55 protein-coding genes (1 of these 55 cut by a window edge) are annotated in these 55625 nt (G+C 72.8%); 24 read left to right on the plus strand and 31 right to left on the minus strand.

All coding sequences use genetic code 11. The annotated features are described in order from the left end of the window. Nucleotides 1–24 precede the first annotated feature (24 nt). The 9 genes from NMK34_RS28715 to NMK34_RS28755 all read left to right on the plus strand — a co-directional run bounded on the left by NMK34_RS28715 (nucleotide 25) and on the right by NMK34_RS28755 (nucleotide 9564). The gene (locus NMK34_RS28715; protein WP_318335943.1) at nucleotides 25–603 is read left to right on the plus strand and encodes a hypothetical protein; all 579 of its coding nucleotides are present in this window, start codon (nucleotides 25–27) and stop codon (nucleotides 601–603) included. Continuing rightward, on the plus strand, nucleotides 596–3367 hold the full coding sequence (locus NMK34_RS28720; RefSeq protein WP_318335944.1) for a hypothetical protein: 2772 nt from the start codon (nucleotides 596–598) through the stop codon (nucleotides 3365–3367). The genes NMK34_RS28715 and NMK34_RS28720 overlap by 8 nt, the downstream gene beginning before the upstream one ends. A 402-nt stretch (nucleotides 3368–3769) precedes the next feature. Further along, entirely contained in the window at nucleotides 3770–4579 is an 810-nt protein-coding gene (locus NMK34_RS28725; RefSeq protein ID WP_318335945.1) for a hypothetical protein, read from the plus strand. Nucleotides 4580–4582: 3 nt separating this feature from the next. Then, on the plus strand, nucleotides 4583–4783 hold the full coding sequence (locus NMK34_RS28730; protein WP_318335946.1) for a hypothetical protein: 201 nt from the start codon (nucleotides 4583–4585) through the stop codon (nucleotides 4781–4783). A gap of 3 nt (nucleotides 4784–4786) precedes the next feature. Then, nucleotides 4787–5890, plus strand: a complete 1104-nt coding sequence (locus tag NMK34_RS28735; protein ID WP_318335947.1) for a hypothetical protein — start codon at nucleotides 4787–4789, stop codon at nucleotides 5888–5890. An 11-nt stretch (nucleotides 5891–5901) separates the two neighbouring features. Continuing rightward, complete coding sequence (locus tag NMK34_RS28740) at nucleotides 5902–6411, plus strand: hypothetical protein (RefSeq protein ID WP_318335948.1); 510 nt, start codon at nucleotides 5902–5904, stop codon at nucleotides 6409–6411. A 2-nt stretch (nucleotides 6412–6413) separates the two neighbouring features. Then, entirely contained in the window at nucleotides 6414–7484 is a 1071-nt protein-coding gene (locus NMK34_RS28745) for a helix-turn-helix domain-containing protein (RefSeq protein ID WP_318335949.1), read from the plus strand. Continuing rightward, nucleotides 7481–7732 (plus strand): hypothetical protein, encoded by a 252-nt coding sequence (locus NMK34_RS28750; protein ID WP_318335950.1) that lies wholly within the window; start codon nucleotides 7481–7483, stop codon nucleotides 7730–7732. The genes NMK34_RS28745 and NMK34_RS28750 overlap by 4 nt, the downstream gene beginning before the upstream one ends. An 86-nt stretch (nucleotides 7733–7818) precedes the next feature. Beyond that, on the plus strand, nucleotides 7819–9564 hold the full coding sequence (locus NMK34_RS28755) for a hypothetical protein (protein WP_318335951.1): 1746 nt from the start codon (nucleotides 7819–7821) through the stop codon (nucleotides 9562–9564). A 21-nt stretch (nucleotides 9565–9585) separates the two neighbouring features. Here NMK34_RS28755 and NMK34_RS28760 read toward each other — a convergent pair whose 3' ends face one another. Next, nucleotides 9586–9843, minus strand: a complete 258-nt coding sequence (locus tag NMK34_RS28760; protein ID WP_318335952.1) for a GntR family transcriptional regulator — start codon at nucleotides 9841–9843, stop codon at nucleotides 9586–9588. 164 nt (nucleotides 9844–10007) lie between these two features. Between NMK34_RS28760 and NMK34_RS28765 the strand changes: the two genes are divergently transcribed. Then, nucleotides 10008–10262 carry a hypothetical protein gene (locus tag NMK34_RS28765; RefSeq protein ID WP_141719453.1) on the plus strand — a complete coding sequence of 85 codons (255 nt, stop codon included), beginning with the start codon at nucleotides 10008–10010 and terminating at the stop codon, nucleotides 10260–10262. Continuing rightward, on the plus strand, nucleotides 10253–10519 hold the full coding sequence (locus NMK34_RS28770) for a hypothetical protein (protein ID WP_318335953.1): 267 nt from the start codon (nucleotides 10253–10255) through the stop codon (nucleotides 10517–10519). The genes NMK34_RS28765 and NMK34_RS28770 overlap by 10 nt, the downstream gene beginning before the upstream one ends. Nucleotides 10520–10598: 79 nt before the next feature. On the opposite strand, the gene NMK34_RS28775 is transcribed toward NMK34_RS28770, so the two are convergent. The 3 genes from NMK34_RS28775 to NMK34_RS28785 form a co-directional block, all read right to left on the minus strand. Further along, entirely contained in the window at nucleotides 10599–12281 is a 1683-nt protein-coding gene (locus NMK34_RS28775) for a fumarate hydratase (protein WP_318335954.1), read from the minus strand. A gap of 76 nt (nucleotides 12282–12357) precedes the next feature. Further along, a complete protein-coding gene (locus tag NMK34_RS28780; RefSeq protein ID WP_318335955.1) occupies nucleotides 12358–13794 on the minus strand; it encodes a PQQ-binding-like beta-propeller repeat protein in 1437 nt (478 codons plus the stop codon). 121 nt (nucleotides 13795–13915) lie between these two features. Further along, nucleotides 13916–14404 (minus strand): Lrp/AsnC family transcriptional regulator, encoded by a 489-nt coding sequence (locus tag NMK34_RS28785; protein ID WP_318335956.1) that lies wholly within the window; start codon nucleotides 14402–14404, stop codon nucleotides 13916–13918. Nucleotides 14405–14544: 140 nt separating this feature from the next. On the opposite strand from NMK34_RS28785, the gene hppD reads away from it, so the two are divergent. The 4 genes from hppD to hisC are packed head-to-tail and all read left to right on the plus strand — an operon-like array spanning nucleotide 14545 to nucleotide 18655. Further along, nucleotides 14545–15750 (plus strand): 4-hydroxyphenylpyruvate dioxygenase, encoded by a 1206-nt coding sequence (gene hppD / locus NMK34_RS28790; RefSeq protein WP_013288921.1) that lies wholly within the window; start codon nucleotides 14545–14547, stop codon nucleotides 15748–15750. Between the two features lie 10 nt (nucleotides 15751–15760). Further along, nucleotides 15761–16447 carry an RDD family protein gene (locus NMK34_RS28795; RefSeq protein WP_318335957.1) on the plus strand — a complete coding sequence of 229 codons (687 nt, stop codon included), beginning with the start codon at nucleotides 15761–15763 and terminating at the stop codon, nucleotides 16445–16447. A gap of 55 nt (nucleotides 16448–16502) precedes the next feature. Further along, complete coding sequence (locus tag NMK34_RS28800; RefSeq protein ID WP_318335958.1) at nucleotides 16503–17555, plus strand: RDD family protein; 1053 nt, start codon at nucleotides 16503–16505, stop codon at nucleotides 17553–17555. Next, on the plus strand, nucleotides 17552–18655 hold the full coding sequence (hisC, locus tag NMK34_RS28805) for a histidinol-phosphate transaminase (protein ID WP_318335959.1): 1104 nt from the start codon (nucleotides 17552–17554) through the stop codon (nucleotides 18653–18655). The genes NMK34_RS28800 and hisC overlap by 4 nt, the downstream gene beginning before the upstream one ends. A gap of 121 nt (nucleotides 18656–18776) precedes the next feature. On the opposite strand, the gene NMK34_RS28810 is transcribed toward hisC, so the two are convergent. The 5 genes from NMK34_RS28810 to NMK34_RS28830 form a co-directional block, all read right to left on the minus strand. After that, nucleotides 18777–20030, minus strand: coding sequence for a PQQ-binding-like beta-propeller repeat protein (locus NMK34_RS28810; protein ID WP_318335960.1), 1254 nt, complete (start codon nucleotides 20028–20030; stop codon nucleotides 18777–18779). Between the two features lie 67 nt (nucleotides 20031–20097). After that, nucleotides 20098–20580: an SRPBCC family protein gene (locus NMK34_RS28815; RefSeq protein ID WP_151015152.1), complete on the minus strand. Its 483-nt coding sequence runs from the start codon at nucleotides 20578–20580 to the stop codon at nucleotides 20098–20100. A 111-nt stretch (nucleotides 20581–20691) separates the two neighbouring features. Further along, nucleotides 20692–20901: a DUF397 domain-containing protein gene (locus tag NMK34_RS28820; protein WP_318335961.1), complete on the minus strand. Its 210-nt coding sequence runs from the start codon at nucleotides 20899–20901 to the stop codon at nucleotides 20692–20694. 170 nt (nucleotides 20902–21071) lie between these two features. After that, nucleotides 21072–22271 carry a fumarylacetoacetase gene (gene fahA, locus NMK34_RS28825; protein ID WP_318336449.1) on the minus strand — a complete coding sequence of 400 codons (1200 nt, stop codon included), beginning with the start codon at nucleotides 22269–22271 and terminating at the stop codon, nucleotides 21072–21074. A 53-nt stretch (nucleotides 22272–22324) separates the two neighbouring features. After that, nucleotides 22325–23191 (minus strand): hypothetical protein, encoded by an 867-nt coding sequence (locus tag NMK34_RS28830; RefSeq protein ID WP_318335962.1) that lies wholly within the window; start codon nucleotides 23189–23191, stop codon nucleotides 22325–22327. Between the two features lie 94 nt (nucleotides 23192–23285). Between NMK34_RS28830 and NMK34_RS28835 the strand changes: the two genes are divergently transcribed. Then, a complete protein-coding gene (locus NMK34_RS28835; RefSeq protein WP_318335963.1) occupies nucleotides 23286–24482 on the plus strand; it encodes a homogentisate 1,2-dioxygenase in 1197 nt (398 codons plus the stop codon). 55 nt (nucleotides 24483–24537) lie between these two features. Here NMK34_RS28835 and NMK34_RS28840 read toward each other — a convergent pair whose 3' ends face one another. The 3 genes from NMK34_RS28840 to NMK34_RS28850 are packed head-to-tail and all read right to left on the minus strand — an operon-like array spanning nucleotide 24538 to nucleotide 28118. Next, the gene (locus tag NMK34_RS28840) at nucleotides 24538–25578 is read right to left on the minus strand and encodes an NAD(P)-dependent alcohol dehydrogenase (protein ID WP_318335964.1); all 1041 of its coding nucleotides are present in this window, start codon (nucleotides 25576–25578) and stop codon (nucleotides 24538–24540) included. A 45-nt stretch (nucleotides 25579–25623) separates the two neighbouring features. After that, nucleotides 25624–26715, minus strand: coding sequence for a tetratricopeptide repeat protein (locus tag NMK34_RS28845; RefSeq protein ID WP_318335965.1), 1092 nt, complete (start codon nucleotides 26713–26715; stop codon nucleotides 25624–25626). A 50-nt stretch (nucleotides 26716–26765) separates the two neighbouring features. Further along, complete coding sequence (locus NMK34_RS28850) at nucleotides 26766–28118, minus strand: BTAD domain-containing putative transcriptional regulator (protein WP_318335966.1); 1353 nt, start codon at nucleotides 28116–28118, stop codon at nucleotides 26766–26768. A gap of 174 nt (nucleotides 28119–28292) precedes the next feature. Here NMK34_RS28850 and NMK34_RS28855 point away from each other — a divergent pair, with 174 nt between their 5' ends. Then, nucleotides 28293–28823: a hypothetical protein gene (locus NMK34_RS28855; RefSeq protein ID WP_318335967.1), complete on the plus strand. Its 531-nt coding sequence runs from the start codon at nucleotides 28293–28295 to the stop codon at nucleotides 28821–28823. 37 nt (nucleotides 28824–28860) lie between these two features. Here the strand turns inward: NMK34_RS28855 and ispF are convergent, their stop codons facing one another. The 4 genes from ispF to NMK34_RS28875 form a co-directional block, all read right to left on the minus strand. Then, the gene (gene ispF / locus NMK34_RS28860) at nucleotides 28861–29343 is read right to left on the minus strand and encodes a 2-C-methyl-D-erythritol 2,4-cyclodiphosphate synthase (protein WP_318335968.1); all 483 of its coding nucleotides are present in this window, start codon (nucleotides 29341–29343) and stop codon (nucleotides 28861–28863) included. Nucleotides 29344–29722: 379 nt separating this feature from the next. Beyond that, nucleotides 29723–30919 (minus strand): DDE-type integrase/transposase/recombinase, encoded by a 1197-nt coding sequence (locus tag NMK34_RS28865; protein ID WP_318335969.1) that lies wholly within the window; start codon nucleotides 30917–30919, stop codon nucleotides 29723–29725. Between the two features lie 137 nt (nucleotides 30920–31056). Further along, nucleotides 31057–31752, minus strand: a complete 696-nt coding sequence (gene ispD / locus NMK34_RS28870) for a 2-C-methyl-D-erythritol 4-phosphate cytidylyltransferase (RefSeq protein WP_318335970.1) — start codon at nucleotides 31750–31752, stop codon at nucleotides 31057–31059. A gap of 53 nt (nucleotides 31753–31805) precedes the next feature. Next, nucleotides 31806–32291: a CarD family transcriptional regulator gene (locus NMK34_RS28875; RefSeq protein WP_007073334.1), complete on the minus strand. Its 486-nt coding sequence runs from the start codon at nucleotides 32289–32291 to the stop codon at nucleotides 31806–31808. Nucleotides 32292–32619: 328 nt separating this feature from the next. Between NMK34_RS28875 and NMK34_RS28880 the strand changes: the two genes are divergently transcribed. Beyond that, on the plus strand, nucleotides 32620–33315 hold the full coding sequence (locus tag NMK34_RS28880) for a hypothetical protein (protein WP_318335971.1): 696 nt from the start codon (nucleotides 32620–32622) through the stop codon (nucleotides 33313–33315). A gap of 86 nt (nucleotides 33316–33401) precedes the next feature. On the opposite strand, the gene NMK34_RS28885 is transcribed toward NMK34_RS28880, so the two are convergent. From NMK34_RS28885 to NMK34_RS28900, 4 genes are all read right to left on the minus strand, one after another. Beyond that, a complete protein-coding gene (locus tag NMK34_RS28885; protein WP_318335972.1) occupies nucleotides 33402–34004 on the minus strand; it encodes a hypothetical protein in 603 nt (200 codons plus the stop codon). Nucleotides 34005–34043: 39 nt separating this feature from the next. Beyond that, on the minus strand, nucleotides 34044–35045 hold the full coding sequence (locus NMK34_RS28890) for a type III polyketide synthase (RefSeq protein WP_412098969.1): 1002 nt from the start codon (nucleotides 35043–35045) through the stop codon (nucleotides 34044–34046). Nucleotides 35046–35132: 87 nt separating this feature from the next. After that, on the minus strand, nucleotides 35133–36299 hold the full coding sequence (locus tag NMK34_RS28895; RefSeq protein ID WP_318335973.1) for an acyl-CoA dehydrogenase family protein: 1167 nt from the start codon (nucleotides 36297–36299) through the stop codon (nucleotides 35133–35135). 41 nt (nucleotides 36300–36340) lie between these two features. Then, nucleotides 36341–37099: a methyltransferase domain-containing protein gene (locus NMK34_RS28900; RefSeq protein ID WP_318335974.1), complete on the minus strand. Its 759-nt coding sequence runs from the start codon at nucleotides 37097–37099 to the stop codon at nucleotides 36341–36343. 45 nt (nucleotides 37100–37144) lie between these two features. On the opposite strand from NMK34_RS28900, the gene NMK34_RS28905 reads away from it, so the two are divergent. The 4 genes from NMK34_RS28905 (at nucleotide 37145) to disA (ending at nucleotide 41739) form a co-directional block, all read left to right on the plus strand. Continuing rightward, entirely contained in the window at nucleotides 37145–37975 is an 831-nt protein-coding gene (locus NMK34_RS28905) for a UbiA family prenyltransferase (RefSeq protein WP_318335975.1), read from the plus strand. 141 nt (nucleotides 37976–38116) lie between these two features. Continuing rightward, nucleotides 38117–38866, plus strand: a complete 750-nt coding sequence (locus NMK34_RS28910; RefSeq protein WP_318335976.1) for a hypothetical protein — start codon at nucleotides 38117–38119, stop codon at nucleotides 38864–38866. Nucleotides 38867–38967: 101 nt separating this feature from the next. Continuing rightward, nucleotides 38968–40419: a DNA repair protein RadA gene (gene radA, locus NMK34_RS28915; RefSeq protein WP_370584979.1), complete on the plus strand. Its 1452-nt coding sequence runs from the start codon at nucleotides 38968–38970 to the stop codon at nucleotides 40417–40419. 129 nt (nucleotides 40420–40548) lie between these two features. Beyond that, complete coding sequence (disA, locus tag NMK34_RS28920) at nucleotides 40549–41739, plus strand: DNA integrity scanning diadenylate cyclase DisA (protein WP_318335977.1); 1191 nt, start codon at nucleotides 40549–40551, stop codon at nucleotides 41737–41739. Between the two features lie 8 nt (nucleotides 41740–41747). On the opposite strand, the gene NMK34_RS28925 is transcribed toward disA, so the two are convergent. From NMK34_RS28925 to NMK34_RS28935, 3 genes are all read right to left on the minus strand, one after another. Continuing rightward, entirely contained in the window at nucleotides 41748–42521 is a 774-nt protein-coding gene (locus tag NMK34_RS28925; protein WP_318335978.1) for a hypothetical protein, read from the minus strand. Nucleotides 42522–42626: 105 nt separating this feature from the next. After that, entirely contained in the window at nucleotides 42627–43190 is a 564-nt protein-coding gene (locus NMK34_RS28930; protein ID WP_318335979.1) for a peptide deformylase, read from the minus strand. Continuing rightward, nucleotides 43187–43699 (minus strand): glycine cleavage system protein R, encoded by a 513-nt coding sequence (locus NMK34_RS28935; RefSeq protein ID WP_135242327.1) that lies wholly within the window; start codon nucleotides 43697–43699, stop codon nucleotides 43187–43189. Before NMK34_RS28935 ends, NMK34_RS28930 begins: the two co-directional genes overlap by 4 nt. A 96-nt stretch (nucleotides 43700–43795) precedes the next feature. Here NMK34_RS28935 and NMK34_RS28940 point away from each other — a divergent pair, with 96 nt between their 5' ends. Further along, nucleotides 43796–44695 (plus strand): A/G-specific adenine glycosylase, encoded by a 900-nt coding sequence (locus NMK34_RS28940; RefSeq protein ID WP_318335980.1) that lies wholly within the window; start codon nucleotides 43796–43798, stop codon nucleotides 44693–44695. 227 nt (nucleotides 44696–44922) lie between these two features. Here the strand turns inward: NMK34_RS28940 and NMK34_RS28945 are convergent, their stop codons facing one another. The 3 genes from NMK34_RS28945 to lysS all read right to left on the minus strand — a co-directional run bounded on the left by NMK34_RS28945 (nucleotide 44923) and on the right by lysS (nucleotide 49958). Further along, a complete protein-coding gene (locus NMK34_RS28945) occupies nucleotides 44923–47460 on the minus strand; it encodes an ATP-dependent Clp protease ATP-binding subunit (protein ID WP_064446770.1) in 2538 nt (845 codons plus the stop codon). Between the two features lie 517 nt (nucleotides 47461–47977). Next, on the minus strand, nucleotides 47978–48328 hold the full coding sequence (locus NMK34_RS28950) for a histone-like nucleoid-structuring protein Lsr2 (protein ID WP_013288952.1): 351 nt from the start codon (nucleotides 48326–48328) through the stop codon (nucleotides 47978–47980). Nucleotides 48329–48449: 121 nt separating this feature from the next. Next, a complete protein-coding gene (lysS, locus tag NMK34_RS28955; protein WP_318335981.1) occupies nucleotides 48450–49958 on the minus strand; it encodes a lysine--tRNA ligase in 1509 nt (502 codons plus the stop codon). A gap of 93 nt (nucleotides 49959–50051) precedes the next feature. Here lysS and NMK34_RS28960 point away from each other — a divergent pair, with 93 nt between their 5' ends. Continuing rightward, a complete protein-coding gene (locus tag NMK34_RS28960) occupies nucleotides 50052–50798 on the plus strand; it encodes a class I SAM-dependent methyltransferase (RefSeq protein WP_318335982.1) in 747 nt (248 codons plus the stop codon). Between the two features lie 52 nt (nucleotides 50799–50850). Here NMK34_RS28960 and NMK34_RS28965 read toward each other — a convergent pair whose 3' ends face one another. From NMK34_RS28965 to panD, 5 genes are all read right to left on the minus strand, one after another. Beyond that, nucleotides 50851–51609 (minus strand): type III pantothenate kinase, encoded by a 759-nt coding sequence (locus NMK34_RS28965; protein WP_013288955.1) that lies wholly within the window; start codon nucleotides 51607–51609, stop codon nucleotides 50851–50853. Nucleotides 51610–51618: 9 nt separating this feature from the next. Then, nucleotides 51619–52515: a carboxylating nicotinate-nucleotide diphosphorylase gene (nadC, locus tag NMK34_RS28970; RefSeq protein ID WP_318335983.1), complete on the minus strand. Its 897-nt coding sequence runs from the start codon at nucleotides 52513–52515 to the stop codon at nucleotides 51619–51621. Between the two features lie 46 nt (nucleotides 52516–52561). Next, nucleotides 52562–54259: an L-aspartate oxidase gene (locus NMK34_RS28975; RefSeq protein WP_318335984.1), complete on the minus strand. Its 1698-nt coding sequence runs from the start codon at nucleotides 54257–54259 to the stop codon at nucleotides 52562–52564. Nucleotides 54260–54321: 62 nt separating this feature from the next. Continuing rightward, nucleotides 54322–55215, minus strand: a complete 894-nt coding sequence (locus NMK34_RS28980) for a septum formation family protein (RefSeq protein WP_318335985.1) — start codon at nucleotides 55213–55215, stop codon at nucleotides 54322–54324. Nucleotides 55216–55437: 222 nt separating this feature from the next. After that, nucleotides 55438–55625: the 3' portion of an aspartate 1-decarboxylase gene (gene panD / locus NMK34_RS28985; RefSeq protein WP_318335986.1), read on the minus strand. 238 nt of this gene lie beyond the right edge of the window; the window shows 188 of its 426 coding nt (coding positions 239–426); the start codon falls outside the window, past its right edge; the stop codon is at nucleotides 55438–55440.

Below are 55625 nucleotides of genomic sequence, written 5' to 3' on the forward strand. Positions count from 1 at the left end.
AGGCGCTGGCGGGGGGTGGCGACCGTGGCTGACCTGCCGGGCTACAACAACTGCCGGGCCTGCCGCCGGGGCGTCCACTTCGTGGACGGTGACGTGGACTCGTACCGGTGCTTCCGCCACGCCAGCGACGCCGAGCGCGAGCTGGTGGACGCGCTGGACGCTCAGGCTCCGCGTATCGGGCTGAAGGAGTCCGAGGATTGGCTCTGGGGCCACTGGTACGACTGGCCGTACGGCCCGAACATCGGCGTTCCGGCACGCCAGCGCCTGATCCAGTGGGCGACTGAGAACCGGCTCCGCGAGGCCCGGCCCAAGCGCCGGTGCCCGATTCACTGGCTGATGGGCCGCCCGTGCGGGCGGTCCGAGTACCCCTGCCTGGAGGGCGGGAGCGACTGGCGCGACCACATGACCCTGTGGACCAAGGGCGGCAAGCCGCACCTGATCGTTGCCCAGCCGTACGAGGTCACGGACCGGGACCGGCGGCACGTCTCCGGCCTCGTGTTCGACCTGAACGTGGTGAAGGGCCTCCCGGTCACCGGCGCGATCCGCGAGGAGAGCGGCTGGTACGGGTACGGCGCGCTCTGGGTGGAGGTGCGCCGTGGCTGAGCCGTACCTGTCCGATGAGCACCGCGCCTACCTGGAGGCGCACGCGGTGGACGCGGACCGCGAGCTGGCCGCCGGTCGCGTCCGCTCGCTGGTCACCCGGGATGATCTGGCCCAGATCCCCAGCGAGTGGCAGGCCGGGATCGGCCGTTACATCCCGGAGAACGGGGGCGTCCTGTTCGTCTGGACCGGCCCGACCGGCGCGGTCAATGTCCAGCTCCGGCCGGACGACGACAAGCGGCCCCTGAGCAACGACGGGGAGCCGATGAAGTACGTCTACCAGGGCGGCCGTCCGCCGGTCCTCTGGGCGGTCCGTGAGGTCGAGAACCCGGTGGGCGTGATCCTGGCCGAGGGTTCCAAGCAATGCCTGGTGGCCGCCCGGTACGCCCCCGAGGGCTACAGCGTGTACGGCATGGCCGGGTGCTGGGGCTTCTCGGACGATGGCGTGGCGATCCCGGACCTGGAGGTTGTGGACGGGCTCCCGGTGAAGGTCATCCTGGACGCGGACTTCTCGACCAACCTGTTGGTGTGGAGCGCGGCCGACCGGCTCCAGGCCGCTCTCAAGGCCGAGGGGGCGAGTCTGATCGAGTGGGTCCGGCTCCCCGCCGGTGGCAAGGTCGGGCTGGATGACTACCTGGCCAAGCGCGCTCACGAACGCCGCGCCCGGGTGCTGGGCAACCTGCTCAGCGAGACCGTGGAAAAGCTCCCGGCCAAGCCCCGGCCGTCCGCCAAGAAGGTGACGGCCCCCGCCAGGCCGCCCAAGCCGACCGGGGACCGGGCGCTGGTTGTGGTCAGCGGTGACCCGCTGGACGTGATCAACGAGATGTCGTCCGGCATGGCGGTGAAGTTCTCGGGGACGCGCCTGTTCCACCACGGGGACCACATCTCTGAGCTGGTCACGGCAGACCGCAAGCCCGCCCGCCTGGAGCCGGTGGACTCCGGCCGGTTCGGGGACGTGCTCCAGCAAGCCGTCCAGACCGTCCGGGAGGTCGTCGGCCGGGACGGCTCGGTCTCGTACGCCCCGGCCTGGCCGGACCAGAAGGCGATGGCCGCCGTTCTCCGCCGGGTGGAGGCGTTCGCGCCGCTGACCCGGCTCGCCACGGCACCGTTCGTCCGTGCGGACGGCACGGTGGTGACCGAGCCCGGGTACGACCCGGACAGCGAGGTCATGCTGATGCCGGACGAGGAGCTGGCCGGGTTGGAGATCCCGGAGCACCCGAGCACGGAGGAGGTTGCCACCGCGCGGAAGCTGATCCTGGAGGACTGGCTGGGGGACTTCCCGTTCGAGACCCAGGCGGACCGCGCCAACGCGCTGGCGCTGATCCTTACCCCGACCGTCCGGGGCCTGGTCGATGTGGTGCCGCTCGCGGTGCTGGACGGCTCCCGGATGGGCGTGGGCAAGGGCAAGGTCGTGGAGACGATGCTCTGGGTCTACACGGGCCGCTCGGCCCCGTTGACCTCCATGCCCGAGAACGAGGAGTTGCGCAAGAAGATCACGGCCTCGTTCCGCGAGGGTCGGCAGTTCATGATCTTTGACGAGGCGCACACGGTCGAGGGTGAGGCGCTGGCCCAGGCGCTCACCGCGAGCATCTGGGAGGACCGCATCCTGGGCGTCAGCAAGAACGGCACGTTCCCCAACACCGCGACGTGGGTCAGCCTCGGCAACAACGTCGAGGTGAAGGGGGATATCACGCGCCGCGCCTACCGGATCTCCCTCAAGCCGAATCACGACGACCCGGAGAACCGTCCGGCGGACAGCTTCCGTCACCCGAACCTGGAGCGGTGGGTCCGGCAGAACCGGCGCGAGCTGTTGGCGGCCGTGCTGACCCTGGCGCGTGCCTGGTTCGCTGCGGGCAAGCCCAAGATGCCCCGCCCGGCCGCCTTCGGGTCCTTCACCGAGTGGGAGATGGTCGTCGGCGGCATCCTGTCGCACGCCGGGGTGCCTGACTTCCTGGTCGGCCGCGAGGAGTGGGCCAAGGGCTCCAGCCCCGAGAGTGACTGGTGGGCCGGGCACTTCTTCTGGCTGTCCGAGACGTTCGGGACCGAGGGTTTCACGGTCCAGGACGTGGTGAACGCGGCGCGCAAGAACCCCGAGCGCTTCCAGGGACCGCCCGGCCTGCTCAAGCCGCATGACGAGGCGTTCCCGGGCAGGCTGCCGTACGCCTACCGGAGCCAGAAGGGCCGCCCCGAGGCGGGCATGGTGCTCGACCACATCGGGACGGCTCGCGGCAAGGTGACCCGCTGGACGCTTCGCACCGAAAGCCGGTTCTCGTCCGATTCGTCCTCTCCTCCGGGAGGAGATGGAGGAGATGGAGGAGATGTTTCCGCTCTTACGTATGGCTCGAAAACCGCTATGCGGTTGGGTGACGATACGGCTACCGGGGACCAGGTGCGTTCTACCCCTGGAGAGAGTGGCGAGGAGATGTCCTCCATCTCCTCCATCTCCCCCGCGCCGACCGGCCCGCCGGTGGACTGGGTGCCCTCGGCCCCCGGGGACACCGTGGCCGGGTACGTGACCGGGCTGTCCGAGGACGGGGACGAGGAGTTCGGCGGGCTGTACCCGGTCGTCACCCTCCAGACCCGGACCGGTCTGGTCCGTGTCATCGGCAGCCCGCCCTTCCTCCGTCGCGCCCTGGCGGACGCGGCCCCCGAGGTGGGTAACGCCGTCGTCGTGAAGTTCCTCGGGGAGCGCCCGATCAACGGCGACCCCCACCGCAAGGCCGGTCAGTACCGGGTCGTCAAGAAGGTCAAGGAGGCCACCTCGTGAGCCCCCTGTACCGCCCCGATCTGACCCGCCTCCTGGCCCTGGTGACCGCGCTCGTGATCGCCTGGCAGACCGCCCGCCCCTGACGGTGGAGTGTCAAGAACGGCCCCCGGTTCGTCCACCCCGGACAGCCGGGGGCCGTTCGGCGTTCCGGCCCCGGTTCGGCCGCCACGAGATGTCCCCTCGGTCCGCGAGATGCCCTCTGGTCAGCGATCCCATGGAAGGGAACCATCGAATGCGAGGGGCCACCGCGCCCCGGCGCACCTGGCGTCCGATTCGTCCGGCCAGGGCTGCCCAACCGAGAGAGGCCCGCTCCGCCCGTCCCCCGGTCGCTGACTCGTCCAGGACCGCCGCGCATAACCGGCATTCTGTTGTATCGCAATCCAGACCAAAGAGGACAAAGACATGGCCCTGATCCCCGGCCAGATCGTCACCCCGCCCGAGCCCGGCCTACGCCGGTACGGCCTGTTCAACGCCGCGAGCGGCCCGCTCGATCTCCCCGCCCCGCACGGTGAGGGGGGCGGCATCCGGTACACCCCCGTCACGTGCGGAGCCGCGTACGCCTACGGCGTTAACTGCTACGGGGGCGAGGTGGCCGCGCCCGCCAAGCCGCTGGACGGCGGCAACCCCGAGGTGACAACCGGCGTGTTCCTCACGCTCGCCACCCTGGAATGCACTCAGGTCGGTTACACCGAGGCCGAGCTACGCGCCCAGGTCATCCGCCGCCTGGAGACCAGCGAACAGCCCACCGTGGAGGCCGCTCTCTGGTCCGGCCTGGACTTCGAGGGCAACGCCCTGGACATCCTCAACCTGGACACCGAGGCCGAGCCTGTCGGGACCAACTACGATCCCGCGCTGATCACGGACGTGGTGGGCGCGCTGGAGCGCTACGCCTACACCGAACAGGGCTACGGGTACGGGGCCACGATCCACGCCCCCATCGAGGCCGCCGCGTTCGCCGCCGAGGCCGGGCTGATCCTCCAGGACGGCCCGCGCAAGGTCACCCCGATGGGCTCCGTCTGGGCGTTCGGCGCGTACCCGCTGGGCGAGGTCATCGTGACCGGCCAGGTGACCCTCTGGCGCGCCCAGGAGGCACAGGTCCACACCTCGTTCGACCGGGAGACGAACCTCCGTCTGATGGTCGCTGAGCGGGCCTGGGCGGCATCGTTCGATTGCCTCGCGGGCCGGGCCACCTTCAACCCGCTGGGGAGCTGACCCATGCGCCCGACCCGCCTCGCCTGGTACCGGCTCGTGTGCCCGGGAACGTGCCCGGCCGATCTCGTCATGGGGGCGGCCGAGGCCGCGCGCCTGGTCCGCGACCACCCGGCCGTCTGCCCCTCCCCCGGTCCCGCCGTCCAGACGTTCGCGGGCGGGGCGGTCATCCGCCCGTTCGTCTACGCCGACCGGATCGGGGGCTGACCCATGCCGCGCAAGCAGAACCCGCCCAAGGCCCGCTGTACCGCCACCGCGCAGACCAGCGGCGAACCGTGCCGCCGCTACGCCACCCCCGGCCGCACCGTGTGCGTCATGCACGGCGCGTACGCCGGTCCGGCAGGGCGGGCGGTGATGGAGGAGCGCACCGAGGCCGAGGTGACGGTGGCAACGCTCCTCGCCGCCTCGGGGGACCGCCCGGTCTGGGAGATCATCCTGGAGGCGGTGGAGAACGTGGACGCGCTCGCCAGGGCCGCCAGGGCGCGCGTGATCGCGGGCGACAGTAGCCGGGACGCGATGGATCGGCTGGCCGAGATGTCCCGGCTGGCCCACGCGATGGCCGCCAGCGCGGTGGCGACCAAGGCCCTGGACATGGCGAACCGGACCGCCCGTCAGTGGGAAGACATGATGTCGGACCGGGTGGGCGCGCTCCTCCTGGACTGGATCGGCATACCGTCCGGCCAGGCTGTGACCGAGGCCATCAAGGTGGCGCTGGGCGGCGTGGACCTGAACGACCCGAGCCCGGCTCCCCGGCCGGACGGCCCGCCGATCCTGGCGCTCGTGAGCCAGGCCCAGGCCGCCGCGCTCGCGCCCCGGCTCGGCCTGGCCGCCGGGGACCTGACCGCCTGGCTTGGCCGCGTGGCGGACGCCGTGGCGGACGGGCGTCCGGTGCCCGATCTGCCGGGCGCTCCGATCGCCGCGCTCCCCCCGGCTCCCGTCCCGGAGCCCGAGTCCGCTCCTCCGGCCGCTGAGCCCGCACCCGCGCGGGACCAGGTGGCCGAGGACATCGCGCACCTGGAGGCCCGGCCCACCCCCAAGCGCCAGGCCGAGGCGGCCCGGCTCCGGCAGACCCATGACCGGGGATTGACACTCCACAGTCAAGCCCCGGCCGAGGAGCCCGAGGTGGTGGACGCCGAGCTGATCGAGCCGGAGCCCGAGGCCGAGCGCCAGCCGTCCCGGATCTTCGACCCGGTGCGCCGGATCTACGTCCGGAACCCCAAGTACGTCCGGCGCGCCAGCGGCTCCAGCGGCGTGACCGCCCTCGGGTATCGCGGGGGCCAGCCCACCATGCCGACCAGCCGCCTGAGCTTCTGAGAGGAACCACGATGACCGACGACCTGGCCGAGTCCTACCGCCGGAGCTGGTTCCCGCCCGGCCTGAGCGAGGTGGAGCGCGCCCAGCGCGCCGAGCTGATGCGCCGGGCCTCGCTCTCGATGCCGCGCCCCCGGGGGCTGACCGCCTCCCAGCACGCCGAGCGCCGGAGCGCCCTGGTGGCCGCCGCCGAGCCGTACCGGAACCCGGACCTGTTGCGCCGGGTCGCGGCCGGGGACCGGCCCACCGAGTTCCGCTCCCGGACCACCTCCTACCAGGGCCAGATCGGGCGCGCCCTGGACGGCGTGCTGAGCCGTCGAACCACGGACGCCCGGCGGGACCTGGCCGCCGCGCTGGGCGCTGCCCGGGGACGCGCGGAGATCCAGGCGGCACGCCAGCGGGGCCGGGCGCTCGCCCGGCGTGAGCAGAGCGCCGCGCTCCTGGCCGCCCTGGACCGGCGCGCCGAGGCCGCCCTGGAGCGCAAGCGGCGTCAGGTCCCCCAGGGTCCGATCCGGCTGATCTGACCATGACCGAGTTCGTGGGCCGCCGCGCCGCCGCCACGTACCTGGGCATCAAGCCCAGCACGCTCGCCAACTACGTGAAGGAGGGGACCGGCCCCGAACGGGAGCTGGACCTGGTGCTGGTGGGCCGTCGATTCCAGGCGGTGTTCACCAAGGACGAGCTGGACCGCTGGCTGGACGAGAACCCCAAGATCAAGAACCGACTGACCACGGAGGACCGAGACATGTTCGCCCGCAAGACCAAGACCCCCAAGCCCGCCCAGGCCAAGACCACCGACCCCCGCGCCGCGCTCGTTCACGCCCTGGCCGATGCCGGGGAGGTCATCGCGTCGGCGTGCGGCACGTGCGGGGCCACGGTCGCCAAGGACGACCCCGAGGCCGAGCAGACCTACCGCCAGGTGGGCACGTGGCCCTACTCCCGGCAGGTCCGCTCCTGGCGCTTCCACCGGGTGTGCTCCCTGTCCACCGGTGGGGCCGAGCTCCTGGCGCTGGCGCTGGACCCCGACGCGCGCCCGGTCCGGGTCACCCAGGCTCACGCGGATGTGGTCCAGAGGATCGGCGCGCCCTTGGCGTACCGGGAGCTGGAGAAAGCCTCGTCCACCGACGCGGGCCGGGGGCGTCGCCCGTTCCAGCACGTCCCCGGGGCTGAGCTGGCCGAGCTCCGCGCGGCCGTGGAGAAGCGTCACCTGGAGCTGACCGTCCCGGTCCCCCACTCCTCCGGCTGGCCGTGCGGGGTGTGCGGCCGGTCTCACGAGCTGGCGGACGCCTGGGACCAGTACCAGGGCCGCCCGGTGTGCGCCGGGTGCTCCCAGCTCATCCAGCGCGCCGGGTGCGAGTTCAACCCGCTGTTGACGGATCTCGCCTTTCAGCGCGCCCGAGACCTGATCCCCGCGCGCCGCCAGGTGAGCCCGTTCCCGCTGGCGCGCGAGATGGCCTCGTACCGGCCGCTCGGTCCCGGGGAGCGGCGCGAGCCCTGGACGTACGTGACCGACCTCCCCGAGGTGCCGCTGACCCAGGAGGAGCGCCTGGCCGAGCTCCTGGCCGAGGCGGAGAAGAAGCTGGCGGTGGCGGCATGAGCACGGCCACCGGGACGCCGGTCACCGTGGAGTGGGGCGGCCGGTCCGCCACGGTGTCCTCCTTCCCCCACCCGCCGGTCCAGGTGGAGGGGCGGCACGCCTGGACGGCCGCGCTGATGTTCGACCTGGCGGACCCGGACCGCGCGCTGATCCTGGACGCCGAAAACCTCCGGTCCGTCACGGTCTTCTGCCGGTGGTGCCGCACGTCCACCGACGACGGGACGCCGTGCCCGGGACTTCCTGGGTGAGGTGCCCTCTGTCCATCAGGACGAGGGGCGGCAACGCTGGAAAGCGTTGCGGCACAACAACTTTGCAGTCTTGAGAGGAGGCGGACGTGTCGGATGTCGGTTCCGCCCGCGTAGAAGTCACTGGCGACGTTCGCCGGTTCGCCCGGGACACCGAGCGCGACCTGGACCGCGCCCTGAGCCGGATCAAGACCCCGACCGTCGACATCAAGGCGGACGTGGACGTGGACCGGGACCGCCTCGGCTCCTCGTTCGCCGGAGCGGGGACCGAGGCCGCCCAGGCGATGACCGAGAGCATCGGGAAGGGCCTGGGCGGGCTCTCCTCCGCGCTGGGGAGCAACCCGTACGTGGCCGCCGCCGGTGCCGCCATCGCGGCCACCATCGCGGCCGTGGCCGCCCCGGCGATCGGCGCGCTCCTGTCCGGCGCGCTCATCGGTGGCGCTGGCCTCGGGGTGATCGGGCTCGGGGCGTGGTTGCTCCGGGAGGAGCCCGCTCTGAAGGCCGCCGCCAGCTCGTTGACGGGCACCCTGAAGACGACCTTCACCGACGCGGCCAAGCCGATGCTCGGCCCCCTGGTGGAGGCGCTGGGGACGTTCGAGGAGCTGGTGAAGCGGATCAGCCCCCAGATCCGCGAGATGTTCAAGGGGCTGGCGGACTCGGGCGCGATCCAGGCGCTGGCCGAGGGCCTGGCCGGGCTGGTGGAGAACGCCCTCCCCGGCTTCCAGGAGCTGATCACGGCGGCCGGGCCGTTCCTGAAGGAGATGGCCGCCGCGCTGCCGGTGCTCGGGACCGGGCTGTCCGTGTTCTTCTCCGCCATCGCGGACGGGGGGCCGGGGGCGGCCCTGTTCTTCAAGGACTTCCTGACCTTCATCGCCAGCATGGTGGCGGGCCTGGGCGTGATGCTGGGCTGGCTGAGCTCGGTCTACCCGGCCGTGCGTCAGTTCTTCATCGACGCGGCTGCCTGGATTCAGGGCGCGATCGGGTGGCTGACCCAGTTCGGCGCGTCAGTGGGCGCGGCGCTGGCTCCCCTGGTCCCGATCTTCACCGGCGTGTGGCAGACCATCAGCGCGGTGGTCAGTACCGCGTGGAAGCTGATCGTGAACGCGGTCACCACCGCCATCAACGTGGTGAAGGGCGTCATCGCCGCTGTCTCGGCCGCCATCCGGGGCGACTGGCAAGGGACCTGGAACGGGATCAAGGCGGTGGTCTCGGCCGTGCTGAACGGCATCCGGACGGCGGTCTCCACCACCCTGAACGGCATCAAGGGCGTGATCTCCGGCGCGCTGAGCACCATCCGGGCCGCCTGGACGGCCGGGTGGAACGCGATGGTGTCGGTGGTCACCGGTGCGGCGTCCCGGGTGCGCTCGGCCGTCACCGGCCTACGTCAGACCGTCATCGGCGCGTTCGCCGCCGCCGGTAGCTGGCTGGCCGATGCGGGCCGCCGGATCATCGACGGTCTGATCTCCGGCATCCGGTCCGGGTTCGATCGGGTGCGCTCCACCCTGAGCTCCCTCACCGGGATGCTCCCGGACTGGAAGGGTCCGGCGGAGGTGGACGACAAGATCCTGTTCGACGCGGGCCAGCGGGTGATGAAGGGCTTCCGGCTCGGCATCGAGGACCAGCGGCGCTCGATCCAGGACACGCTCCAGGGTCTGACCGGGGACCTGCCCTCCTGGACGGCCGGACGGCCGCGCGGTGGGGACGGGGCCTCGGCCACCAACCTGGGCGGGGTGACGTTCAACGTGTACGTCTCGGGCGCGACCGGCCGCGAGGCCGGGGAGGAAGCGGCCGAGGTGATCCTGGAGCGGCTGGGCGCTGCCACGCTCGCCCGGTGACGCGGGGATCGGGCTTGACGCTTAACTGTCAGGGTTCCCGGTGCCGGTGGCCTCGGGCGTGACGAACGTGCCGCGCCCGGTGAAGGTGACCACCCGGCCCTCCTCGCGGAGCTGGTCCAGCGCGGCCCGCACGGTGCCGCGCGCCACGTCGTAGGTCTGCGCCAGCGTGACCTCCCCGGGGAGCTTGTGCCCAGGCTGCCACTCGCCGCTGTCGATCTTCGCCCGTAGCACGTCGGCCAACTGCTCAGCGAATGAGCGCGGTGACCAGGGGTCGATCATGCCTTCAAGGTCTCACCTGTCCAGGCGCGCCACGCTGTCCATGCTGTTCGTTCGATGGACACGGTAGACAGGTTGGCCCTACGGTGACGGGAGACCTTGCAGTCGGTCCCGGGCGGCGCTGACACGCCAGCCCGGGACCTTGATCGGACACGGGAGGTCCGACCGTGAACAGTTTCCCCGACCCGGCTCCCCCGGACGAACCCACACCCGCCCGCCTGATGGAGCTCTACCCGCCCGGCAAGAGCCCGGTCATCGACCGGGCGGAGAACGCGCTCCGGGCGTTCGAGGCCACCGACCGGCCCAGCGCCGAACGTCTGCTGTCCCAGTGGCATCACAGCCCCGAGCTGTCCCGGCGGGAGCGGGCGGCCGTGCTGGCCCGGTTCGACCCCACCGGTTCGAGCGGGAGGGGGTGGACGTGATCCAGCTACCGGCGGTGCGCGTGGTCATCACCGACGCCCCCCAGGGGCAACCGGTCATCGCGTGGCTGGACACCGGGAGCGGCCCCGGGCTGGAGTTGGTGGTCCCGCCGGAGCAACGCTGGCGGATCACGCGGCGGGGTGACGATGACGTGCTGTTGCTGATGCCGGAGCCGGAGGACGTGGAGGCGTTGCGCATCTTCTCGAACGCTCATCAGCTCTGGAACGCCTACGACCCCGACGAACAGGACCCCCTCTGACCGCCAGGGGCTGACCCGAACAGCTCCCGGCACGACAGAGCCCCCCGGCGGCAACCGGGGGGCTCCGTCACGTCTGGGGTCAGGTGGCCGAGCGGTTCCCGATCGTTAGGTAACTCTTAGGACTCATCACATCGGCGAAGAAGTCGTTGCCCTTGTCGTCGACGACGATGAAGGCGGGGAAGTCCTCCACCTCGATCTTCCAGACCGCCTCCATGCCCAGCTCGGCGTATTCGAGCACCTCGACGTGCTTGATGCAGTCCTGCGCGAGGCGGGCCGCCGGGCCGCCGATCGAGCCGAGGTAGAACCCGCCGTGGGCCTGGCAGGAGCGGGTGACCTGGGCGGACCGGTTGCCCTTCGCGAGCATCACCATCGAGCCGCCGGCCGCCTGGAACTTCTCCACGTACGCGTCCATCCGGCCCGCCGTGGTGGGGCCGAACGAGCCGGAGGCGTAACCCTCGGGGGTCTTCGCCGGGCCGGCGTAGTAGACCGCGTGGTCGCGGAGGTATTGCGGCATCGGCTCACCCGCGTCCAGCCGCTCGGCGATCTTCGCGTGTGCGATGTCCCGGGCCACGACGAGCGGGCCGGTCAGGGACAGCCGGGTCTTCACCGGGTACTTCGACAGCTCGGCCCGGATCTCGTCCATCGGCCGGTTCAGGTCGACGCGGACGACCTCCTCGGTCTCCAGCGTCTCGTCGGTCACGTCGGGCAGGTAACGCGCCGGGTCGGTTTCGAGTCGTTCCAGCCAGACGCCCGACGGGGTGATCTTCGCCACCGCCTGCCGGTCGGCCGAGCAGGAGACCGCGATCGCCACCGGGCAGGACGCGCCGTGCCGGGGCAGCCGGACCACCCGTACGTCGTGGCAGAAGTAGCGCCCGCCGAACTGCGCGCCGATGCCGAAGTTACGGGTCAGCTCCAGCACCTCGGCCTCCAGCTCCAGGTCACGGAAGCCGTGCGCGCTCATCGAACCCTCGGTGGGCAGCGCGTCGAGGTATTTCGCGGAGGCGTACTTCGCGGTCTTCAGCGCGTACTCCGCGGAGGTGCCGCCGATGACGATGGCCAGGTGGTAGGGCGGGCAGGCCGCGGTGCCGATGAGCCGCAGCTTCTCCTCCAGGAACTGCATCATCCGCCTGGGGTTCAGCAGCGCCTTGGTCTCCTGGTAGAGGTAGGACTTGTTGGCCGAGCCGCCGCCCTTGGCCATGAACAGGAACTTGTACGCGTCGGCGTGGCCGTCCGGATCCTCGGCGTACAGCTCCACCTGGGCGGGCAGGTTGCTGCCGGTGTTCCGCTCGTCCCACATGGTCAGCGGGGCGAGCTGCGAGTAGCGCAGGTTGAGCCGGGTGTACGCCTGGTAGACGCCGCGCGAGATCGCCTCCGCGTCGGTGCCGTCGGTGAGCACGTGCCGGCCGCGCTTGCCCATCACGATCGCGGTGCCGGTGTCCTGGCACATCGGCAGCACACCGCCGGCCGCGATGTTGGCGTTGCGCAGCAGGTCGAGCGCGACGAAGCGGTCGTTCGGCGAGGCCGCCGGATCGTCGATGATCGCGCGGAGCTGAGCCAGGTGGGCCGGGCGCAGGAAGTGGGCGATGTCGTGCATCGCCTCGGCCGTCAGCGCGGTCAGCGCGCCCGGATCCACGGTGAGGAACCGGCGGCCTCCGGGGCCGTTGACGACGTCCACGCCCTCGTCGGTGACCAGGCGGTATTCGGTCTGGTCGGGACCGGTCGGCAGCAGGGGTGCGTACGAGAAGGCGGCGGCACTGCTCATGACCGAAAAGCCTAGGGCAGAGGCGTCGATCGGTGGCACCCGCAGGTCGGTCCTGGGACGACCCTCTCACCCGCTGTCACTTGCCGTCGGCGCAGAGTTCCCGTTTCGGTCCGCAACTTCCCTGGTCGCTCGGCGGACGCCAGCTGCCTCCCGGGTCGGGCGCCACCGGCGCGCCGTCCTGGTCCGGCCCCGGCGCCTCGGACGTGCCGGCGCCCCAGCGGACGTACCCGATCTCCCGCCCCTCGCCGATGATCATGCCGTTCGGGCCGACCGCCAGCGCGTTGGCGGAGGTGCGCAGCTCGACCAGCACCCGGCCGTCCCGAGGCCCGACCGCGATCAGCCGGGACGGCTTCTCCTCGCTGATCACCGCCGCGTACGGGGTGAGCGCCGCGCCGGCCTTGCCGCCCGCCGGGCGGGTCCACCGGGTCCGGTCGGCCGACAGCTCGCGGCCCAGCAGCGAGTCCTTGTCGGCGCTGCGCACCACGGCGTAGCGGTCGTCCACGGCGAGCAGCTTCTCGCCGTCCGCGCCGACCTGGAGCAGCCGGCCGTCGTACCCGTCGAGTACCGCCTCGCGGCCGTCCGGGGCGACCCCGATGAGGACGTTGCGCCCACCCTGCGGGTCCTCCCGCTGCACGCAGCCGGCGTAGTCGGCGGTGCGCAGGTTGATCCCGGTACGCCGCCACACCTGCTGACCGGTGGCCGGATCCACGGCGGTGACCGCGTAGTAGCAGCTCCCGTCGCGGGAGGTGGCCGCGATCCGCAGCAGCCGGCCGCCGACCACGGCTAGCCGCTCCTCCCGGCCGGGCTGGACGTTCTGGAGCACCCGGCCGGTGGCGGTGTCCACCACGTGCACCCGCCCGTCGACCGGGAAGCCGAGCAGCGGCGGGACGGACTCCGGCCCGGCCACCCCGCCGTCGATCCGGGTGGCGCCGAGCCGCCGGGTGCCGAGAAGTTCCGGGTTGTCGGCGAGCACGCCGCTGTGCACGCCGGGCAGGAACGCGCTCCACAGCGGAGCGGTGCCGCGCGGATCCCAGGCGCGCAGCGTGCAGTCGGTGGCCTGCACGCAGTACGCGTCCAGCAGCAGGTTCCGGTAGGTCCAGACGGCGATCGCGCGATCGTCACGGCGCCGGGTCACGCCGCTGACCGGGTCGAGCACATCGTACCCCTTGTCGAGCAGCTTGCCCACGGCGACGACCGACTCCCGGCCGCTGCCCGCGACCGCCGACCAGTCGGCCTTGCGCTCCCACAGCTGGCCGCCGTCGGCGAGGTTGCGCGCCTCGACGCGGGTGCGCTGCTCGACGATCACGGTGTCGCCGGCGATGGTGACGCTGCGCGGCGTGCCGCCGACGCGCTGCTGCCAGACCACGTCGGGCTCGCTGATCGGCTTGCTGCGGTCGACCCAGTCCCACAGCGCCGGGAACGGGTTCCAGACGCCGGTCGCGGCGAGTACGACCACGGTGACGAGCCCGAGCAGCAACCAGCCGCGTATCCCTAGGCCCTTCACACCGCACACGGTAGCGACGATCACCGGTCCCCCGGGCCGCGTGCGGTGCGTGTCGCGGCGCTTCTTGGGCGGTCCGGGGTGTTAATAAGGGGCCCTTTTACCTCCGGAGGCGTTAACAGGGGGCCCTTCCTTACCCGCGGGCGGCGGAGCGGACCAGCGGCAGCGTTCGGTACGGGATCTGCTCGGCCAGCGCGATGATGGTGGACGCGCGGCGGATGCCCTCCGAGGCGACGATCTGGTCGATGACCCGCTGGAGGTCGGTGTTCGACCGGGCGACGATGCGGCAGAGCAGATCGCTGGAGCCGGTGATGGTGTGCGCCTCCAGCACCTCGGGGATCGCCGCCAGGTGCGCGGTGACCTGGTCGTGACCGTGCCGCTGGCTGATCTCCAGGGTGACGAAGCTGGTCACCCCGAACCCGATCGCGGCGGGGGTGATGTCCGGCCCGAACCCGGTCACCACGCCCCGGTCCACGAGCTTGTCGAGCCGGGCCTGGACCGTGCCGCGGGCGACGCCGAGGCGCCGGGAGCACTCCAGCACGCCGATCCGGGGCTCCTCCGCGAGCAGTTCGATCAAGCGCGCGTCCAGTTCGTCAAGCTGTACATCCTGACCAGTGTTCATGGTGTCCGACGGTACCGAATGCACAACCTGACCAGGAATAACGCCAACTGTTGCCCAACTCACCGCGATCCGTAGATCCTCGCCGGAAGAGCACATCCACGGCGGCCCACGAGGCCGGCCGGTACGCGAGGGAGGCCACCATGACCCAGGCGATCGACCGACCCCAGTCGACCGAGGAGGTCGACGTCGACGCTCTCGTCGGCGCAGTCGACCACGACATCACCCGCGACCCTTTCCCGGTCAAGGGCATGGACCACGTCCACTTCCTGGTGGGCAACGCCAAGCAGGCCGCGCACTACTACTCCACCGCGTTCGGCATGACCTGCGTGGCGTACCGGGGGCCGGAGCAGGGCTACCGCGACCACGCGCAGTACGTGCTCACCAGCGGTTCGGCCCGCTTCGTGCTGACCGGCGCGGTCCGCCCGGACGCCGACGGCGCCGAGCACGTGGCGAAGCACAGCGACGGCGTCTCCGACATCGCGCTGGAGGTGCCGGACGTGGACGCCGCGTACGCGCACGCCGTGGCGCAGGGCGCGACCGGCCTGGTCGAGCCGCACGACGTCAGCGACGAGCACGGCACCGTGCGGATGGCGTCCATCGCCGCGTACGGCGACACCCGGCACAGCCTGGTCGACAGGTCCCGCTACACCGGCCCGTTCCTGCCCGGCTTCGTGGCCCGCGGCCCGATCGTGGACCGGCAGCCGATGATCGACGCCGGCCTCCAGCCGAAGCGGTTCTTCCAGGCCGTCGACCACGTGGTCGGCAACGTGGAGCTGGGCCGGATGGACGAGTGGGTCGAGTTCTACAAGCGCGTCATGGGCTTCTCGAACATGGCGGAGTTCATCGGCGACGACATCGCCACCGACTACTCGGCGCTGATGAGCAAGGTCGTCGCCAACGGCACCCGCAAGGTGAAGTTCCCGCTCAACGAGCCGGCCGTGGCCCGCAAGAAGTCGCAGATCGACGAGTACCTGGAGTTCTACCAGGGCCCGGGCGCCCAGCACATCGCCGTGGCCACGAACGACATCCTCGCCAGCGTGGACGCCATGCGCGCGGCGGGCGTCGAGTTCCTGGACACCCCGGACTCGTACTACGAGGATCCGGAGCTGCGCGCCCGCATCGGCAACGTCCGGGTGCCGATCGAGGAGCTCCAGTCCCGCAAGATCCTGGTCGACCGGGACGAGGACGGCTACCTGCTCCAGATCTTCACCAAGCCGGTGCAGGACCGCCCCACCGTCTTCTTCGAGCTGATCGAGCGGCACGGCTCGCTCGGCTTCGGCAAGGGCAACTTCAAGGCCCTGTTCGAGGCGATCGAGCGCGAGCAGGAGAAGCGCGGGAACCTGTAACACTGTCCGCGTGACCCAGCCTGCTCCGAACCCGCCGCCGCCCGCCGGTCCTCCACCCGCGGGCGGCGGCTTCGCGCCGCCCGGCGGACCGGCGGTGCCCGCGCAGCACGTTCCTCCGGGGTACGCCGGCCCGCCCGGCTACCCGCCGCCCGGGTACGCCCCGGTCCCCCTCCCGCCCCCGGTGGCGCCGAACGGGCAGCCGCTGGCGAGCTTCGGTGACCGGCTGCTCGCCTACCTGATCGACACCGCAGTCGCCATGGCGGTGACGATGGCGCTGTTCCTGCCGGTCTTCTTCCTCGTCTCCGTCCGGATGATCGACGAGATCGAGCAGGCCGGCCCGAACGGCCCCGACCCGGCCGAGCTCTGGACGGGCGTGCTCCTGCCGCTGTTCGCCGCCGAGCTCGGGGTCCTGCTGCTGATGCTCGCCTTCTACTGGGTCTACCACGTCGAGTACGCCCGCCGGACCGGGCAGACGCTGGGCAAGAAGGTGATGAAGCTGCGGATCGTGCCGGTGCAGCCGGACGCCGAGCTGAGCCGGGGCACGCTCGGCAAGCGCTGGGTCGTCGAGTTCGCCGGCGGGATGTTCGTGCCGTTCCTCAGCTACCTCGACGGTTTCTGGCAACTGTGGGACAAGCCCTGGCAGCAGTGCCTCCACGACAAGTTCGCCGGAACGGTCGTCGTTAAGGTTGGCCCGTGAGCGCGAGGAGTGAGCCGGGTCTGCGAGCCCCGCAGTCGCGAATGAGGACGGCATCGTGAGTTTGGAACCCGGCTGGTACGTCGACCCCGCCGATCCGGAGACCCGCCGCTGGTGGGACGGCGAGGGATGGATCGGTGCGCCGATCCCGGTCGACGTCACCCCGCCCGAGGGCCCGCCGCCCGCCGAACCGGAGCCCGCGCCGGCCGCCGCGACGCCCGCCGCCGACCAGCATGCCCCGCGTCCCGGCGGCCGCCCCGACGCGACGCCGACGTCCGGCACGCCGGGCGGACCGGGCCCGTGGCCGGGGCAGCCGGGCCAGCCGGGCCAGGCAGGCCCGTGGCCGGGGCAGCCGGTTCCGGCGAACCCGTGGCCGGGCCAGCCCGGACAGCCGGGTCAGCCGGGTCCGGCGAACCCGTGGCCGGGCCAGCCCGGACAGCCGGGTCAGCCGGGCACGCAGGGGCCGCCGCCGGGCTGGCTGTATCCGCACTGGCCCGGAGCGCAGCCGGTCCCGCGCCCGCACGGACTGCCACTGGCGTCGTACGGCGCCCGGCTGGTCGCGCGCCTGATCGACTTCGGCGTGGTGTTCCTGCTCAACGCCGTGGTCAACGGCTGGTTCGTGTGGCGCTACATCGAGGCGGTCTCCCCGTACCTGCGCGAGTCGGTGCGCCGGGCGCTGAACGGCGACACGTCCACCGAGGGACTGCCCCAGATCGACGACCAGGCCGGCGGCCTCCAGATCGCGATCCTGGTGATCGCCACCGCGCTCTGGTACGCGTACGAGGTGCCGTCGATGGCGGCGCGCGGTCAGACCTTCGGCAAGCGGCTGATGGGCATCCGCGCGCTGCCGGTCGAGGCGGACCAGCCGCTCGGCTTCGGCCGGGCCACCCGGCGCTGGAGCACGCTCGGCCTGCCGACGCTGCTCTGGTACTGCTGCGGACTGGGCCTGGTGCTCCAGCTCATCGACGCGGTATCGCCCCTGTTCGACCATCCGCTGCGCCAGGCCCTGCACGACAAGCGGGCGCAGACGGTGGTGGTCCAGCTCCCCCGCAAGCGTGACCCCCGTACCACCCCGCCCGAGAGCGCCGACACCCCGGGAGACACCCCATGACCGACACCGGACGCCAGCAGCCCGCGCTGCGGCTCACCCGCGCCGACCTGGACGCGCTGCCCAACTACGTGCCCGGCCGCAGCCCGGCCGACCTGGCCCGCGAGCTGGGACTGGCCGAGGCGATCAAGCTGGCCAGCAACGAGGTGCCGTACGGCCCGCTGCCGGGCGTGGTGGAGGCGGTCGCGGAGGCGGTGGCGGGTTCGCACCGCTACCCGGACATGGGCGTGGTGGCGCTGCGTCAGGCGCTCGCCGAGCGGTACGGCGTGGACGCCGACCGGATCGCCACCGGCTGCGGTTCGGTGGCGCTGGCCGAGCACCTGGTGCGCGCCACCTGCCTGCCCGGTGACGAGCTGCTCTACTCGTGGCGCTCGTTCGAGGCGTACCCGATCATCGCGGCGACCAGCGGCGCGACGAGCGTGCGGGTGCCGAACGACGCCGGCCACGGCCACGACCTGGACGCGATGGCGGCGGCGGTGACCGACCGGACCCGGATGGTCCTGGTCTGCAACCCGAACAACCCCACCGGTACGGCGGTGCGCCGGGCCGATCTGGACCGCTTCCTCGACGCGATGCCGGACGACGTGCTCGTGGTGATCGACGAGGCGTACCGGGAGTTCGTCACCGACCCCGAGGTGCCGGACGGCCTGACCTACCTGGACCGGCCGAACGTGGCGGTGCTGCGCACACTGTCCAAGGCGTGGGGCCTGGCCGGTCTGCGGATCGGCTGGCTGGTCGCGGCGCCGGAGGTGGCCGCCGCCGTGCGCAAGGTGGTCACCCCGTTCTCCACCAGCATGGCCGCCCAGGCCGGCGCGTTGGCCGCGTTGGCGCAGGCCGACGAGGTGGAGCGGCGCTGTGCGCTGGTCGTGGCCGAACGGGACCGGGTCACCGAGGCGCTGCGCAAGTTCGTCCCGGACGTGCCGGACAGCCAGGCCAACTTCGTCTGGCTGCCGCTGGGCGAGCGGGCGGTGGAGTTCGGCCGGGCGTGCGAGGCGCGTGGCGTGATCGTCCGCCCGTTCCCCGGCGACGGTGTCCGGGTCACCATCGGCACCCCGGCCGAGAACGACGCGTTCCTGGCCGCCGCAGAGGCCGCGCTGGCCTGACCGGGCGCGCCCGGCGCCGGTCCGTCAACCCCCTACGGACCGGCGCCGGGCGTCTTCGTCCGACCGATCAGACAAGAGGACTATAGGGGCTTTTGTCCGATTTGAGGCTTGACCCGCCGGATCAGGTCACCGCGAGCAACACCGGTTCGGCCATCAGGAAGTAGCCCTGGTCGTCGTCCTCCGGAGCGGCCTGCTCCCGCAGCCGTTCCACAGCGACGTAGCCGCCCACCGCGTACGCCCGCCCCGGCCGCCAGCCGATCCCGTCCCGTCCCAGGTCGAGCACGAAACTCGACCGGGTCGTCCCGGTGAGCGGGTCGACGGTGACCAGTTCCCGCCGGTCGGTCAGCAGGTGCACCCGCCCCGGCTCGGTCGCGAGCACCCGGGCCGGATGGATGTCCGCCCGGCGCCACAACTCCTCGCCGGTACGCGCCGAGCGCCCGACCACCACCGGGCCGGACGTGTCCACCGCCCGTTCGCCGTCGAGCACCGTGTCCGGGTGGTCCAGGCCCGGCGCGGCGGCCGGCTCACCCGGGTCGGTCACCAGCCAGCCCCGGCTGCCCGCGCCGTCCGGCCCGGCGGTACGCAGTCCACGGCAACCGGAGTGCCCGTGCGGGCAGCCCACCGGCGTGACGACGAGTTGCTCCGGCGCGTCCGGCGGCCGCCAGCGGGTCCGCACCGTACCGGTCGCCGCGTCCCGCAGCTCGACCGCGGCCGGGCCGTCGCAGCTGTCCACCCCGACCATCTCGCCGCTCGCGGTGGTGCCCACGTCGGACCGGCAACCCCTGCCCACGTCGACGCCCCAGAGCCGGCGGCCGTCGGCCAGGTCGTAGCCGCCGAGCCCGCCCGGACCGGCCGCGAGCAGCACGGTCCGCCCGTCCGCAGCGCGTGCCACGTGCAGCCCGGCCGGATCCCAGACCGTGGCGGCGAAGGTGCGTCGCGGCTCCGGCACCGACCCCGGCTGCGGGCCGTCGGCCCGCCACGCCACCCGCCCGGTACGCGCGTCGAGCGCCACCAGCTTCCCGTCGGACCAGCGGCTGACCACTGTGGTCCCCTCGGCGAGCACGCCGACAAGCGTCGCCGGCCAGCGGCGGAAGGACCAGAACGGGGTGACCCGGTGCCGCCCGGTGACCGGCTGGTCCGCGTACACCTGACGGGCGCCCGCGTAGACGCGGAGGCGGCCGTCCACGACGAGCGGCGCCACCGGCAGCCGCGCGAGCACCCCGGCGGGCGGCGCGGGCGCCGCCGGGTAGGGCTCGCGGGCCGGGGTGTCGACCTCGGCGGGTGCCAGCACCCGGACGACCACGGCGACCGACGCCGCGACGGCGAGTACCGTCACCAGCGCCACCACGGCCCGCCGCTTCGCGGCCTTCGCCATCCGTCACCTCCGCCCCGGCACCCTACCGGCCGTGTGCGGGCGGGGTGCGGGGAGCGGCCGGGTCGGCTCAGGCGGCCTCGGTGGACCGGGCGGGACCGGCGGCCAGCGCCAGGTCGGCCAGGTCACGCCGGAGCGCGCCCTCGACCGCGCGGGCGGCCAGGCCGCCGAGGATCAGGGCCAGCACCCGCCCGTACGCCCGGGTCGGCACCGCCTCCTGCTCGACGGTGACCTCGGTGCAGCCGCGCCGCCGACGCTCGACGGTACGCAGCGTCCAGGTGATCCGGTAGTCGGCGCCGGCGCCGCGCGACCCGAGCACCAGGCGGCCGGGCGCGACCGCCTCGATCACCTCGAACTCCTCCGGTTCGGTGCCGCCGTCCGGCCGGACGCGGGTCTCCCGCCACACGGTGCCCGGTCCGAACCCGCCGGTGCCGAGGACCTCGACCGCGTCCACCGCCGAGAGCCAGTCGGCGCGGGCCGGGAGGTCGGTGAGGAGCCGCCACAGGTCGGCGTCCTGCGCTTCGATGAATGCGGAAACGGTCACCGTCGACATGGCACCTCCCGTGTCGTACACGGTACGGGCCGTGACCGGAAACGGGGAGCCTCCCGGTGACATTTCCACCACCGGTGCCCCCGCCGGGGCACCGGTGTGGCGCGAGGGCGGTCAGCCGCGGAGCGTGCCGCCCCGCAGCGCGGTGACGAACGCGGCCCAGCCCGGCGGGCTCACCGCGAGCGCCGGACCGTCCGGGTCCTTCGAGTCGCGTACGCCCACCACGCCGTACGCGGCGACCACGTTCGTCGCCACCTCGACGCAGAGACCCTGATCGTTCGAGCGGCTGCTGGTGCGCCAGACGGCACCGGTCAACTCGGTCATGCTCGGTCCTTCCTGTTTCGGCTTCCGCTGGTACGCCCGGCCCGGCACCGCGGGCGGCTCCCGGGAGGAGCCACCGGCCGGGGCGTACGTGATCCGGAGCGATCAACGGGGAAGGAAACGGCCCCGGTCGCACATCGGGTGCGACCGGGGCCGGTTCGGAAGGTCGGATCTCAGCGGGCCGGGAGGATCGTCCCGGTGACCTCGCCCAACGCGACTGTGGTGCCGTCCGGGCCGGGCGCGGTGGCGGTGATCGTCACCGTGTCGCCGTCCTCCAGGAACGTCCGCTCGCTGCCGTCGGCGAACTTGACCGGCTCGGATCCGCCCCAGGTCAGCTCCAGGAACGACCCGACCTGGCCGCGCTCCGGACCGGAGACGGTGCCGGAGGCGTAGAGGTCGCCGGTACGCAGCGACGCGCCGTTGACGGTGAGGTGCGCGAGCTGCTGCGCCGGGGTCCAGTACATGCCGGCGAACGGCGGCTCGGCGACCCGCTCGCCGTTCCACTCGACCGACAGCGTCAGGTCCAGCCCGAGGTGCGGGGTGTCGCGCAGGTAGTCCTGCACCGGCGGATCCTGGTCCGGCGCGGGTACGAACGCGTCGGCCAGCGCCTCCAGCGGCGTCACCCAGGCCGCGACGGAGGTGGCGAACGACTTGCCGAGGAACGGCCCGAGCGGCTGGTACTCCCACGCCTGGATGTCCCGGGCCGACCAGTCGTTGACGAGCACCACGCCGAACACGTGGTCGGCGAAGTCGGCCACCGGCACCCGCTCGCCGAGCCGGCTCGGCACGCCCACCACGAAGCCCACCTCGGCCTCGATGTCCAGCCGGACCGAGGCGCCGGTCGTCGGGCCCTGCGCGCTGGCCCGCTGACCGGTCGGGCGGATCACCGGGGTGCCGGAGACGACCACGGTGCCGGCCCGGCCGTGGTAGCCGATCGGCACGTGCTTCCAGTTCGGCAGCAGCGGCGGCTGGCCGGGCCGGAAGATCTGCCCGACGTTCGAGGCGTGGTGCTCGGAGGAGTAGAAGTCGACGTAGTCGGCCACCTCGAACGGCAGCGCCATCTCGACCTCGCGCAGCGGCACCAGCAGCGGCTCGGCCGCCGCCCGGCGCTCCGGCTCGGTGAGCAGCTCGACGATCCGCTGCCGGACCGCCGTCCACTGCGGGCGGCCGAGCGCCATGAAGGCGTTGAGCGTCGGCCGGCCCAGCGCGCCGCCGGCCAGTACCAGACCGGCGGCCTCCGCGCCGGCCAGGTCCAGCGCGAAGTCGCCGATGCGGACGCCGATACGCGGCTCACCTCCGCCGCGCCGGAACACGCCGTACGGCAGGTTCGTCACCCCGTACGGCGACCCCGCCGCCCCTGGTACCCAGGTCATGCCGTTCTGGCCGGGCATGCCCTCACGGCCCTCGCTCCGCTCGGTGCGTTCGGTCATGCCTCGAAGCCTCCGTTCACCAGCCCCAGCCGGATCAGATCGGTAAGTGGTTCGGAGATGCTGCACGAGCCGTACCCGACCCAGAGTGGGCGCTCGGCGTCGCGGTGCGCCCGGGCCGGCTCGACCACGCGTACCGGGTCGGTGGCGGCGAGCAGCTCGGCCACGCCGTCCACCTCGGCTCCCCCGACGGCGGCGAGCGTGGCACCAAGCACGTTGACGAAACCGTGGTGGTTGAAGCCGGTCTCCGGGTCGCGGTGCCGGATCGCGTGGTGCAGCCCGGCGGTGAGCTTGAACGGCAGCTTACGGTCCCGGCACGCGCAGATCACCGCGGCCAGCTCGACCGGGGTGGGGAACAGCTCGGCGGCGAGCCCACCGGTACGGAACTTGGCGGCCACCGGCAGCCCGGCGGCGCGTGCCTCGGCGAGCGTGTCGAGCGCGCCCATCAGCCCGAAGGTCAGCGGGATCTCCGCGTACACGGGGGTGCCGTCGAGCCGGCCGGCGAGCGTCATCAGCTCGGACAGCCCGGGTTGCGGGTTCTCGCCGCGCTTGGCGACCGGCGCCTCGATCTGCCGGGCGGTCACCCCGTCGGGCGCGAGCGCGTCCAGCGCCTGCGGGAGCTGGTCCAGGCCGGTGTCGCCGATCAGCCCGATGACCAGGCCCTCGGCCGGGTCCACCAGGCCGCTCAGCGATCCGCGCTGGATCTCCGAGGCGGGCAGCAGCAGCGGGCCGACCATGTCCGCGTACCAGGCGGTGCGGTGGATGCGGTGCGCGGTCACCGCGTCGGGCAGCGGGGCGTTGCCGGGCGGGAAGACCGCGGCGTCGTCCACCAGGCCGGAGAGGAGGCGGGGCACCTGCGTTGACACGAGACAAGAATGTACGGGACGCTACGAGGAACGGACAACAGCGTCCGATTATCGGACGCCACCGGCCGGAGAACGGGACATATCGGGAGGCGAGATGCCGTACTACCGCAGCGTCGGCGACGTGCCGCGCAAGCGCCACACCCAGTTCCGCCAGCCCGACGGCACGCTCTACGCGGAGGAACTGGTCGGCCAGGAGGGCTTCTCCTCCGACTCGTCGCTGCTCTACCACCGGCACGCGCCGACCGCGATCCTCGCCGCGCAGGAGTACGCCCCGCCCACAGTCACCCGCGTGCCGAACCTGCCGCTCAAGCCGCGCCACCTGCGCACCCACAAGCTCGACGGCACCGGCGCGGACCCGGTGCTCGGCCGGCAGTACCTGCTCGCCAACGACGACGTACGGATCGCGTACGTGCTCGCCGACCGGCCGTCGCCGCTGTTCCGCGACGCCACCGGCGACCACTGCCTCTACCTGGAGGCCGGGTCGATGCGGGTCGAGTCGCCGTTCGGCGTGCTCGACGCGGTAGCGGGCGACTACGTCGTCATCCCCACCTCTACCATCCACCGCCTGGTGCCCACCGGCGACGAACCGACCCGGCTGCTCGCCGTCGAGGCGTCCGGACACATCGGGCCGCCCAAGCGCTACCTCTCCGTACGCGGCCAGTTCCTGGAGCACGCGCCCTACTGCGAGCGCGACGTCCGGGGACCGGACACCCCGCTGCTCGTCGACGGCGAGGAGGTGGAGGTGCTGGTCAAGCACCGGTCTCGGGCCGCAGGCCCGGGTGGCAGCGGCACAGCATGGACGCGTCATGTTTATGCGAACCACCCGTTCGACGTGGTCGGCTGGGACGGGCACATGTACCCGTGGGCGTTCTCCATCCACGACTTCGAACCGATCACCGGGCGGATCCACCAGCCGCCGCCCGTGCACCAGACGTTCCAGGGCCCGAACTTCGTCATCTGCTCGTTCGTGCCGCGCAAGGTGGACTACCACCCGGCCGCCATCCCGGTGCCGTACAACCATCACAACGTCGACTCCGACGAGATGCTGTTCTATACCGGCGGCAACTACGAGGCCCGGCGCGGCTCCGGCATCGAGCAGGGCTCGATCTCGCTGCACCCGTCCGGCTTCACCCACGGCCCGCAGCCGGGCGCGGCCGAGCGGTCGATCGGTGCGGAGTTCTTCGACGAGCTGGCGGTCATGGTGGACACGTTCCGCCCGCTCGACCTCTGCGACGCGGCCGCCGCCTGCGAGGACGACGGCTACGCCTGGACCTGGGCGCGCAAGTCCTGACGTACGCGAGAAGGGGCCGCGCCCGGCACGGACGCGGCCCCTTCTCACGCGGTCGTCAGAACGTGGACGCGTCGATGACGAAGCGGTAGCGCACGTCGGAGGCGAGCACCCGCTCGTACGCCTCGTTGATCTTCTCGGCCGGAATCACCTCGATCTCGGCGCCCAGCCCGTGCTCGGCGCAGAAGTCGAGCATCTCCTGGGTCTCCGCGATGCCGCCGATGTTCGACCCGGCGAACGACCGCCGGGCCGGGATCAGCGAGAACGCGTGCACCGACAGCGGCTTCTCCGGGGCGCCCACGTTGACGAGCGTCCCGTCCACCGCGAGCAGCCGCAGGTACGCGTCCATGTCGAGGGTCGCGCTCACCGTGTTGATGATCAGGTCGAACGAGCCGGCCAGCTCGGTGAACGTGTCCTCGTCGGCTGTCGCGTAGTAGTGGTCGGCGCCGAGCCGCAGCCCGTCCTCCCGCTTCTTCAGCGACTGCGACAGCACCGTCACCTCGGCGCCCATCGCGTGGGCCAGCTTCACGGCCATGTGACCGAGACCGCCCATGCCGATCACCGCCACCCGGCGGCCCGGCCCGGCGTTCCAGTGCCGCAGCGGCGAGTACGTGGTGATGCCGGCGCAGAGCAGCGGCGCGGCGGCGTCCAGCTCGATGCCGTCCGGGATGCGCAGCACGAAGTCCTCGGTGACCACGATGGCCTGCGAGTAGCCGCCCTGGGTCGGCTCGCCGTCCCGGCCCACCCCGCCGTACGTGCCGGTGCTGCCCTTCAGGCAGTACTGCTCCAGCCCCTTGCGGCAGTTGTCGCACTCCCGGCAGGAGTCGACGAGGCAGCCGACGCCGACCCGGTCGCCGACGGCGAACTTCGTGACCGCCGAGCCGACCTCACGTACCACGCCCGCGATCTCGTGACCCACCACGATCGGGTAGCGGGTCGGGCCCCACTCGCTGCGCGCGGTGTGGATGTCGGAGTGGCAGATGCCGGAGAACCTGATGTCGATGAGAACGTCGTCCGGTCCGAGATCGCGCCGCTCGATGGTGGTCGGGGCGAGCGGATCGGTCGCGGACGTCGCCGCGTAGGCGTTGACGGTGAGCACTGATTCCCGCTTCCTTCAGCCGGTGTTTCCGGTCCTCCTACCCTCTCACCGGCGAACGAACGCGGTGACTCCGGCCACCACCGACGCGGTGATCGCCCCGACCAGCGGGAACGGACCGCCGACCAGCGCGTACACGAGCAGCAGCACCACCGCGGCGGCGGCCGCGTAGACCGGCACGACCAGGCCGCGTGACATCGCCTCCCGCAGGCCGGGCCGCCACGTCGCCGGGCGCCGCAGCAGCACCGCCGTCCCGGCCACCGCCAGCACCGCGAACAGCCGGGACGCGCCGGACGAGGCCGAGGCCAGCGCGGCGACCAGCACGCTCGCGAGCAGCGACCAGCCGGCCACCGACAGCAGGAGCCGCCGGACGCCGTCGTTTACCGTCCGCACCGGGTCGGGGCGCGCCACCGGCAGGTCCGCCAGCGCGGTCAGGTGCTCCAGCGTCTCGGCGTACCGGCGGCGTTCCAGCCGGGCCACGCCCACGTCCTGCCCCGCGTCACCCAGCTCCGGGTCCAGCCGCAGCGCCTCCCGGTAGGCCCGCTCGGCCAGGTCGAACAGCTGCAACCGCACCGCGACCAGGCCGAGCACCAGGTGCGCCTCCGGCTCGTCCTGGGCCAGCTCCACCCCGCGCCACGCCGCGTCCAGCGCCGCCTGCCCGTTGCGCGACGCGGAGAGGACGGCGGCGGCACTGCGCTGCGCGTACGCGTCACCCGGCGCACGCGCCAGGATCTCGTCGGCGGTCGCCGCCGCCTCCTTCCAGCGTTCCAGGTCGAGGAGTGCGAACCCCCGCGCCACGAGCGCCGGCACGACCTCCCCGGCGGCGGGTGGCACGGCGCCAGGCATGTCGCTGGTGGGCGTCTCCGCGTCCGGAGTCCCGACGGCGGGCGGTTCAGGGACGGACGGGCCGCCGGCGGCGGCCACGGCGGCCTCCGCGGCGGCGAGCGCCTCGGCCGGGCGGTCGGCGGCCAGGTGCATCCGGGCCAGCATGGTCAACGCGGGCACGTGCGCCGGCTCGGTCGCGATCAGCGCGGTGAGTTCGCCGATCCCCTCGTCGTAGCGTCCCAGCTCGGCGAGCAGGTGGGCGCGTTGCAGGTAACCGTCGGCGGCGGACTGGTCAGGGGCGGCGTCACTCGGCATCCCGGCGAGCGTATCCGCCCGGACCCACAGCGCGCCGAGGGTGCCCGGCGTCAGGCACTCCGGCAGGACGCGCCCGCCCGGCCGCCGCACGTCCCCAGACTGCACCACCGGCGCAGCCCGCTCTCGTCCAGGAACAACCACCCGCACCGCCGGTCCGGGCAGACCCGCACCGTGAACCGGGCCGGATCGGCGAGGAGCTGCGCGCCGCTGAACGCGGCGGCGTGCACCGGCAGCCGTAGCCCGGCCGCCAGGTCCGGCCACCACCTGCCGCGTCCGTCCGCCTCGCGCCGGAAGACGAGCGTACGGGCGGCGGCCTCGGCGGCCCGCGCGACGGTCTCGAAGGCCGGGCCGTCGTCCGGGCCGACCAGGCTGGCGTAGAGCGCGGCGCGGAGCGTCCGGGCCTCGTCGAGCACCGCCTCCGCCGCTGCCGGGTCACGGCGCGCGAGGTGCAGCAGGCGGTTCGTCGAGACCTCGTCCACCAGCCCGACGTGGCCGGCCCAGACGGCGAGGGTGCGGTAGCCGCGCAGCCACTCGGCGCCGGGCAACGGCGGCTCGTGCCCCCACCCGGCGAGGGTGTTGCAGAAGTCCAGGGCCGGGTGGCCGCCCACGCTCCACGGCAGGCTCTCGTCGCCGACCCGGATCTCGTGCATCGGCCGGGCGACCCGGTCCAGCCGGTCGTCGCCCGCGAGCACCCGGCGCTGCACCTCCCGGAGCCGGGGCCCCGGCTCGACGCCGAAGTCGGCCGCGAGCAGGTCCCGGGTGGCGCGGTAGAGGCGCAGCGCGTCGGCCCGCCGGTCGCCCCGGTACAGGGCGGTCATCAGGACCGCCACGAGGTGTTCCCGCGTCGGGTGCTGGGCGGCCAGCGGCATCAGGTCGGCGATGGCCCGCGTGTGCCGGCCCAGCGCGAGCTGCGCCTCGGCCCGTAGTTCCGCGGCGACGAGGCGAAGTTCCTCGACCGTGCCGTGCAGCCGGTCCCGCAGCTCGTCGTCCGCCGCGTCGGCGAGCAACGGCCCGCGCCACAGGGCGAGCGCCCGGTCGAGCGACCGCACCCGCTCGGCGGGATCGGCGGTCCGCCCGGCCGCCCGGACCAGGTCGGCGAACTCGTCGACGTCGACCCGGTGCCCGTCCTCCTCCACCACGTAGCCCTCGCCCCGGGTGCTGATCCGCACCCCGTACGGGTTGAGCGAGCCCCGCAGCCGCCCGATGTACGTCTGCACCGCGCTGCGGGCGGTGGGCGGCGGCCGGCCGTTCCAGAGCAGGTCGATGAGGCGGCCGGTCGGCACCACCCGGCCCACGTCGAGCAGCAGCACCCCGAGCAGGCAACGCTCCTGGCGCCGGCTGCCGACCTCGACCGGCCGGTCGTCGTGGCGGGCCTCGAACGGCCCGAGCAGGCGGAACTCCATACCGAACAGGACGACCAGGTACCGGCCGGGGGTTGTCGCCCGACGGTGATCGCGTGGTGAGGAACCCGGCCGGACGGGTCCGCCCGCGCGACGCCTGCCGCTCGACGCGGTGAGCCGGTGGTGAGCGGGCCCGGCGATGCTCGCCGCCCGGACCAGCGAGGGATGGAGTGGAACATGCGATTCAGGACGAGTATCGCGGTGGCGAGCGTCGTGGTGGCGGTGGTCGCTGCCCTGCCAGGGTCGGCGTCCGCCGCGCCGGAGCGGCATCCCGCCCCGGGTGCCTGGGAGCCGGCGCCCCAGGCGCCGTTCGAGATGCCCGCCGGCGCGCGATGCGAGTTCGCGGTACGGGTCGAGCCGATCGTGGACGAGGTGCGGAAGCTGACGATCGAGACCTACCCGGACGGCGCGCCGAAGCGGGAGTTGTTCACCGGCGCTCTGCTCAACCGGGTGACGAACCTGGAGACCGGCGCCACCTCGACGGCGGACGCGAGCGGCACCGCCCTCGTCGTCTACCGCACGGACGGCTCGATGACCTGGTACGTGACCGGGCCGGTGCTGCTCGGCTTCCGCGAGAACGCCGGCACGCTGCCGAAGGGGCTGTGGATCGTCGACGGCCGGTTCCGGGTGGAGTTCTCCCCCACCTTCGACAAGACCATCACGATGCTCCACGGCACTACTCACAACGTCTGCACCGACGTCGACTGATCAGGTGACGCGGTGCCCGGCGTCCCCGGTCACCGCGTCAGTCGCCCGGAGTCTCGTAGATCAGGGCCACCGCGATCCCGGCCAGCCCTTCCCCGCGTCCGGTGAAGCCCAGCCCGTCGGTGGTGGCGGCGGAGACGGTCACCGGTGCGCCCACCGCCTCGGAGAGCACCCGCTGCGCCTCCTCCCGGCGCGGCCCGATCTTGGGGCGGTTGCCGACGACCTGCACCGACACGTTGCCGATCTGGAAGCCCGCCGCCCGTACCCGGCGTGCGCTCTCGGTCAGCAGCGCCACCCCGGAGGCACCGGCCCACTCCGGCTGGTCCACGCCGAAGTTCGCGCCCAGGTCACCGAGACCGGCGGCGGAGAGCAGGGCGTTGCAGGCGGCGTGCGCCGCCACGTCGGCGTCGGAGTGACCGGCCAGGCCGTCCTGGTCCGGCCAGTGCAGCCCCGCGACCCAGCAGGGCCGCCCGGCCGCGAACGCGTGCACGTCGGTGCCGACAGCCACCCGAGGAACGATCATGACCAGAGGGTACGCGTCGCGCCTTGACGGCCGCCCGGGCTGTGGTTAGCTTCGGTTGCCGTACGCCCCAGTGTCGCCTCTGCCTCGTGCAAGCGCCTGGGGCTCCGTCTTACGGTCGGCGCGGCAGAAGATCGCACGTCTCCAGATGGCTACCGCCGTGGCCACGAAGCAAGCCTGTGGGCTGTACGAGTGGAGCGTCGCTCTGACCGACGCCGCCCAGCTCTCGAACACGGACGCGCCCAGCGCGCCGATCAACCATCAACCGAAAGTGGGATCCACGTTCCAGATCCCGGGATCCGAGTAAATCTTGGTAGGAAACGGCCCCCATGGGGGTGTCATGTCCCGGGACATGTGTCAACGGGAAGTCCCGATAGATGTGTCAGGGGTTGTGGATCGTGGGGGTGGGGGTGAGGGGGATGTAGTTCTTGTCGGGGTTGAGGTGGAGGTAGCCGATGGGTTGGCCGTCGGGGTGGTAGATGGTGACGTGGTTGTTGTCGCGGATGGCGGTGACGGTGGTGCCGGCGTGGGTGGTGCCGACGCTGGTGCGGTGTCCGGCGACGGCGATGGCGCCGTTGCTGGCCACGGGGCAGTGGTGCAGGGTGGCGTCGGTTTGCAGGGGTGGGCTGGTGGGTCCGCCGAGGGTGGGTGCGTGGGTCCAGGCGTGGGCGGGTGTGGTGCGGTGGGGTAGGGCGCTGTGGCGGCGTTGGGTGTTGTAGTAGCGGCGGTAGGTGTCCAGGAGTGCTTGCAGGGCGGTGAGGGTCTGTGGTGGGGGTTGGGTGCTCAGCCATTTTTTGAGGGTTTGGTGGTGGCGTTCGACCTTGCCGCAGGTTTGTGGGTGGTAGGGGCTGGAGTTGATCGGGCGGGCGCCGTGGTCGATCAGGGTCTGCACGAAGGTGGAGATTGATCCGGGTCGGGTCCGGCGGCTGGTGAACGCGATGCCGTTGTCGCTGAGCACGATGGCCGGCACGCCGTAGGCGGTGAACGCCTGTCTGATCGCGGTGATCGCGGCTCGGGCGGTCTCCGCGGCGGCGGCGTGGCAGGCGACCAGGGTGCGGGTGCAGTCGTCCAGGACGTCGAAGACGACGACAGTGCGGCCGTCGGCGAGTTTCACTTCGGTGGCGTCGATCTGATAGCAGTCGCGGGGCCGGGCATAGCTGAAACGCCGCCACGAACTACGCGGTCGTTTAGCCGGAGTAGCCACGAGCAGGTCATGTCGGGCCAGCACCCGGTTGACCGTCGAGCGTGACGGCACCGACCAGGACGCGTCGGTGCGCCGGCGCACATCGTCCAACGCGTCTCGGATGAAGTCAGCCCCGTTGTCCGGGCCCAGTTCAGCGCGCAGTTTGCAGATCCACGCGTCCACCTCCGGCGGCGTGACCCGCGGACTGCTACGCGGCCGCCGGGATCGTTCCTGCCACTGACCCTCGGCCCGGATACGTGCGCGGTGCCGGTACACCGTGCGCACCGACACCCCGTGCTCACGCGCGAACTCGGCCGCGTTCACCCGAACCCCCGCCGCCAGCAGCGCGTCCAGCAGGTTCATAACATGCCGCCGAGAAGCCATGCCCGGCAGCACATACCACCCGACCCAAGATCCCTACCACGTGACACATGTATCGGGACTTCAACGCTGACAGATGTCATGGGACTGAACAGCCCCCATGGGGGCAGTTCGTACCAAGATCTCGAAGCCCGCGTGCCGCGCGGGCGCCGCTATGCGCCTGTGGTCAGGAGGTGTTCGGCTAAGGCGAGGTCGAACGGGCGGGTGATCTTCAGGGCCAGCTCGGAGCCGGGTACGCAGGTCACCGGGATCCCCTGCTTCTCGACCAGGCCGGCGTCGTCGGTCAGCGCGTCACCCGCCGACCGGTGGGCCGCGATCAGCACCGACCGGCGGAAGCCCTGCGGCGTCTGCACCGCCCGCAACGCGGACCTGTCGACGGTGCCGAGCACCCGCTCGGTCGCGTCGACCTCCTTGATCGTGTCGACCACCGGCAGTACCGGGATCACCGCGTCGTGCCCGTCGCGGACCGCCGCGGCCACCGACTCGACCAGGTGGGGCGGGGTGAGCGCGCGGGCCGCGTCGTGCACCAGGACGATCTCCGGACCGGTGGGAACCGCTGCGAGCGCCGCCGCCACCGACTCCTGGCGTTCGGCGCCACCGGGCACCACAGTCACCGGGGCCACGGGGGCGAGCATCGCGCGTACCGCCTCGACCTCGGTCGCCGGCGCGGCTACCACGATCGTGTGCACGGAGGGTGCGGCGGCGATCCGGCGGACCGCGTGTACGAGCAGCGGCTCACCGGCGAGCAGCCGGAGCGCCTTCGGGGCGCCGGGTCCGAGGCGTACCCCGGCACCCGCCGCAGGAACGAGGACCGCGACGTCACCGCGCGGATTGAGCTGCGCGGTCACGTCGCGGTCCTCGGATTCGTTCGCTGCGGGGTGGGTAGAGGCAGAGGCGTGGATCAGGCCTCGGTCAGCACCTTGTCGAGCAGCGTCTCGGCCTCGTCCTTGGTGCTCTTCTCCGCCAGCGCGACCTCGCCGACGAGGATGTCACGAGCCTTGGCGAGCATCCGCTTCTCGCCCGCCGAGAGGCCCCGCTCCCGCTCCCGGCGCCACAGGTCGCGGACGACCTCGGCCACCTTCAGCGGGTTTCCGGAGGCCAGCTTCTCCAGATTCGCCTTGTAACGCCGCGACCAGTTGGTCGGCTCCTCGGTGTGTGGTGCACGGAGCACGTCGAAGACCTTGCCCAGGCCCTCTTCGCCAACCACCTCGCGCACACCCACGATCTCGGCGTTCTCGGCGGGAACCCGGACCGTCAGGTCACCCTGTGCGACCCTCAGGACGAGGTATTGCTTGGGCTCGCCCTTGATGACCCGAGTCTCGATTGCCTCGATGAGTGCGGCCCCGTGGTGGGGGTAAACAACGGTCTCGCCGACACTGAAAACCATAGGTTCGAAACCCCTTTCGCTGTGTCTAGGGTAACACGCTCAGGCACCGATGTCTCACCGCTGTCCTGACCGTTGGCGCAGCTCAGGGGCCCTGTGAGAGGTATTTCTTCAGCTTGACAGGCGGTCAAACCGATGGTTTCGACACGCTCCGTGAGGAACATGTGACAACCCGGTAAGGGGTGACGGGAGCGTCCAGATCTAGGGCAATGCGCTCCTTCCATGGTAGCTCCGCAACTCCGTCCGCGCCCAGGTGTGGCGTTACGGCGGTCGGTGCGGGACGCTGGTGAGGGACGTGACGTCCGCTCACCGAGACGTTCCTGGGGGTCCGATGGGCGTGCCTGACGCTGACGGCCAGGGGCCGCCGGACGGGCTGCCCGGCCTGCCTCCGGAGTGGGGCCGGGTGGTCGTCCCGGACGACGCCTCGGCGCTCGCCGACGAGGCCCGGCAGGTCCGCCGGGAGCTGCGCCGCGCGCGGCAGGGCTCCGGCCGGCGTGCGGTTCCGGCCCGCCTCGGGCTGCCGGCGCTGATCCTGCTCGTGTCGATGCTCGTCACACTCGCCGGGCTGGCCGCCGTCACCTGGCCGCGCACCACCACGCGGTCCGGCGCGCCGACGGTGCTCCCCCGCTCCACCACCGCACCGCAACCGGTCGGCCCACTGCCCGCGCTGGACCTGGTCGGCGCGGACGACACGCCGGTACCGCTACGCAGCCTGCTACCTGCCATGATCATCCTGGTCGACGCCTGCGCCTGCGCCGAGCAGGTCGGCACCGCAGCGCGCGCCGCGCCGCCCGGCGTCACGGTGGTCACCGTGACCGAGGGCCGCAGCGCCGGGCCCGCGAGCGTCCCCGGGGTACGCCCGCTCGGCGACCCGGCCGGCGGCCTGCGCTCCTACCTGCACCTGTCCGCCCATCCCGGCACCGCCGCCGCGCTGCTCGTGGACCGGCAGGGCTCGCTGGTCCGGGTGGTGCCGGAGCTGGGCCCGCTGTCGGACTACGGCGCCGACCTGGCCCGGCTGGGCGGCTGACAGGCGGGCTCGAGAGCGCCGCCCAGGGCGCTGAGCTGCCGGCCCGGGGACGCGGCGAGCCGCCGGCGCCCGGCGCGCTCCAGCGGTCAGTAGAGCGCTTCGAGCCGGGCGTCCAGCTCGGCCCGGCCGCGTACACCGGTGAACCGCACCAGCACCGGCGCGCCGGTGTCGCCCAGCAAGGGCAGCTCCAGTCGCCCGCCGCACCGGAGGAACCGGCGCGCGTCGCCGGACCCGGTACCGGAGAGCTGGACGGCGACCGCCCCGTCCCCGGAACAGCTCACCGTGAGGCGGTAGTCGTCGCCCCGCGAGGGATTCACCTGCCGTACCACGGGTGGCCTGTCCGGCGTCAGGTCGGACGTCTCCCGCCACACCACGTGCGACACCTGGAGCACACGCGAGGTGCCGTCGTCCTCGACCCGGATCACCACCGACCGGTCCGGTGCCGTGGCCGGCGCACGGAGTGCCAGGGGCGTCGGGTCGCGTCCCGGCCGTGCCGGCCAGGCGTCGCCTGTCGACGGGTCGACCCGCCAGGTGCGGGCGATCGGTTCGGCGCTCGCGGGCGGCGCGGGCACGGCAGTGGCCGCACCCGGCTCCGGTGCCGCCGCCCGCCACCAGGCCGCGCCGGCCGCCAGTGCCAGAACGGTCAGGACGGTCAGCGGTACCCGCCCGTCCCGCTCGTCGGAGGCCATGACGGCAGCGTATCCGCGCGGCCCGGGCGGGGCGAGCCGTCAGCCCACCCGTTCCAGCAGCACCGCGTAGAGCGTCAGGCCCGGTCCGAACGCGAGCATCACCACCCAGCGCGGCGGCGACGGCTCCGTACGCCACAGCCGGTCCAGGATCAGCAGTACGGTCGGGGACGAGCAGTTGCCGTGCTCGGCGAGCGTGCCCCGGGAGGCGGCGAGGCCGTCCGGCGGCAGGGCCAGCTCACGCTCCACCACGTTGAGGATCCGCGGCCCGCCCGGGTGCACCGCCCAGCCGTCCACGTCGGAGCGCTCGCACCCGTGCCGCGCCAGCAGCTCGTCGATCAGCGTCCGCACGTGCCGGGACAGCACCTGCGGCACCTTCGGCGACAGCCCCATCCGGAAACCGGTGTCGGTGACGTCCCAGGTCATGTGGTCGGCGGTGGAGGTGTCGGTGACCGAGGTGACCTCGCGCAGCGCGTACCCCCGGCCGCCGGGGACGACCACGGCGGCGACCGCGGCGTCCGAGAACAGCGCGTGGGAGACGATCTGCTGGGTGTCCACCCGGGCACCCGGCGGCTGGATGTGCAGGCTGGTCAGCTCCGCGCAGAGCAGCAGCGCGGGCCGCCCGCGGGCGGTGACGAAGTCGCTCGCCGCGCCCAGCCCGGGCAGGGCCGCGTAGCAGCCCATGTGCCCGACGAACATGCGCTGGGTGCTCGGGGACATGCCCAGATCCCGGGCGAGCAGGATGTCCAGCCCCGGGGTGGCGTACCCGGTGCAGGAGCAGACGATGAACAGCCCGATGTCGGAGGCGTCCAGACCGGCGGCGGTGAGTGCCCGGCTGACCGCCTCCTTACCAAGCGGCAGCGCCTCGACCTGGTAGCGGCGCATCCGGCGCTCGGTCGGCCACTCCGAGACGTCCTCCAGCAGCGGGTTGACCGCCGCCTGCCGCCGGGTGACGCCCGAGTTCGCGAAGATCCGCTCGGCCAGCGCCCTGGTGTTCCCCTGGAAGTGCTTCGCGAAGAAACCCGTCCACAGTTCGTCCTGCATCGCGGCCGGCGGTTGCGCCGTACCCAGACCCGCGATCACCGGTATGCCCACGTCCCCCACCCCTCGCCCTTCACTGACTCCTCGCGCTCACCAACGAGGGAGCGCGCTGTCCCGGTCCGGGTCGCCGCCCAGCGCGGCGATGCCGAGCCAGTCGGCGCACACGTCGGACGTGGCCGGATGCAGCGAGCCGCAGCGGGCGTCCCGGTAGAGGCGCTCCAGCGGATGCCCGCGCCGGGTCGCCGACGTACCCGCCGCCTCCAGCATCGAGGCGGCCACCTCGGCGGCTGTGGTGCCGGCCAGCAGCTTGGCCCGCCACACCCAGCGGTTCGTCTCGGCGTCGCCGGGCGCCTCGTCGACCCGGCGGGCCGCCTCGGCGACCGCCAGTGCGGCGGCGGCGGTGGCCGCGTCGGCCCGGCCCAGGCGGGCCCGCACCGCGGGCAGCCCGGCGAGGTTGCGGGCGTTGAGGTGCTCGGCCGCGGCGTCGACGGCGGCCCGGGCCACGCCGACGTAGACCGCCGCGTAGCTCGCCACCAGCCAGTGCGGCATGAGCTGGGCGACGACCAGGGCCAGCCCTTCGACGCCGCCGAGCAGCCGGTCGGCCGGGACCGTCACGTCCAGGTGCACGTCGTGCGAGGAGGTGGCCCGCATGCCGAGCGAGTCCCAGGTGGGCTCGACGGTGATCCCGTCCCCGGCCGGGACCAGGAACTGCGACACGACGGACTGGTCGGCGGCGCTGCGGGCGGCCACCAGATAGCCGTCCGGGTGGCCGGCACCGGAGCAGAACGTCTTGCTGCCCTTGATGTGCCAGCCGCCGTCGACCGGCTCGTAGACGGTGCTGAGCTGCGACAACCGGGCGCCGGCGCCGCGTTCGCTCATCGCCACCGCGTACCAGGCGCCGTCCGCCGCCGCGCGCAGCAGCCGGTCCCGCGCCGCCAGCGCCTCCTCCGGTACGCCGAGCGCCTCGGCCAGTTCCTCGGTGACCGCGCCCAGCGCGCCGGTGACCGAGGCGTGCATGTTGAACACCAGCGCGGTGGCGCCGTTGCCCCGGGCCAGTTCGGTGGCGACGGCGGCGTACTCGGCGAAGCTCGCGCCCGTACCGCCCAGCTCGGGGGGCACCATCAGGCCGAACAACCCTGCCGCCCGCAGGTCCGCGAAGTCGTCCACGGGGAACGAGCCGTCGCGGTCGTGCTCGGCCGCGCGGGCGGCCAGTCGCGGCGCCAACCGGCGGGCCGCCTCCAGCGCGTGCACAGTCATGTCGCCCCCTTCTCGGCGTCCTTTACCCCGGGTGGCCCCGGCTACCCGCCCCGGCGCCCCCAGCCCTGGTACAGCACGGCGGTCGACCGGGTCGGCACGATGCGCGGTTCGGTCCTGCCCGGACGGTCGGCGCCGCCGCGCATGCGGCGCAGCAGCCAGGCCAGCGTGCCGCCCAGCTCTGGGCGGACCCCGCGCACCGTCAGCGACACGCCGTGCAGGGCGCACTCGGCGACCAGCGCGCGGGCGTCGACGAACAACCGCGGGTCGTGGATGCCGCGCGGCACCGTGGGCAGCCGTTCGCCCAGCTCCACCGCGACCAGCCGGGCCAGCAGCGTGTCGTTGAGCGTGTCCAGCACCAGCAGGCCACCCGGGCGCAGCAGCCGGCACGCCTCGGCGACGGCCCGCCGCCAGTCCGGCACGTGTTCCAGCAGTTCCCCGGCGGAGACCACCGCCGCGCAACCGTCCGTCAGCGGCACCGCCGTCGCGTCGGCCTGGACCACCGTCACGCCGTGCGTGGCAGCCTGGTCGAGCGCGGAGCGGGTCAGGTCGACCCCGACGTGGCGGTAGCCCTTGCCGGCCAGGTGCGGCGCCAGCAGCCCGGCGCCGCAGCCCAGGTCGACGAGCAGGTCGTCCGGCGTGGACGCCGCCGGCACGAGCGCCGCCCGGGCCCGGGCCAGCCAGTGCAGCATCGCGAACGCGCCGTCCGGCCGCCACCACTCGCCGGCCAGGTCGTCGTACTGCCGGGGGTCGTTCGGCGGCAGCACCCGGTACGGAGTGGACACCGGCGACGCGTCGGGCATGCGTCGAGCGTGGCACGACTGCCCGGTAACGACCAGACTTCCCTTATGTCGACACGGGTGTTAGGGCTGGTCAGGGCGAGCCATCCGGAGCCCGCGGCGGCGGTCACAGTGGTCGCCGCGCTGCTCGCCGCCGGTGTCGGGCACTCCGCGGCGGGCGTCGCCGCGGTGGCGTTGACGGTGCTGGCCAGCCAGCTCGCCGTCGGGTGGAGCAACGACCTCATCGACGCCGACCGGGACGCGGCGGTGGGGCGTACCGACAAACCGGTGACCACCGGCGAGGTCGCCCGGCCGGCGCTGGCCCGGGCCACCGCGGTGGCCGCCGTCGCCGTGCCGGTGCTCGCGCTGGCCGGCGGCCCGGCCGCGGCGGCCTGCGCCACGCTGGGCCTGGTCTCCGCGCTGCTCTACAACCGGCCGCTGAAGTCGACGCCGGTGTCGGTGCTGCCCTACGCGGTCTCGTTCGGCGCGCTGCCCGCGTTCGTGGTGCTGGCGTTGCCCGGCTCGCCGCTGCCCCCGGCCTGGCTGGTGGCCGCCGCCGCGCTGCTCGGTGCCGGCGCGCACTTCGCGAACGTGCTGCCGGACCTGGCCGACGACGCCCGGACCGGGGTGCGCGGCCTGCCGCACCGGCTCGGGCCGGTGGGCAGCCGGCTGGCCGCCGCCGGGCTGCTGCTCGCGGCCACCGTCGCGCTGGTCCTCGGCCCGCCCGGGCCGCCGTCGTGGACCGGCCTGTCGGCGGTCGCCGCGGCCGTGGCCGTGCCGGCTGTCGGCTGGTACGCGGGACACGCGACCGCCGGACGCTCGGCGACCGCCTTCCGGGCGGTGCTGGTGGTGGCGCTGATCGATGTGGTGCTGCTGGTGACGAGCGGCCGGGTGGTCTGAGCGGTCCCTCCCGAGGTGGTATTGCCGGGTCCGCGTGCGGGCCTCGATCAGCTCCAACTACCCTGGAGCGCGGTCTGCGCGGGTATGGCCACCCCGTGCCCGGTGGTCGACCGGGCGGGGATCGTGACGAGGAGGACCGACGTGACGCGCTCGATCAGGGGTTCCCGGGGGCCGGCCCTGCTGCTGGCCGGCACGGCGGCGGCGGCGAGCCTGCTGCTGTCCGGGTGCGGCGCCGGGCAGATTTCCGAGACCGCCAACAAGATCCCGTCGGTCCAGGGCGTCAACGTCCAGACCTCCGACAACCTCTTCAAGGTGCGCGGGCTGTACGTGCAGTTCCCGGGCCCGAAGGGCTACGAGGCGGGGTCGAACGCGCCGGTCAACGTGGTGATCTACAACGACAGCGAGAAGCCGGTGACCGTGACGGTCACGACCGACAGCGCGCGGGAGATCGTGCTCACCGGTTCCGGCGCGGGCGAGAGCGGCGCGGCCACCCCGACCGGCTCACCCACCGAGCCGGTCACCACCTCGCCGACCGCGAGCGACCCGAGCGCGTCGCCGAGCCAGTCGCTGGAGACGTCCGAGTCGCCGTCGGCCAGCCCGTCGCCGAGCGAGAGCGAGTCCGCGCCCGCCGGCCAGCCGGCCCGGATCGAGATCCCGGCGCTCAGCTACGCCCAGCTCAACGCCGGCAACCCGCGGTTCCTCCAGCTCATCGGCCTGAACGAGAAGCTGCTCGTCGGCCAGCAGGTCAACCTGACCTTCGACTTCGGCGACGGCAAGGTCGTCACGACCCCGGCGCCGATCGGCATCCCGCTGACCCCGGAGGCCACGCCGTCGAAGATCGTGGAGCCGCGGCACGTCGGTGAGGACAGCGGCGTCGAGGGCGGCCACTGACCGCGTTCCCTCTGTCGTCGGCACCGCCGCCGTGGCCAGCGCCACGCCGGCGGTGTCGCCGTTTCGGGTGGGCTTTCGTCGTACGGGCCGGTTAGCGTCCGGTGGTGACCTCGCCCCGATCGACCCCCTCCCGTGCCGGCGCCGGCCGCGGTCGCGCCGCCACCCGCGAACCCCGCCCGGCCTACGAGTGCGACGCCTGCGGCCACCAGCCCCCGAAGTGGGTGGGCCGGTGCCCCGAGTGCGGCGAGTGGGGTTCGGTGGTCGAGTGCACCGTCACCGGCCCGCTGGTCTCCGGCCGGGTGGTCAGCTCACGGATGCCCGCCGAGCCGGCCCGGCCGATCGCCACGATCAGCGCCGCGCCCGCCCGGGCCCGTCCCACAGGTGTCAGCGAGCTCGACCGGGTGCTCGGCGGCGGCCTGGTCCCCGGCGCGGTGGTGCTGCTCGCCGGTGAGCCCGGCGTGGGCAAGTCGACGCTGCTGCTCGACGTGGCCCAGCAGTGGGCGGCCGGTGCCGGGAGCCCGTCGCTGGTGGTCAGCGGCGAGGAGTCGGTCAGTCAGGTGCGGTTGCGCGCCGAGCGGATGGGCGCCCTGCACGACCAGCTCTACCTGGCCGCCGAGAGCGACCTGTCGGCGGTGCTCGGCCACCTCGACGCGGTCAAGCCGGGTCTGCTGGTGCTCGACTCGGTGCAGACCATCTCGACCACCGGCACCGAGGGCGTGCCCGGCGGCGTCACCCAGGTCCGCGCGGTCACCGCCGCCCTGGTCGCCGTCGCGAAGGAGCGCGGCATCGCCACCGTGCTGGTCGGGCACGTCACCAAGGACGGCCAGGTGGCCGGTCCCCGAGTGCTGGAGCACCTGGTCGACGTGGTGCTGCACTTCGAGGGCGACAAGCACTCCTCGCTGCGCATGGTGCGCGGCGTGAAGAACCGCTTCGGCGCGGCCGACGAGGTGGGCTGCTTCGAGATGCACGAGGGCGGCATCAGCAGCCTGGCCGACCCGTCCGGCCTGTTCCTGACCCGCTACTCCGAACCGGTGCCGGGCACCTGCGTGACGGTGGCGATGGAGGGGCGCCGGGCGCTGGTGACCGAGGTGCAGGCACTGATCGGGGCCACCGTGGCCGGTTCACCGCGGCGTACCGTCTCCGGCCTCGACAGCGCCCGCCTCGCGATGGTCCTCGCGGTGCTCCAGCGCCGCACCGAGCGGCTCACGCTGCACGACCGGGAGGTCTTCGCCGCCACCGTCGGCGGCATCCGGGTGGTGGAGCCGGCGGCCGACCTGGCGGTGGCGCTCGCTGTCGCCTCCGGTGGGCTCAACCTGGCGCTCAACCCGCACCTGGTGGCCATCGGCGAGGTGGGCCTCACCGGTGAGGTCCGTCGGGTCGGCGCGGTGCCCCGGCGGCTGGCCGAGGCCGCCCGGCTCGGCTTCCGGCTGGCCCTCGTGCCGCCCGGGTGCGGGCCGGAGAGCAGCGGCGCCGGGCCGGAGAACATGCGCGTGATCGAGGTCACTGACGTGCGGGCCGCCCTCCAGGCGGCCGCGCGCGCGTCGGCGGAGTGACACGGTGGGATCCGCCGGGCGTTTCCGGGCAGGCCACGCAGGCCGCACCGACCCGCCCGAGCCGCGCATCGTGACACATCACAGTAACCACGAGAGCACCCACCGCATGGCAGTCCGTAGACTGTGCCCGTGCCGATCGACCGCGATGCCACAAAGCCCGCAACGGCGACGCCGCACGCCCGTACCGGCGCCGTGACCGGCAACCCCGCTCGTGCCATCAGCGTGAGCGTCAACGGAAGCGTGGGCGGCGGGGCCGGCGCCGATCCGCTGCGCGCCAACCTCGCCCTGATGGCTCCGGGCACCGCCCTGCGGGACGGCCTGGAGCGGATCCTGCGCGGCCGCACCGGCGCGCTGATCGTGCTCGGCTACGACAAGGTGGTCGAGCAGATCTGCACCGGCGGCTTCCCGATGGACGTGGAGTTCTCCGCCACCCGGGTCCGGGAGCTGTGCAAGATGGACGGCGCGGTGGTGCTGTCCAGCGACGGCACCCGGATCGTGCAGGCCGGCGCGCACCTGATGCCCGACCCGTCCATCCCGACGGAGGAGTCCGGCACCCGGCACCGCACCGCCGAGCGGGTGGCCCGGCAGACCGGTTACCCGGTCATCTCGGTCAGCCAGTCGATGCGGATCATCAGCCTCTACGTCAACGGCCAGCGGCACGTGCTGGACGACTCGGCGGCCATCCTGTCCCGCGCCAACCAGGCGCTCGCCACGCTTGAGCGCTACAAGCTGCGGCTGGACGAGGTCTCCGGCACGCTCTCCGCGCTGGAGATCGAGGATCTGGTCACCGTCCGCGACGCGGTGGCGGTGGTGCAGCGGCTGGAGATGGTCCGCCGGATCGCCGACGAGATCGCCGGCTACGTGGTGGAGCTGGGCACCGACGGCCGCCTGCTGGCCCTTCAGCTCGACGAGCTGATGGCCGGCGTGGACGCCGACCGCACCCTGGTCATCCGCGACTACCTGCCGACCGGCCGCAAGTCGCGCACGCTCGACGAGGCGCTCGTCGAACTCGACCTGCTCAGCGCCACCGAGCTCATCGACCTCGTGGCGGTGGCGAAGGCGATCGGCTACCCGTCCGCCTCCGACGCGCTCGACGCGGCGGTCAGCCCGCGCGGGTTCCGCCTGCTGGCGAAGGTGCCCCGGCTGCCTGTCGCCGTGGTCGACCGGCTGGTGGTGCACTTCGGCAGCCTCCAGCGGCTGCTCGGCGCGACGGTGGAAGACCTCCAGGCGGTCGAGGGCGTGGGCGACGCCCGCGCCCGCGGCGTCCGCGAGGGCCTGTCCCGGCTCGCCGAGGCCAGCATCCTCGAACGGTACGTCTGACCGGCCGCTCAGCCGGTGACGGTCAGCTTCACCGGCTCGCTGATCTTGGTGCCGACCCGGGCGAACACCTGGTACGCGCCGATCGCGGCGAACTCACCGTTCGCCAGGCCGTTCGCGCACTTGTTGTCCAGCCGGCCGTTCCAGCCCAGCTCGTAGGAGCGCTCGAAGTTCGGCGTGAACGACTGCACGTCCGAGCCCTTGCCGGTGCCGCAGGTGTCCGACGACCAGACCTTCTCCGCGCCCGACTTGACGTACAGCTCCTGAAGGTCGGCGCCGACGTCCCGGCTGCACGTACGGTTCGACACGTTCTTGACCTTGAGGCGCAGCGTGACCACAGTGCCCCGCTGGGCGGTGGCGGGGACCGCCACCGGCGTCACCAGAAGCTCGGAGTCGGTGCAGGTGCCGTCGTCGGAGACCGGCTGACCGGTCGCGCCGCCGTTGCCGGTGCCGCCCCCGTCGTTCCCACCCCCGCCGGTGTTCCCGCCGCCGTCGCCGGTACCGCCCGGCCCGGTGCCGCCGCCGTTGTTCGCGCCACCGCCACCGGCGTCACCCGCCGTCGGTGACGGGCTGCCCGACTGCGGGGTCAGCACCGAGCCGGACGGGTCGGGCTGCGCCCCGGCGGAACCGGTCGGCGACGGGTCAGTGCCCGGCGCGCCGGTGTTGCGGTCCGTACCGGTGCACGAATACAACAGGACAATCAGGAAGAGCAGCCCCGCTCCGAGCACGACGGCACGACGCCGCCAGTACACGGCAGGGGGCAGGGGGCCGACCGTCAGACGCATGATGCGCCTACCGTAGCCGCGCGGCGCACGGCTCGCCGATCCGACGCGCCGAGGACCCGCCGCCGTACGGCCACGCTCGTCCACACTGGATTCCGACGGCCACCGTCAGAGGTAGACCTTGCGCTGGTAGATCGCGTGCGCGCCGGCCACCCGGTCGAGGAAGAGCAGCCCGGCGCAGTGGTCGATCTCGTGCTGGAGCGCCCGCGCCTCGAAGCCGTCGGTCACCAGCCGGACCGGCTCGCCGCTGCCGGGAAGCGCGCCCTCCACCACCAGGCGGCTGGCCCGCTTCACGTCGCCGGTCAGGTCCGGCACCGACATGCAGCCCTCCCGGCCGGCCTTCCACCGGGACGCCTCCACCACGCGGGCGTTGCAGAGCACGAACGTGCCGTGCACGGTGACCGCCTTCGGATGCCCCGTCACGTCCACCGCGAACACCTGCGCGCTCACCCCGACCTGCGGCGCCGCCAGGCCCACGCAACCGGGCGAGACGCGCATGGTGGCCACCAGGTCGGCGGCGAGGCGCACCACCTCGGCAGACGTCGGGTCGACCTCCGGGCCGGGTCGGCTCAGCACCGGCTCCGGGGCGGTGACCACCGGTCGTACCGCGCCGGGGATGCCGAGCTTCTCCGGGGTCCAGCCGCCCAGGCCCGCGTACTCCGGCCCGGTCACAGCAGATCCGTGTCCGCCGGGCGGAGGCTGACCCCCACGCCCAGCTCCGCGGCGACCCGGGTGAGCCGTCCGGCCACCTCGTCCGACACGCCCGGCGGCAGCTCGACCTCGGCGACCACCACATACAGCGAACCGGTCAGCCGGGTGCTCAGGTCGGTCACGTTCCCGCCCGCGTCGGTGAGCACCCGGGTCATCGCCGCGACGATGCCCATCCGGTCGGCGCCGTGCACCGCGAGCACGTACGGCTCCCCGGTGGGCTCGCTGCCGCCGTCGGGCGTCACCTCGCGTACGGTCGCCAGCAGGTGCCCGTCGGCGGCGAGCGGGGCCAGCGCGGCCTCGACGTCGGCGGCGGCCGGGCCCACGCAGATCAGGGTCATCGCGAAGTGTCCCCGCAGCCGGGTCATCGTCGAGTCGGTGAGGTTCGCGCCGAGCCGGGCGAGGACCTCCGCGACGTCGGCCACGATGCCCGGCCGGTCCCGGCCGATGACGGTGATCGCGAGCTCGTTCATTCGGACATTCTGCCCCGTCGTCCATGATCGATCGCGCCCGGCCACCCGGCCCGCCCAACCTGCGGGAAAGACAGCCGTGACATGATCGGCGACGCGATGTCCGATCCCACATTCGCCACCCAGGTCAGCCGGTGGTACGAGCGCAACGCCCGCGACCTGCCCTGGCGCAAGCCGGGCATCGGCGCCTGGGCGATCCTGGTCAGCGAGGTCATGCTCCAGCAGACCCCTGTGGTCCGCGTGGTGCCCGCCTGGGAGGCGTGGCTGGCCCGCTGGCCCGAGCCGCGCGCGCTCGCCGAGGACACCCCGGCCGAGGCGATCCGGATGTGGGGGCGGCTCGGCTACCCCCGCCGGGCGGTACGCCTGCGCGAGTGCGCGGTGGCGATCGTGGAGCGCCACGGCGGCGTGGTGCCCGACCGGCTCGACCAACTGCTGGCGCTACCCGGTGTCGGCACGTACACGGCCCGCGCGGTCGCCGCGTTCGCGTACGGGCAGCGGCACCCGGTGGTCGACACCAACGTCCGGCGCGTGGTGTGCCGGGCGATCGCCGGTGAACCCGACGCCGGCCCCACCACCCGTCCCGCCGACCTGGTCGCCACCGAGGAACTGCTGCCGGTCGAGCCGGCCGCCGCCGCGCTCGCCAGCGCCGCGTTCATGGAACTCGGTGCCGTCGTCTGCACCGCCCGCGCGCCGCGCTGCGCGATCTGCCCGGTCGAGTCGAGCTGCGCCTGGCGGGCCTCCGGCCAGGCCGCCCCGGTGGGGCCGACCCGACGGCCGCAGCGCTACGCCGGCACCGACCGTCAGGTACGCGGACTGCTGCTCGCGGTGCTACGGGAGTCCACCGGCCCGGTGCCGCACCAGCGGCTGGACCAGGTCTGGCACGACGACGTGCAGCGGGCACGTGCGCTGGCCGGCCTGGTGACCGACGGCCTGGTGGAACCGGTGGGCGAGGAGTCCTTCCGCCTGGCCGGCGACGGCCCCGCCGTCCCCCTCCCCTGACGCCCCCCACCCACCCCACCCACCCCACCCCGACCTCGCCTCCGCCCGCCCTCGGCTCGCCCCGTTGATCATGAAGTTGGCGGCGACAAATCGGGCGCCGAGTGCGGTCAACCTCATGATCGACCACGGCGGGGCTGGGGCGAGGAGGGCGTGGTGGGCGGGCATGGAAAGGCGACGACCCCGGTGGCTTTCGCCTACCGGGGCCGTCGCCCTCGAACTGTCCTGACCTACGCGGCGTCGTCAGCGCCCGTGGCGGCGGTGCCGCCGAGGTCCGCCGGAACCGCGTCCGGCACGGCGTCCGGCCGGTCCGCGCCCCGGAAGACGAGCTTGGACTTGTCGATGTTCTCCGGGTCGCCCTCGCAGTCCACGACCACGATCTGACCCGGGGTCAGCTCGTTGAACAGGATCCGCTCGGACAGGTTGTCCTCGATGTCGCGCTGGATCGTGCGGCGCAGCGGCCGCGCGCCCAGCACCGGGTCGAAGCCCTTCTTCGCGAGGTACTTCTTCGCGTTGTCGGTCAGCTCCAGGCCCATGTCCTTGTTGCGCAGCTGGGTCTCGATGCGCTGGATCATGATGTCGACGATCGAGAGGATCTCGGTCTCGCGCAGCTGGTGGAAGACGATGGTGTCGTCGATCCGGTTCAGGAACTCGGGCCGGAAGTGCTGCTTGAGCTCGTCGTTGACCTTCTGCTTCATCCGGTCGTAGTTCGACTCGGAGTCCTCAGAGGCCTGGAAGCCCAGCGAGACCGCCTTGGCGACGTCGCGCGTACCGAGGTTGGTGGTCAGGATGATGACCGTGTTCTTGAAGTCCACGATCCGGCCCTGGCCGTCGGTGAGGCGCCCGTCCTCCAGGATCTGGAGGAGCGTGTTGAACACGTCCGGGTGGGCCTTCTCGATCTCGTCGAAGAGGACCACAGAGAACGGCCGGCGACGCACCTTCTCGGTCAGCTGCCCGCCCTCGTCGTAGCCGACGTAGCCGGGAGGGGCACCGACGAGCCGGGACACGGTGTACCGGTCGTGGAACTCCGACATGTCGAGCTGGATGAGGGCGTCCTCGCTGCCGAACAGGAACTCGGCGAGCGCCTTGGACAGCTCGGTCTTACCGACGCCGGACGGGCCGGCGAAGATGAACGAGCCGGACGGGCGCTTCGGGTCCTTCAGGCCGGCCCGGGTACGCCGGATCGCCTTCGAGACCGCCTTGACCGCGTCCTCCTGGCCGATGACGCGCTTGTGCAGCTCGTCCTCCATGCGCAGCAGGCGCGAGGTCTCCTCCTCGGTCAGCTTGTAGACCGGGATGCCGGTCCAGTTGCCGAGCACCTCGGCGATCTGCTCGTCGTCGACCTCGCTGACGACGTCCAGGTCACCGGCCTTCCACTCCTTCTCCCGCTGCGCCTTCTGGCCCAGCAGCTGCTTCTCGGTGTCACGCAGCTGCGCGGCCCGCTCGAAGTCCTGCGCGTCGATCGCGGACTCCTTGTCGCGGCGCACCTGGGCGATGCGCTCGTCGAAGTCGCGCAGGTCCGGCGGCGCGGTCATCCGGCGGATCCGCATCCGGGCGCCCGCCTCGTCGATCAGGTCGATCGCCTTGTCCGGCAGGAACCGGTCGGAGATGTACCGGTCGGCGAGCGTCGCGGCGGCGACCAGGGCGGCGTCGGTGATGGAGACGCGGTGGTGCGCCTCGTAGCGGTCCCGCAGGCCCTTGAGGATCTCGATGGTGTGGGCCAGCGACGGCTCACCCACCTGGATCGGCTGGAACCGACGCTCCAGAGCGGCGTCCTTCTCCAGGTGCTTGCGGTACTCGTCGAGCGTGGTGGCGCCGATGGTCTGCAGCTCACCACGGGCCAGCATCGGCTTGAGGATGCTGGCGGCGTCGATCGCGCCCTCGGCCGCGCCCGCACCGACGAGCGTGTGAATCTCGTCGATGAACAGGATGATGTCGCCGCGGGTGCGGATCTCCTTGAGCACCTTCTTCAGGCGCTCCTCGAAGTCACCGCGGTAGCGGGAACCGGCGACCAGGGCACCGAGGTCGAGCGTGTAGAGCTGCTTGTCCTTCAGCGTCTCGGGCACCTCGCCCTTGATGATCTTCTGGGACAGGCCCTCCACCACGGCGGTCTTGCCGACGCCGGGCTCACCGATCAGCACCGGGTTGTTCTTGGTGCGGCGGGACAGCACCTGCATGACCCGCTCGATCTCCTTCTCGCGCCCGATGACCGGGTCGAGCTTGCCCTCGCGGGCGGCCTGGGTCAGGTTGCGGCCGAACTGGTCCAGCACGAGGCTGGTCGACGGCGCGGCCTCACCCGGCGCGGCACCGGCGGCGGCCGGCTCCTTGCCCTGGTAGCCGGAGAGCAGCTGGATGACCTGCTGGCGCACCCGGTTCAGGTCGGCGCCCAGCTTCACCAGGACCTGGGCGGCGACGCCCTCGCCCTCGCGGATCAGGCCGAGCAGGATGTGCTCGGTGCCGATGTAGTTGTGGCCGAGCTGCAGCGCCTCGCGCAGCGACAGCTCCAGCACCTTCTTGGCCCGCGGCGTGAACGGGATGTGCCCGCTCGGCGCCTGCTGGCCCTGGCCGATGATCTCCTCGACCTGCTGACGCACGCCCTCCAGGGAGATGCCGAGGCTCTCCAGGGCCTTTGCCGCGACACCCTCACCCTCGTGGATCAGGCCCAGCAGGATGTGTTCCGTACCGATGTAGTTGTGGTTGAGCATCCGGGCCTCTTCTTGGGCCAGGACGACAACCCGTCGCGCTCGGTCGGTGAACCGCTCGAACATGCCCTCGTGCTCCTCACGTGCCGTGCGCCTTGATGGTCAGATCTCGGCGGGGCCGGTGCGCGGACGTCCGGGACGGGCGTCCGTGCCTCCTTACTCTATCGCCGCGGACCGTCTCCGCTGAGGTCGTGTGCCCCCGCGAATGACCGTTCCGACGTCGTTTCTGACAACCGTCCACGCTCAGGAGGTGTTCCGGGGCCCCTGCCTGTACGCGCAGAGCGAAATTCGACCGGCACCGGAAAGGTCGGTCGAGTGGACCGGAGGCGGCAACCGATGCGTCCGCCGGGTCGTCCACAGCCTGTGGATGAAGTCTCCACCGCCTGTGGACAACCGTCCCCGGCGGGGTTTTCTTCCCTGTCGCCGCCACCGAGGGCGGCACTGTGGGCCGGACCGGACATCCGGCACAGGTACGACGGGACCGGCACGGCGCGGTCCAACCGTGACGGCGGACCGGAAACGGCGACGCCGGCCCGGAGTCGCACTCCGGTCCGGCGTCGCGTCGCCCGTGACGAGGGCGGGGTCAGTGCCCCGCCTTCGCGTGGTACTCGTCCACGATCTCCTGCGGGATCCGGCCCCGGTCGGAGATGTCCTTGCCGGCCTTCTTGGCCCATTCGCGGATGGCCCGGTTCTGCTCGCGGTCGGCGGTCGCGCCGCCCCGGCCACGAGCGGCCCGGCCACCCACGACCACACCCCCGCGACCGACCTTCGTTCCGTTCGCGATGTACGGCGCGAATACGTCACGCAATTTACCGGCGTTGGATGCGGAGAGGTCGATCTCGTACTGCACACCGTCGAGCGCGAACTTGACGGTCTCGTCAGCGTCCCCGCCGTCCAGGTCATCGACCAGCTTGTGAATGATCTGCTTGGCCACGTCCCACATTCCTTTCGAGCAGGGTTGTACTCCTGCAATGCTCCGAGCACAATAACCCGTCCGGCGCTTGTTCCGTCAATAGGATCGGGTAACGAGCCGGAGAAGGCTTGCGGGCGAGCGCCTACTCGGGCCGGACCAACGGGAACAGGATCGTTTCCCGAATTCCGAGCCCCGTCAGTGCCATCAGCAGCCGGTCGATTCCCATTCCCATGCCACCGGACGGCGGCATTCCATACTCCATCGCTCGGAGAAAATCCTCGTCCAGTCGCATCGCCTCGTCGTCCCCACGCGCCGCCAGCTGCGCCTGGGCCACCAGCCGCTCCCGCTGCACGACCGGGTCCACCAGCTCCGAGTACGCGGTACCCAGCTCGAATCCGAGCACGTAGAGATCCCACTTCTCGGCCAGGCCCGGCTCGCTGCGGTGGGCCCGGGTCAGCGGGCTGGTCTCCTCCGGGTAGTCCATGACGAACGTCGGCGCCTGAAGCGACGGCACGACCAGTTCCTCGAACAACTCCTCGGCCAGCTTGCCCGGTCCCCACTTCGGGTCGACGGAGAGACCGACCTTGTCCGCGTACTCGACCAGGCGTGCCCTTTCGGTGCGGACGGTGACCTCCTCACCGAGCGCTTCGGAAAGAACACCGAACAGCGACACCGACCGCCACTCGCCGCCCAGATCGAACTCACGACCGTCGGCGTGCGTCACCACCGTCGAGCCGGCGACCGCCACTGCGGCCTGCTGTACGAGATTTCGGGTCAGCTCCGCCATCGTGTGGTAGTCGCCGTACGCCTGGTACGCCTCCAGCATCGCGAACTCGGGCGAGTGCGAAGAGTCGATGCCCTCATTACGGAAGTTGCGGTTGATCTCGAAGACGCGGTCGACGCCACCGACCACCGCGCGCTTGAGAAACAGTTCCGGCGCGATTCGCAGATACAGATCCGTGTCGAGCGCATTGCTGTGGGTCACGAATGGGCGGGCCGCCGCGCCGCCGTGCAGCAGTTGCAGCATCGGCGTCTCGACCTCGATGAAGTCCTGCCCGTGTAGGGTGTCGCGCAGACTGCGGACGGCGGTGGCCCGGGTACGGACCATCTGCCGGGCCTGCGGCCGGACCACCAGGTCCACGTAGCGCTGGCGGACCCGGGACTCCTCACTGAGCGGCTTGTGCGCCACCGGCAGCGGGCGCAGCGCCTTCGCGGTCACCGCCCACTCCTCGGCGAGAACGGACAGCTCGCCGCGCCGGCTGGTGATCACCTCGCCGGTCACGCCGACGTGGTCGCCGAGGTCGACCAGGCGCTTCCAGTCTCCCAGCCGCTCGGCGCCGACCCGGTCCAGCGAGAGCATCGCCTGGACCTCGGTGCCGTCACCGTCCCGCAGGGTCGCGAAGCAGAGCTTGCCGGTGTTGCGAATGAAGATCACCCGGCCGGTGACCGAGACCCGGTCGCCGGTGGCGGTGTCGGTGGGCAGGTCGCCGTAGCGCTCGCGCAGCCGCGCGAGCGTGGTGGTGCGCGGGAAACCCACCGGGTACGGCTCGACGCCCTCGGCGAGCATCCGGTCCCGCTTCTCCCGGCGGACCTTCATCTGCTCCGGAAGGTCGTCGGCGGGGTCTGTTGGCAGGGCGTTCTGCTCGGTCACGGCACGCTTCCTCAGGCCTTGGGGACATCGGCGGGGTCAGCACATGAGCGTACTCAAGCGCCGTGGCGGCCGTTACGGGATAACCTGCCCGCCATGACCGACCCCACTGCGGCCCTCTCGTTCGGCGCCGCCGCGGCCGATTACGACCGGTTCCGTCCCCGCTATCCGGAGGCCGCGCTGCGCTGGGCGCTGGACGGGCTGCACGACGCCCGGGTGGTGGACCTCGGCGCCGGCACCGGCATCCTCACCCGCGGGCTCCTGGCGCTGACCGGGCCGGTGGCTCAGGTCGTACCCGTGGAACCTGATCCGGGGATGCGGGCGCAACTGGCCGCCGCGACGCCGGGTGCGACGGCGCTGGCCGGCAGCGCCGAGGCGGTGCCGCTGCCGGACGGGTCGGCGGACGCGGTGCTGGCCGGGCAGGCCTACCACTGGTTCGACAGGGAGCGGGCGCACGCCGAGGTGGCCCGCGTGCTGCGCCCGGGCGGCACGTTCGCGCCGGTCTGGAACATCCGGGACGAGCGGGTCGGCTGGGTGGCGGAGCTGACCCGGATCGCCCACCTCGGCGACAACGCGGGCGACGTGACCCAGCGGTACGCGGACTTCGGCGCCGCCTTCACCGAGGTCGAGGTGGGCGAGTTCGCGCACGCCACCACACTGACGCCGGACGAGGTGGTGGGCATGCTGCACACCCGCTCGTTCTGGCTGACCGCCGACGCGGACGAGCGGCGACGGGTCGACGCGGAGCTGGCGGAGCTGTTCGCCGCCCATCCGGAGCTGGCCGGCCGGGACGCCGTGGAGCTGCCCTACCGCACGATGGTGCTCCGGGCGCGCCGGCGTTAAGAAGGGGCCCCTCCTCTACCGGAGGCGTTAACAGGGGGCCCCTCCTTGCACCTCAGACGTTGCGGTCGTAGACCATCCGCAGGCCGATCAGCGTGATCATCGGCTCGTGGTGGGTGATGGTGTGGCACTCGCCGAGCACCAGCGAGGCCAGGCCGCCGGTGGCGATGACCGCCTTGACGCCGCCCAGTTCCTCGGACATCCGCTCGACGATCCGGTCCACCTGCCCGGCGAAGCCGAAGTACAGCCCGGCCTGGAGGCACTCGACGGTGTTCTTGCCGATCACCGAACGCGGACGGGTCGCCTCCACCTTGCGCAGCTGGGCGGCGCGGGCGGCCAGCGCGTCGAAGGAGATCTCGATGCCGGGCGCGAACGCGCCGCCGAGGAACTCCCCCCGGCTGCTGACCAGGTCGAAGTTCGTGGTGGTGCCGAAGTCCACGACGATCGACGGCCCGCCGTAGAGCGTGTACGCGGCCAGCGTGTTCACCACCCGGTCCGCGCCCACCTCCTTCGGGTTGTCGATGGCGAGTTGCACGCCGGTCCGGACGCCCGGCTCGACGATCACGCTGGGCAGGTCGGCGTAGTACCTGTCGAGCATGGTGCGCAGCGAGCGCAGCGCGGCCGGCACGGTCGAGCAGGCGGCCACGCCGGTGATCTCCACGGCGTCCCCGGCGAGCAGTCCGCGGAACATCAGACCCAGCTCGTCCGCTGTGGAACGGGCGTCCGTCTTGATCCGCCACGAATGCACCAGCTTGTCGCCGTCGAAGGTCGCCAGCACGGTGTTCGTGTTTCCGATGTCGATGCAGAGCAGCACAGCGGCAGCCTAGACGTCACGCAGGTCGAGGGCGATGTCCAGGATCGGCGAGGTGTGGGTGAGCGCGCCGACGGAGAGGAAGTCGACGCCCGTCGCGCCGTACTCGGCGGCCATCGGCAGCGTCAGCCCGCCGGTGGCCTCCAGCTCCGCCCGGTCGCCCACCGACCCCACCACCTCGCGCAGCTGCGCCGGGGTCATGTTGTCCAGCAGCAGGAACCGGGCGCCCGCCTCGACCGCCTCCACCGCCTCGGCCGGCGTGTCCACCTCCACCTGCACCGCGACGTCGGGGAACGCCTCCCGGACCCGGCGGAACGCGGCAGCGATCCCGCCCGCCGCGACCTTGTGGTTGTCCTTGATCATGGCGACGTCGTACAGGCCCATCCGCTTGTTGGTGCCGCCACCGGCCCGGACCGCGTACTTCTCCAGCGCCCGCAGGCCCGGCGTGGTCTTGCGGGTGTCCAGCACCATCGCCTTCGTGCCGGCCAGCGCGTCGGCCCAGGCCCGGGTGTGCGTCGCCACCCCCGACATGCGGGACAGCAGGTTCAGCGCCGTCCGCTCGGCGGTCAGCAGCAGCCGGGTCGGCCCGGTCACGGTGGCCAGCACGTCGCCGCGCGCCACCCGCTGCCCGTCGTGAGCCACGAGCGAGACCTCGACCGTACGCCCCGCACCGGTCACCTCGCCGACCAGCTCGAACACGGCGGCGGCGACCGGCAGCCCGGCCACGACGCCGTCGGCGCGCGCCACCAGGTCGGCCGTGTCGTGCTGCTCGTCCGGGATGGTGGCCACGCTCGTCACGTCGAGGAAGTCGGGCCCCAGATCCTCGTGCAGCGTGTCGACGATGACGTGCCGGACCCGCTCCGGGTCCAGGCCGCCGTCCCGCAGCGCCCGCTCCGTCGACTCCCTCATCAGCTGTGCCTCCTTTGTTCGCGACTGCGGGGCTCGCAAGACCGGCTCACTCCTCGCGCTCACGTGATTCCCAGCGCTCGGCCACGATGCCGTCCGTGCCCACCTCGGCCACCAGGTGGCCCAGCCACCGCTCGTCGGCCGTCGGGAAGTCCTCCCGCCAGTGGCAGCCCCGCGTCTCCTGGCGCGCGTACGCGGCCGCGACCAGCGTCGACGCCACAGTCAGCAGGTTCGTCGCCTCCCAGTCGGCGGTACGCGGCACGCCCCGGCCCGCGCCCAGCCCGGTGAGCGTGGCGGCGGTGGCTTCCAGCGTGTCCGCCGAGCGGAGCACGCCGGCACCCCGCGTCATCGCCCGTTGCAGCTCCGCCGTGCCGGACGCCGGCACCAGCGCGCCCGGACCGCCCACCCAGGCGCCGGTCTCCGCCGGGCGTGCCTGCTCGGGCAGCCCGGCGGCGATGTCCTCGGCGATCCGGCGGGAGAAGACCAGCCCTTCCAGCAGCGAGTTGCTGGCCAGCCGGTTCGCGCCGTGCACGCCGGTGCAGGCGACCTCGCCGCAGGCGTACAGGCCGGGGATGGAGGTACGGCCGCGCAGGTCCGTCCGGACGCCGCCGGAGGCGTAGTGCGCGGCCGGCGCGACCGGGATCAGGTCGGTCGCCGGGTCCACGCCGATGGCCAGGCAGGACGCCACGATGGTGGGGAACCGCCGGGCCAGGAAGTCGCCGCCCAGGTGGCGGGCGTCCAGGAAGACGTGGTCCGCGCCGGACGCGAGCAGCACCCGGTGGATGCCCTTGGCGACCACGTCGCGCGGCGCCAGCTCGGCCAGTTCGTGCTGGCCGACCATGAACCGCTTGCCGTCGCCGTCGACCAGGTGCGCGCCCTCGCCGCGCAGCGCCTCGGAGACCAGCGGCTGCTGGGCCAGCCCCGCGCCCGGGCCGCCGGCCGGCACGATCAGCGCGGTCGGGTGGAACTGGACGAACTCCACGTCGGTGACGGCGGCGCCCGCGCGCAACGCCAGCGCCACCCCGTCCCCGGTGGAGACCGCCGGGTTGGTGGTGGCGGCGAAGATCTGCCCCATGCCGCCGGTGGCCAGCACCACCGCGCGGCCGAGGATCGCGCCGACGCCGTCCTCGCTGCCCTCGCCGAGCACGTGCAGCGTGATGCCGCAGGCCGGGCCGAGCCCGTCCGGTCCGTCGCCGGGAGCGCGCAGCAGGTCCAGCACCAGCGCGTGCTCGACCAGCCGGATCCACGGGTCGCGGCGGACCGCGTCGTGCAGCGCCCGCTGCACCTCCGCGCCGGTGGCGTCGCCGCCCGCGTGCACGATCCGGTCGGCCCGGTGGCCGCCCTCCCGGGTCAGCATCAGCGAGCCGTCCGGGTTGCGGTCGAACTCCGCCCCGATCCGCATCAGCTCGCGCAGCCGGGTGGGGCCCTCGGCGACCAGTGCGCGGACCGCCGCCGGGTCGCACAGGCCGACGCCGGCGACCTCCGTGTCGTACGCGTGCGCGTCCGGCGTGTCCGCCGGGTCCAGGACGGCGGCGATCCCGCCCTGCGCCCAGCGGGTCGAGCCCTCGTCCATGTCGACCTTGGTGACCACCGTGACGTGCAGGCCGGCCTCGCGCAGGTGCAGCGCGGCGGTCAGCCCGGCCACGCCGGAGCCGACCACGATCACGTCTGTCGTCTCCACCCAGCCGGGAGCGGGCGCGGCGAGCAGCCGGGGCAGCGCCGGCAGGTCGACGGTCGGTAGGTCCATGAGCACAGTCAACCCGAAGCGAACTCGGCTCGGGCGCGGGGGGGCGTGACGAGTGCGGTCCGCTACCTCGTCCGGCGCGGCAGGCCGGCCGGTCCGGCGCCCTTCAGTGAGGTGGTCACCGTCCGGTCGCTGAGCCACAGGTAGCAGCGCACACCCCGGTCGCCGACCGCCCAGCGACCGGCAGCGGGCGGACGGACCACCACGTCGCTGCGGTAGCGCAGCAGCCCGTCGGCGGGCACCCCGGCGTACCGGGCGATCACGCCGAAGCAGCCGTCGTAGAGCGGCACCCAGTCCTCGGGCTTCTTCGGGTACGGGCGGTCCGGTGCGGCCCACACGCCGACGAACTCGGCGTCGTGCGCGACAGCGCAGTCGACCGGGTTGAGCCGCTCCACTCGGTTCGTGTCCCGCACCGAACGCTGGCAGCCCAGCCGCAGCGGGGAGGGCGCCTTGAGCGCGTCGCGCAGGCTGCCCGTCCGGGTGACCACGGTGGCCGCCGCTTCGACCGTGGTCAGCTCGGTCAGGTCGCACCGGTACCAACGGGAGCCCGCCGTCCAGCCGGTGCCAGTCGGCACCGCCACCGCCAGCCGGAGCCGCCCGGCGCGCCAGTCGTCACCCACGTACCCGGCGGCCCGCTTGTCGCAGTCGGCGAACGCGGTACGCAGCTCGGGCGAGGCGAGCGGCGGTGGGGTGGGCCGGTCGGCGGTGAACGCCCCGACGTGCACGGTCTCCACCCGGTGCGGCAGCTCGCAGCCGACCGGCGCGTACGCGGCCAGGCCCACGCTCGGAGTGAAGTCGGCGACCTGGCAGACCCCGGCCGCCGGGATGAACGGCCCGGGTGCGGCCATAGCGGCCCAGTCGTCGGTGAGGTCGCCGTCCAGCCCGCTGGTGCCGGCACAGCCGGTCAGGGCGGTGCTCGCGACCATCGCGGCGACCAGGAAGCTCATCGCACGGCGCATCGCGGCCTCCCCCAGCCGACGACCGTCGATCCCCGACGGTCCGCCCAGGGTAGCCGAAAATGACCTTCCGGTGACAGACCGCGTTCCCCGCCCGTCCGGCCCGCCCTCGCCCCGCCCGCCCCGTCGATCTTGCACTTGCTGCCCCGGCGAAAGGGGCGAACCGCCCGCACCGAGGGCCGAAAGTGCAAGATCAACGGCGAGAGGAGGCGGCGGCCGGGAGGGTCAGCGCGCGGCGGCCAGGGGGTTGGGGACGGGGGATCCGGCGGTGCCGGGGGCGGCCGTCGTCGGGTCCGCCGAGAGGTCGACGACCTTGTTGTCGACGTCGACGTGCACCACCTTCGGGCGGTACGCGCGGGCCTCGGCGTCGTCCATCTGCCCGTACGAGATCAGGATGACCAGGTCACCGGGGT

Source organism: Micromonospora sp. BRA006-A (genome assembly GCF_033433935.1).
GTDB lineage: Bacteria > Actinomycetota > Actinomycetes > Mycobacteriales > Micromonosporaceae > Micromonospora > Micromonospora aurantiaca.

Coding starts and splice junctions, on each gene's coding strand:
- NMK34_RS28975 (WP_318335984.1), bottom strand. CDS start 54,259: ATGGACCTACCGACCGTCGACCTGCCGGCGCTGCCCCGGCTGCTCGCC.
- NMK34_RS28735 (WP_318335947.1), top strand. CDS start 4,787: ATGCCGCGCAAGCAGAACCCGCCCAAGGCCCGCTGTACCGCCACCGCG.
- ispF (WP_318335968.1), bottom strand. CDS start 29,343: ATGATCGTTCCTCGGGTGGCTGTCGGCACCGACGTGCACGCGTTCGCG.
- NMK34_RS28740 (WP_318335948.1), top strand. CDS start 5,902: ATGACCGACGACCTGGCCGAGTCCTACCGCCGGAGCTGGTTCCCGCCC.
- NMK34_RS28775 (WP_318335954.1), bottom strand. CDS start 12,281: ATGAGCAGTGCCGCCGCCTTCTCGTACGCACCCCTGCTGCCGACCGGT.
- NMK34_RS28815 (WP_151015152.1), bottom strand. CDS start 20,580: ATGTCGACGGTGACCGTTTCCGCATTCATCGAAGCGCAGGACGCCGAC.
- NMK34_RS28940 (WP_318335980.1), top strand. CDS start 43,796: ATGTCCGATCCCACATTCGCCACCCAGGTCAGCCGGTGGTACGAGCGC.
- NMK34_RS28820 (WP_318335961.1), bottom strand. CDS start 20,901: ATGACCGAGTTGACCGGTGCCGTCTGGCGCACCAGCAGCCGCTCGAAC.
- NMK34_RS28785 (WP_318335956.1), bottom strand. CDS start 14,404: ATGAACACTGGTCAGGATGTACAGCTTGACGAACTGGACGCGCGCTTG.
- NMK34_RS28850 (WP_318335966.1), bottom strand. CDS start 28,118: ATGGAGTTCCGCCTGCTCGGGCCGTTCGAGGCCCGCCACGACGACCGG.
- fahA (WP_318336449.1), bottom strand. CDS start 22,271: ATGACCTGGGTACCAGGGGCGGCGGGGTCGCCGTACGGGGTGACGAAC.
- hppD (WP_013288921.1), top strand. CDS start 14,545: ATGACCCAGGCGATCGACCGACCCCAGTCGACCGAGGAGGTCGACGTC.
- NMK34_RS28810 (WP_318335960.1), bottom strand. CDS start 20,030: ATGGCGAAGGCCGCGAAGCGGCGGGCCGTGGTGGCGCTGGTGACGGTA.
- NMK34_RS28960 (WP_318335982.1), top strand. CDS start 50,052: ATGACCGACCCCACTGCGGCCCTCTCGTTCGGCGCCGCCGCGGCCGAT.
- NMK34_RS28725 (WP_318335945.1), top strand. CDS start 3,770: ATGGCCCTGATCCCCGGCCAGATCGTCACCCCGCCCGAGCCCGGCCTA.
- hisC (WP_318335959.1), top strand. CDS start 17,552: ATGACCGACACCGGACGCCAGCAGCCCGCGCTGCGGCTCACCCGCGCC.
- NMK34_RS28760 (WP_318335952.1), bottom strand. CDS start 9,843: ATGATCGACCCCTGGTCACCGCGCTCATTCGCTGAGCAGTTGGCCGAC.
- NMK34_RS28980 (WP_318335985.1), bottom strand. CDS start 55,215: ATGCGCCGTGCGATGAGCTTCCTGGTCGCCGCGATGGTCGCGAGCACC.
- NMK34_RS28905 (WP_318335975.1), top strand. CDS start 37,145: ATGTCGACACGGGTGTTAGGGCTGGTCAGGGCGAGCCATCCGGAGCCC.
- NMK34_RS28730 (WP_318335946.1), top strand. CDS start 4,583: ATGCGCCCGACCCGCCTCGCCTGGTACCGGCTCGTGTGCCCGGGAACG.
- NMK34_RS28745 (WP_318335949.1), top strand. CDS start 6,414: ATGACCGAGTTCGTGGGCCGCCGCGCCGCCGCCACGTACCTGGGCATC.
- NMK34_RS28895 (WP_318335973.1), bottom strand. CDS start 36,299: ATGACTGTGCACGCGCTGGAGGCGGCCCGCCGGTTGGCGCCGCGACTG.
- NMK34_RS28925 (WP_318335978.1), bottom strand. CDS start 42,521: ATGCGTCTGACGGTCGGCCCCCTGCCCCCTGCCGTGTACTGGCGGCGT.
- NMK34_RS28900 (WP_318335974.1), bottom strand. CDS start 37,099: ATGCCCGACGCGTCGCCGGTGTCCACTCCGTACCGGGTGCTGCCGCCG.
- NMK34_RS28935 (WP_135242327.1), bottom strand. CDS start 43,699: ATGAACGAGCTCGCGATCACCGTCATCGGCCGGGACCGGCCGGGCATC.
- NMK34_RS28880 (WP_318335971.1), top strand. CDS start 32,620: ATGGGCGTGCCTGACGCTGACGGCCAGGGGCCGCCGGACGGGCTGCCC.
- NMK34_RS28945 (WP_064446770.1), bottom strand. CDS start 47,460: ATGTTCGAGCGGTTCACCGACCGAGCGCGACGGGTTGTCGTCCTGGCC.
- NMK34_RS28855 (WP_318335967.1), top strand. CDS start 28,293: ATGCGATTCAGGACGAGTATCGCGGTGGCGAGCGTCGTGGTGGCGGTG.
- NMK34_RS28890 (WP_412098969.1), bottom strand. CDS start 35,045: ATGCAGGACGAACTGTGGACGGGTTTCTTCGCGAAGCACTTCCAGGGG.
- NMK34_RS28750 (WP_318335950.1), top strand. CDS start 7,481: ATGAGCACGGCCACCGGGACGCCGGTCACCGTGGAGTGGGGCGGCCGG.
- NMK34_RS28885 (WP_318335972.1), bottom strand. CDS start 34,004: ATGGCCTCCGACGAGCGGGACGGGCGGGTACCGCTGACCGTCCTGACC.
- NMK34_RS28835 (WP_318335963.1), top strand. CDS start 23,286: ATGCCGTACTACCGCAGCGTCGGCGACGTGCCGCGCAAGCGCCACACC.
- NMK34_RS28875 (WP_007073334.1), bottom strand. CDS start 32,291: ATGGTTTTCAGTGTCGGCGAGACCGTTGTTTACCCCCACCACGGGGCC.
- nadC (WP_318335983.1), bottom strand. CDS start 52,515: ATGAGGGAGTCGACGGAGCGGGCGCTGCGGGACGGCGGCCTGGACCCG.
- NMK34_RS28845 (WP_318335965.1), bottom strand. CDS start 26,715: ATGCCGAGTGACGCCGCCCCTGACCAGTCCGCCGCCGACGGTTACCTG.